We start from the raw sequence: 57,671 nt of genomic DNA on the forward strand, positions 1-57,671 counted from the left end.
ATCAACCCCTTTTTATCAGCCCCTACACGCATCGAACGAAATTTATAAACATAAAAATCCCCTCCGTACCTTCCCACACGGAGCTGTTTATAGAAACCACCTCCTTTACTCTCGAGACAAATGGCTATATAAAGAAGAAGAAAAACGGGAGAAAGCAGAAGAATTCCCAAAAGGGAAAAAACGATATCAAAAAAACGGATCAAGAAACTTATCTATTTAGTGTTTGTAAATATACTATCGGTTTTCTGCAATCACGGTCGCATAGGCCGCCTTTACAGTTTCAATAATGAAATTCAATTTTTCACTATCCAATTGGGGATATATCGGCAATGATATCTCGCTCTTAAAGTTCTGATAAGCCTGTGGATAATCCTTTATATCATATCCCATCGATTTGAAGAACGACAACATCGGCATCGGTATAAAGTGCACATTGACAGCCACTTCACTTTTAGCGATTTCATCAATCATCCGGTCTCGTTGTTCTTCGGTAAAGTCCTTAATACGCAAAGCATAAATGTGATAAGAGCTTTCCTTTTCCCCATCCACAGAAGGCGGAACGATGGCCCAGTCACAAGCCGAAAAAGCATCGCTATAAGCATTAAACACCCGCTTTCGTTCTTTCAGCAATTCCGGATATTCTCGTATCTGTGCCAGTCCTATGGCGGCATTTACATCGGCCATATTGATTTTCATCCCGAAACCGACAATATCATAACGCCATCCTCCGGCTTTAGATTTCGAAAAAGCATCCTTGGTCTGGCAGTTCAAGCTTGTCATCCGTAGCTCTTTATACAACTCCGTATTATCGAACGGCTTAGGCAGATTCAGGCAAATGGCCCCACCTTCGGCAGTAGTCACATTTTTCACGGCATGAAGTGAAAAGATAGCCACATCAGTTTCACAACCGGTACGCTGACGGCTACTGTAACGTGCTCCCAAAGAGTGGGCAGCATCATTCATCACCAAGATGCGTCCCAATTTTTCTTGCACAGGAGATTCCGAACGGAACAGTTTTACCATTTCTGGTTCCTGCACCAGTGCCATGATTCTTTCATAATCGCAGGGAAAACCAGCAATATCTACGGGTATAATCGCCTTTGTTTTAGGAGTAATAGCTTTACGAACAGCCTCCACCGAAATATTAAAATCAGTTCCGGAATCCACCATTACCGGTTTGGCTCCGGCATGGAGCACTGCCAATGCCGTTGCACTATAAGTATAGGCAGGAACAATTACTTCATCGCCCTCCTTCACTCCCAGCCAACGCAACATCATAATAGCTCCTGATGTCCAGGAATTGACACAAAGTACTTCTTTTGCTCCCGAGAAAGATTTTATTTCTTCCTCCAAAGCCTTCACTTTCGGACCGGATGTGATCCAACCGGAACGTAACGAATCAACGACTTCGTTGATGACCGCCTCGTCAATATAAGGTGGTGAAAATGGTATTTTCATAAATAAGTTATTATGAATAATATAAATAATGTCAGATGCTCTATAATAAGTAATTTCCACTAATAAAAATACAATATTGAGCAAATGAATATGCTGAAAAATAATAAAATATTAAGTATTCAATTGAGAGAGGTATTGAAATAGTGCTTTAATCTGTTTAGGTCTATTAAATAAATTTTCTGCTGCATTTTTACAATTTTCTCTTTTTTGTAACATATCAATATCATTTGAGCGAATTAATTTTATATTTTCAATTAATTTCTCATAGTCTCTTGAACGAGAAACCCAACCTAAACAATTTTCCTCAATTATGCGCTGCCCTTCTCCTTCACCAGCAAATAAGATGGGAACTCCTGCAGCCATAGATTCATAAATTTTTGAAGGAACAGCTCCGAATATATTTTTCACTAAAGGTATTAAAGTAACATCAGCCTGTTTTAATAAACTTGGTATCTCATCACGCGAAACTCTACCATGAAAGGAAATACCTCTTTCTGAATTAGTTAGCAAGAACTCTTCTATTAAATGTTGCTCACCCCCGGCACCATAAATATGAAATTCAGTTCCTAATGATTTAAAGTCTATTTTTTGACAAATCTCTAAGATGCCTTGAGCAACCCCCAAAAGTCCGGCATATACAATAATAAGATTACCATTCGTCCTTTTTTTATTTGGAATATTCTGGAAACGTTCTGGTGTAACCCCATTTCTAAAAAGATATGTTCGAGATGCACCATGTTGAGAAATATAACTAACAATTTCTTGAGATTGCCCCATACATGCTACAGATTTCTTATATAAAAAATATTCTAATTTCTCAAGCATACAGTAAATTACTCCATCAGTCAAAACCCCTAACTCCCTTGCAGACAAAGGCCATAAATCAGATATATTCATTATCATTTTGGACTTACAAACCTTCGATAAGAAATATCCACTCAATCCCAATGTCAAAGGAGGACTTTCAACTATTATAAAATCAAATCTTTTTTTTCGAACGTATTTCAAGGAAAACAAAACCGAGAAAGAAAAAGATAGCATACTTAAAACACGAGGTAAAACACGTTTTACATTAGATGCAAACAACCAAAACCTAAATATATCAATCCCATCCAAATTCTCTTTACAGAACCATTTACCACTATATTCTTTAAATATTTTTCCTGTAGGATAATTTGGCATACCAGTAATAACAGTAATATCTGCACCAAATTTTTTAAGTCCGACAGCCATTTCATAAAGCCGATTTTGAGGTGCCCCCATTTCCGGCTTATAATATTGAGTTAAAATTGCAATTTTCATCTAAGTACATCAACAATTCGACCAGAAGCTTGACCATCTCCATAAGGATTGACAGCTTTACTCATTTTATCATAATAGATCTGGTTATCTAACAAAACAGAAACCTCACTAACTATTTTATTATAATCTTTACCTACTAGTTTCACTGTTCCGGCTTCTAATGCTTCCGGTCGTTCTGTTGTATCACGCATTACCAGCACAGGTTTACCCAATCCGGGAGCCTCCTCTTGAATACCTCCACTATCAGTCAACACAATGGTTGACTTTTCCATCAAGTAAACAAATGATAGATATTCCAGAGGTTCTATAAAAAAGATATTAGGAAGCTGATTCTCACCGAAAACTTCATAAATAGGTTTACGGACATTAGGATTTAAATGCATTGGATATATAAAATCCACATCCGGATATTTTTCAGTTAAAGTTTTTATTGCCTTACAAATTGAAACAAACCCATTACCAAAGTTTTCACGACGATGTCCTGTTATCAATACCAGCCGCTTACCTTTATGTAATCGATTTACATCGTAACCTGCCAATAATAATACTTCACTTAGCTCTTCATTCAAGAGTTTATCTTTTTTTATCCTATCTACTACCACATGAAGAGTATCAATTACAGTATTACCTGTAACAATTATTTTTTCATCTGCTATCCCCTCTCGCAACAGATTCTTCCGACTAAGCTGTGTAGGAGAAAAATGAAAAGTCGCAATACGCCCTGTTATCTGACGATTCATTTCTTCAGGCCAAGGACTATAAATATTAAATGTACGCAACCCGGCTTCCACATGCCCGACAGGTATTTGTTGATAAAAAGCTGCAAGAGCGGCTGCTGTGGAAGTTGTAGTATCACCATGTACCAACACAATATCCGGAAGAGTTTCTTTCAATACCTTACGCATTCCAATAAGTACGCGTGAAGTCACATCATACAAATCTTGCCCTGATCGCATTATATTTAAATTATAATCAGGAGTTATATCAAAAAGATGTAATACTTGGTCAAGCATCTCTCGATGTTGGCCAGTAACACATACAATTGTTTGAAATGCTATCGAATCTTTTTGAAATTCTTTTACTAAAGGAGCCATTTTAATAGCTTCCGGACGAGTGCCAAAAACCAACATTACTTTTTTCATACGTATGTAAATGATATAAGTTTTAGTAAAAATAATCCTACTTTTTATAAATACCACAAAAATCCAGAATTACCTTTTTATTATCATATGGTAAAGACTTAAACGCCGAATGAGCTACTAAAAAAACCACAATATCTGCTTTCTCGTAAGCTTTCTTATAATCAGTCAACTTAAAAACTTTATGTTCGGCAACATTGGGCTCCACTATTAATAAATCAGCATTATTACAACTTTGCATAACCTTTGTAGTAATATACTTTGCCGGAGCTTCACGTAAATCATCAATATCCGGTTTAAAAGCTAGTCCCATCATAGCAATAGTAGGCCTACGATGGTGTTCCAATTCAAATCTCAGCATTGCATTTTCTACTTTCTCTGCACACCAAAATGCCTTATAATTATTTATCTCACGCGCTTTCGCTATTAACTGGGACTCTATCGGAAAATCTGCTGTTATAAAATAAGGATCCACCGCAATACAATGCCCCCCAACACCACAACCCGGCTGTAGAATATTCACACGAGGGTGTTTGTTTGCCAAAGAAATCAACTCCCAGACATTAATACCGGCTTTGTCACAGATTAGAGAAAGCTCATTTGCAAATGCGATCTGTACATCACGTGAAGAATTTTCTGTCAACTTACACATCTCTGCAGTTTTACAATGGGTCCGATGAAGTGTCCCCTGTACGAATTTGCTATAAAATCCAATAGCTTTATCAGTAGAAACCTCATCTATTCCTCCAACTACACGATCATTATGAACCAATTCATAAATAACATTTCCCGGCAATACACGCTCAGGACAGTAAGCAATATAAATTTTATCTTTTAACTCCGGGCGAAGAGCAAATATTAAATGAGCCATCATGTTTGTAGTACCAACAGGAGAAGTAGACTCAATAACATACAAATCTCCTTCCTTTAGCAATGGAATTACAGCACGTGTTGCAGCTTCGACAAAAGAAACATCCGGCTCATGATTTCCTTTAAAAGGAGTAGGGACTACTATAAAATAAGCATCACTAACCTCTGGTGCTGTGGATGCTTTTAATAATCCGTTACCAACTACTTCTTGAAGAATCTCTTGCATACCGGGCTCTATTATGTGTAATTGACCTTGATTAGTCATATCTACAACAACAGGATTAATATCAACCCCGATAACCTGAATACCATGTCTAGCCGCAATGATAGCTGTAGGAAGACCTATATAACCAAGACCCATGAAACATGCTTTCATAATCAAATTAATTTATATATTATTTTTAAACAAACTATCAAATTTTATTATATCCAATTAAAAAATTCTTTGCAAATAAAAATGGCGATATGTATTTCCAGTAATTCTTTAAATAAACTATTCCCATTAATAATAGAGAAAACCGTCCATATAGACGTTTCATTAATGCAGCATGATATTGAATAAACTCATTGTCATGTCGTACCAATTTTCCTGAAGATTCGAACGGATGTTGAGATATATAAACAGGATAGTATCTTACATTCATCCCAACATTCAAACAATCCATTATAAACACAGCTTCTTCACCTCCATAAGCAAACAAAGAACTCCCAAGCCCAAATCTTATATCAAAAATGATATTGAATCGCAAAACACTAGATCTTTTCACGACTATTTCAATACTACTGATTTTAGTAACATTCCATTTCTTAATTGCCCGACTATAAGAACCATATGATTTATAATCTACATTTGTATCTGTTTTTATTTTACCAATGCAAACATCCAAACTTGAATCTTTAAGAAAAATATCTTTTACTGTATCGATATATTGATATGTATATTTGACATCATCGTCAGCAATAAAACAAATATCACCTTTGGCACGAGTAAAACAAGCATTTCGGTTTAAAGAAAGTCCCTTGGATTCTATGTGAAAAACAGTAACATCTTCACGCTTCAACTCTAAAGGGATGTAATTATAATCACTATTTGTAATTTGGTGGGAAACAACGTAATGAATATCTTCTCGATAATCGAGTAATACCTCTTTAACGCGGTTTATGCCTTCATTAAATGTACAGATAAGAATATCAATATTCATAAAAAAGATCTATGTGCATCAGTTGAAAAAATAAGAATTATACAAATATTCTCCTTTAGCAAAAAGAGTTACTTTTAATGCATATACCATAAATATAAAAAGTAATAATGACAAAAATTTAAAAGTAGATTGACGTTTCAACGTAATAATCAAATAGACTAATGGTATACACATCAAAAATTCAAAATACATACCAAACCGATTAGTAAGAGACAAATTTAAAGCCATTAATCTAACTGAAAAAGAAATAATGCCAATGACAAATAAATATCGATGGAAACAAGGAATTTCTAAAAATTTTACTTTTCCTATTGAATACATAAATATGGGAACAAAAGCGTATTTTATAAGTTTATCATTAATTCCCACTTCCTGTATATAACCATTTTCTATATAACCATCATAAAACGAATATTCCATAATAAATCCAATAAAACTATTATAAAGGGGAGCAGCACTTATAATCACGCCTACAATAATAATCAAATATAAAATTTTAGGAGTTCGGATATTCTTCAAGAAGAAAAACAATAATAAAAATAAAGACAGTAATAAAGCAGACTTATGAATAAGTACTGAAGCAAGCATCAAGAGACTCATGACAATATAATTACGATTTAACATTTTCAACACGGATAATGTAAAAAAATACATAGCAAAATATTGTCGTATACCATTCATTTGATTATTAAATATTGTTGAAAAACAAATATATACAACAAATAAAACCCAAATATTCTTATTGGAAACAATCAATTGTGATATATAAAAATACAGTATAGCCTCAATAAAGACAATCACTAGAAGTATTCCTTGTCCGTATATTCCAATATTATGACAAGACTGAATTAAAAAAACGAATAACAATTCGCCATTATCAATATATCTGGACAAGCCTTCTCTACCTACAAATAATTTCATATAAGAGAAATAGTCTGTACCTACATTATATTGTCCACCTATAATTATTACCCAAAGCAATATAATAGGTGTCAAGAGGAGATAATACTCGTGTAATTTTGTAGAATATTTTCCTAAGAAATAAAAGTAAGCCTGAGAATAGAACAAAAAAAACAGATAAACCACTTAGGATAACTTTAAAGAATACAAGTGTCTGCCTCTATTATAAATCGAATCAAAAAAAATCTCTTCCCCATTAAATGTCCACTTAGGATGTAAATCACATCTCATCTCCCGGCTATACAATAGCGAATGATGAAAAGTGCCCAAACATAAGTTCTTATTCGTTAAAAAATTATACAACAATAAATATTGAGTACATGAACTATCAGGATACGAATCTGTTACTAACAGCCCATTCTTTACGGTAGGATGTCCATCACCGAATGACTGAAGTTCTGTGTTTTGTACAGGAGTAATTTTAACGGGATATAAGTCTATCACGTAATACAGATCCCCGATACCAAAACGTCTCATATAGACAATGATCCGTTTATTATCGATCCAACTATAATGACTTACCATATCGTTATCACTTAAAAGAGTTATTTTCTGTGATTCGAATTCATAAAGAAAAAATCGGTCTATTTTTTTACCGTTAATAAAAAAACGATGAAGAAAAATAAATCTTTCTCCATCTGGAGAAAACATTATATGATTTACCTTATGTGAAGTAACTTCTTCAATATCATAACGAATTGGAAAAGTTTGTAACAATCTCTCTATAGACAATAGCAAGGTACAGGAATTACGCTCTAAATCTATTATATAAACGCCATCATCACTTATATCTTCCAACTCCTCCTTACTCATTGCGACATTAAAATACCCATAATCCGGACGTAAAATAGCCAAACGATTAAAATTCAAAGATAAAGCCTTATTATTACAGACATCATAAACAGGATAATCTACAAGAGTGCTTATATTCGTTTGCACATCATACAATTCTGAATAATATCTTTTTTTAACAAAATCATAATTATTAAATATAAATCTATACTTTTCTATCCATTGGACCTTAGAACCTTGTTGCCAATTATATGCATATATCAAAAAACGCTTCACTATTACATTATTAATACAATCAAAAACAATTAGATTTATCGGTCGATTAGGGTCTGGTTTCTTTTTTGTGGGATGAGAGGTTGAGTAATAAAGAATATATTCACCTGTTTCATTTTTAGGAGATTTATCATAATATCCAAAAAATGTTTCATTTTTCCCATCCTCATATCTTACCAGTTCATACTTACTATCCACATACTTAAAACTAATATGAGGCAAGTATTTAATAAACGATAGTATCAGATTTATAAAGTGCATCAAACAAGGATACTTTTTGATCTCAGACTTCAACCATTTTACAATCACCATTGGAATAATATTTTTTAGAATAGACAAAAGCAAATATAGTTATTAAAGACACTAAAATAAAATTAGATATTAATGCAATAACAGCAGCAGCTTGAGCACCATAAAGAGGAAGATAAATATAATTTAAAACAATATTTATGACCAATGGAGTAAGATATATCAGAACTCTTTTTTTATACCACGCTCCACTTTCTAATATCTGAGAACCCCATACGGCAAATAAACGCATTGGCAGATACCACACCAAAAGATTCAATAACAAAACAGAATTACTATAGGCTCTTCCATATAACAATTCTATAATAGAATCAGAAAGAAATGTTACCAATAAAGCACACAAGATTACAAAGATGGTAAGATAAGTAATATACTTCAATAGCTTCATCCGGAAACTTCTCAGATGTATTTTCTGAACTGAATTAGGAAATAGTGACGTAGACAACGATTGAATAAAAACAATACCGATCTGAACCATTTGCCAAGCAACACTATAATATCCTACTTCGGTAGAGCCACAAATTACATTCAGCATCTGAATATCAATTTTCAAGGAATATATATATATGATAGACACAATTCCGAAATAAAAAGATATATAAAATATTTTTCTAATGTACGGTATATCGATTATAAATTGATACCGATATCCATAACGCCTCTTCAGCCATTTCATTTTAAATAATATAGAACATAAAAAGCCTAACAAAGTAGATACGACCAAATTAGTTAGTTGTAAGCCAAATAGAACATTTAGTAAAATAAAACTTCCTATGTAAACTACAATTTTCACTAACTCGCCAAGTGCAACAAACTTTAATTCTTGCTTAACCCAAAAAAAAGAATAGCAATGATCTTCCAATGGCTGCAATAATACCATTATTGCAAGAATCATTATCAAATGAAAATTAACCGTATCCCAATATAAAAAATAACAAATGGTAATGCAAAAGACAAAAGAAATAATACTAAAAACAAATCTGGCAGGAAGAATTTTATTAAAAAGCCCTATTTGATTATCCGAATTTCGTGAAGCCTCCCTTACAATTGCCATTTGAAGACCAAATGTAGCAAAAATCAAAAAAAGCCCTAAATATTCTGTAGAAGAAGAAATATACCCATAACCATTCGGACCTAATATCCGTGCAACATAGATATAAAATAAAAAAAGTACGATTTTAGTTATCAAACTCGAAGAGACAAGATATACGATGTTACTGAATACTTTATTTTTTATCATATCGACTAACCTTTTAAAGAAGGAATTATAACCTCTCTCACTATGTTCTTCCACGAATATTGTTCCATAGACTGAGTAATATCAGTAAATACAAACCTACTTCTTTCTTTATATAATTTCTCCAGCGCAAGAAAAAAGGCATCTGGGCTATCATTACACAATACTCCATTCTTAGAACATATAAGTTGTTTATTGGCATCTGTATTCGTAGCCAGGCAAATAAGTCCAGATAATGCATATTCAAAAACTTTTGTCGGAGGCTGGTTATTATAATATTTCACCATAGGTACATATGCGATTCCAATATTGGCTTTATCAAAATAAGGAGAAAATTCCGTATATGTTTTACGACCTACATAGTCAACATAATCATTCAAATGACACGTATTAATAGCATTCTTTATCTTGCGGATTTCATCCTCATCCCCATATCCGATTATAGTATAAGTTATCCTTAGACGTGAAGCGTACTTGTCGCAAAACATTTTTAATCCATAAATTGTGTCGTAAATACGTCTAAAATTAAAAGTACCAACATAGAGTAGATTGAAATCATTCTCGTAACTCTTTGACTGGACTGAGTACACATCTGCGCCTAATGGTAAATAGACAACTTTTTTCATATTTAAATGAAGTATCCGAGCCAACTCTAAAGACAAAATATAAATACGACTAAAAAAATAGCTTTCAAATGTCAGTAAAGCATTTAATAAAATAGATTTTACTCTCGACTTATTTACAGCACCAGTTCTGATATCTAAAAAGACTCTTTTCTTTCTTCTCAGACTCAGAAGAAGTACTGAAATAAATGGAATATATTTTAAAATAACAATAGTATTGATATCCAAAGTATTCAAATACCTATTTGACTTTCTTATATATGAAATAGTATTCGAAAACACAGATTTTTCATTTATTGCCAGATATTTAATTGTAACGTCTGGTATTTCCTCTATTCTTGGTAACCCTTTATCAACAGAAAGAACTGTTACACCAAAACCATACTCTGATAAATATTTGGCATATTGATAATATCCTGCTGCATATCCAAATTGATCAGGAATTACAAAACAAACTTTAGGTCTCACCCCCCTATTCATAATCTACTTGCTACTATTTTAGGATCCAGTACTCCTTTCACATCATATATAACACAAGAAGAATTTAAAAAAAGATTTATATCAAGATCTTTAAAATCTTCATGTGCTACAGCTAAAATAACAGCATCAAATTTACTACTCAATAATTCATTGGTAATTTTAATGCCATATTCTTTCTCTACAATCGTCGGATTCGCCCAAGGATCATATACAAATATATTCACTCCATACTCCTTTAATGTACGATAAATATCAATTACTTTCGTATTTCTTACATCCGGACAATTTTCTTTAAACGTGAAACCAAGAATCAATATATTAGAATTCAAAACTTGAATTCCTTTTTTTAACATGAGCTTCACTACTTGATTAGCAACATACTCACCCATTCCATCGTTCACTCGGCGACCAGCAAGAATTATTTCCGGATTATACCCATATCGCTGGGCACATTGGGCTAAATAGTAAGGGTCTACTCCAATACAATGTCCACCCACCAACCCCGGTTTGAATGGTAAAAAGTTCCATTTTGTAGAAGCCGCCTCCAATACATCCTGTGTATCTATTCCCATTCTTGTGAATATTTTAGACAATTCGTTTACAAATGCGATATTAATATCACGTTGTGAATTTTCAATTACTTTTGCAGCTTCTGCAACCCTTATAGTAGGTGCTGAATGTGTTCCGGCTGTGATAACCGATGCATATACATCATCAACTATACGAGCTATCTCAGGAGTAGATCCCGATGTTACTTTTTTGATTTTTTCTACAGTGTGCAATTTATCTCCCGGATTAATACGTTCCGGTGAATAACCTGCAAAGAAATCAACATTATATTTTAACCCGGAAACTTTTTCAACAACCGGAATACACTCATCCTCTGTAACTCCCGGATAGACAGTAGACTCATAAACTACAATATCACCTTCAGTAATAACCTTACCTACAGATTCACTCGCTTTATACAGAGGTATCAGATCTGGATTGTTATTTTCGTCAACAGGGGTAGGTACCGCAACTACATAAAAATTACAATCTCTTATATCTTCTATATTAAATGTACATACAAAGCCATTTTTTATTGCAGATTGAAGTAGTTCATCAGTAACTTCTAAAGTCGTATCATGTCCATCCATTAAAGCAGTAACACGTGCTTGATTCATATCGAAACCGATAGTTTTATATTTTGTTGAAAACAAACGAGCCAAAGGAAGTCCGACATAACCCAATCCGATTACGGCAATTTTTATTGTATCCATAAATATTTTATGATTTAATGATTATAAAATCAGATATTCTCCCAATACCATTTTACAGCTTCTTTTAAGCCGTCTTTCATGCAATATTGCGGATCATAATTTAAAAGAGTTTTAGCTTTATCGATAGATGCCAAAGAATGAGGAATATCCCCTTGCCGATTAGGACCATGTACTATTTTTACATGGCTTATTTCCGGATCAAATTCACTCAAATATATTTTCAGATAATTAACCAATTGATTCAATGTAGTACGTTCTCCGAATGCCGTATTATATATCTGATTAACTGCTTCCGGATTAGTAGTTGTCAATGCCAACATATTCATCTGTAATACATTATCAATATATGTAAAGTCGCGACTATATTCTCCATCTCCATTCACAACGGGACTTTCATATTTCATAAACTTTTTTACAAACAATGGAATAACAGCTGCATACGCTCCAAACGGATCTTGTCGTCTGCCAAAAACATTGAAATATCTCAATCCTATGTATTCAAAATTATAGGTACGTGCAAAAATATCTGCATAGAGTTCGTCCACATATTTAGTAATTGCATAAGGAGAAAGAGGGTTTCCAATAATACTTTCTACTTTAGGAAGTGATTGGCTGTCACCATAAGTAGACGAACTTGCAGCAAAAACAAAACGTTTTACTTTAGCATCACGTGCAGCTATAATCATATTGAGAAAGCCACCAATATTGATTTCATTAGTGGTAATGGGGTCTTTAATACTACGTGGGACAGAGCCTAAAGCTGCCTCATGTAATACGTATTCCATTCCTTCCACAGCTTTTTGACAATCTTCTAATTTACGTATATCGCCTATTATTAATTGGAAAGAGTCAGGATATTTTTTTATTAAAGACAATAAGTTTTCAATCTTCCCAGTGATAAAATTATCAAGACATCTTACCTGATGTCCTTCTTTTAGTAAATACTCACAAAGGTTAGAACCTATAAAACCAGCTCCACCTGTCACTAATACTTTCATATTTATAATGTAATTATTGTAAGCGTCCAAAACATGGAATACACCTATCAGGTGAGTGCCAGTAGGCACTCGTCACTTGTTCTGAACGGTAAATTTTAAGTTGTTTCACTAATTTATTAGACTGATCATCATGGGAAGAAAGCAGGTTATCATAATCCGTTCACCCCTTTCGGATCTCCGTCATGTACTTGTAGAAAAAAGATCAGAAACTGATTCCCATCTGCTTACACGTCTCAATAAAGGTATTATAAACCGCCGAACGCAAAGCAGCCTCTGTACTAAGAAGGACAGACTGTTTTTTCTTTGTAACGGTCAAAGACTATATCGCCCGTTCGGCTGCCAGATTATCTATTGTATAATCTCCATCCTTTCGGTAAACAAAGAATTGACTCCAAAACTTATGAAGATAATTCAAGACGGTTTGCATTAAATCACGCATCCTTTCCTCTGGGGTAAGGCAAGAAATATATCAAGACACTATTTGAGGACGCTTACTAATCAGTCTTCTATCTCACTATTCGGATATGGATTTTCCTCCAAACTCTTTAAATGCTCCACAATCTCAAACTCTTCCCTCGTCAATTCCCGATCCTTCCAACCGTCTATTATTGCATGTGCCTCCGCCGCCAGCTCTTCGTCAAAGACCTCGGCGTAACAAGCTACCAACAAACGACATTTCAGCAGAGAGACGGGAAGTGTATCCAAGAGATCCCAACTACGATTGAGGACCGACTGGATTTTATCTTCCTTATCACCGTGATTATAAATGGTAGCATTATAGCCGGTCAACAAAGCGATACAAAGAGAAGCTTCCTCTTCGAGGGTACGTCCATGTGAACCGAAAAGATGCTCACAACGATGATACACATCCGTATTCAACTGACGGAAACGGTCGGAATAGATGGGTTCGCCATCCAGACCTAAATGGAGAAGTTCGTGCGAAACGGCGCACAAAGAATCGATTTCTGATTGCAAAGACAACATGGTGATTTATTTACGTATTGGAATATGCACCACAGAGGGCACAGAGTTCACAGAGTTTTTAATTCTTTATTAATTCGATTAAAGAGGGATGAATGAAGGCCGTGGCAACTGCCATACCCCCCTGGATGGAAACCACCACACGGCGGTCACCTTTGATACGGACAAACTCACCCTCAACTCCCTCGAAGATGCCACCGGTGACACGGACACGGTCTCCCCTTTTCATGGAAACGACTGAAGGATCCAGATAAACAACCTGTTCATCGTAATTACCGGCAACGGCGATAAAACTACGCATTTGGACTTCAGGAATGGTAATAGGCTGACGGGTCTCACGGTCCATGATATAACGAATAGGAAGAGAAGCCCCGACAGTGGATTTCATTTCGTCAACCTCACTGCGAGTGGCATAAACAAAAACCAAGTTGTGAACAACAGGAACCAATTTACGGATCTTACGCTCACCACGGAATACGTATTCATAGCGCATGGGAAGAAAATTCCTCACTCCGCGGGAGTCCAGGTATTCCTTAAAGGCAAGCTCACGGCTATAGGTGATACGAAGGGCGTACCAGGATTTATTAATGCTATTGTTCACAAAAGGATATAATTGGGGGACACCGGGGTAGTGAAACACCTTCCGGTCAAGTTTGCTAATTCTGTTGTTTGCCTTGCAGCGTATATCATTTCATCAGGTACTCCCCTATCACAGGAGAGACAGTTTGAAAAAGAAGAACAGAAAACAAAGTTTTGAAAAAACAGGGCTTTACTGATCTTACAATCTGTAAACGAGTCTATTATGAAGCGAAAGTGTTTCAAAAGACGATCGTCTTTTGAAACACACTTTTTTAAAGATCCAGACAATTAAAATACATATAAAAGCAGACAGATATTAAAGCGTTTTTTGTTAGTTTATAGACATTTGATTATCAAACAATTAAGTAGATCAAGCCATGAAGGAAAACATTTTTTTTATTAAACATTTTGCAGTTATGAAAATACCCTCTATCTTTGCGTTCAATTAAACGATCGTTTATTGAAACACTCACTTTTTTAAGAATTATTTCATTTAATGTCAGACAATTAAGAAGAGAAAAGGTTTCATTTTCCCTTTTATTTCCCCTTTAATTCCACATTCATTTGCTCACTGAAAGATTACTCTCTACCTTTGCAACATATTAACAACATTTAGTTATTGATTAAATAAAAAAATCATGAACAAAGAAAATGAATTATTACAGACAGTGAACAAAAGTGTAAAAAAACGATAACACTAAAGCACAACCTCCTATCACAGAAGCCATTAAAGAAACAAGAGGCAGAAAAGCAGGAACGCAGATACCGGGAATTATCTCCAACAATGAAGGAGTTATAAAAGCGCTGATAGAATCCTACATATTGGACGCAAAAGAACAAAATATCAAGACGTGCAAAGATTCATTGGCACGCTACATAGAGGAAAAAAAACTTTTTGGAAAAATAAGAAATGGAGTATTCAAACCATTAGTTTTCAGCACAATCAGAACTTACGTCAACGAGATCTGGAATAAGATGGAAAGAAAGAAAAAGAACCAAGAAGGAAAGCGCTAAAATACGTACAATGAATTTTATCAAACCGGAATACATTCGATCTGACCTATCTTTGGGGCGATAATTTATCTATTAACCTTTTAAATCATATACGTATGAAACAGAAGAAAAGACCGGCATCACAAACTGAAGCCATGAAACTGAGATGGAAAAAACGGATTGTCTTTGAAAAAGGATATACTGAACAGTGTGCGGAATGGATGGCGGAACGCCTGGAAGCGTTAACCGACCACCTGCAATACGGGCACGCAGCCATCGCTTATCAGAAGCAGAACGGAGACTTCAGGTTGGTAAAAGCGACACTGATCTACTATGAAACGGAATTCCACAAAAAGTATGATCCCACACAAATAGAAGGCGCAGTAGTCTACTGGAATGTGGATGAACAGCGATGGACGACATTCCAGATGGAGAACTTCATGGAGTGGAGACCGATCGTATAGGGCGCCACCACAGATTACACGGATTTTCACCGATGAATTATTTTTATTTTGAGAAATCAAGTGAAGACATCTTTGGGAATCCGGGGTAATTTATGGTGAATGTATTATTGAAAGTACAAACGACTAATCTAAAAAACAATGGCAATAGCATATGACGGGATCAACTATTTCCCGGTGGGCGTAAACTTCATGGAAGAGAACGCAATGGAAGTGATAGAAGCTAAATATGGAATAAAGGGTTCGGCAATCGTACTGAAACTGCTGTGCAAAATATACAAAGAGGGATACTTCATCCGTTGGGATGAAGAGCAGTGTCTGATTTTTGCCAACAAGGCGGGAAGAGAGGTGCAGGCCGCTGAGGTACAGGGGATCATTGAGATCCTCTTCATCAAAGGAATATTGGACAGAAACAGTTATCTGGCAAACGGAATACTGACTTCGGCAAACATACAGAAGATATGGATGGAGGCAACAAAGTGAAGAAAAAGGGATCTGAAAGCATTGCCCTATCTGCTGGTGAACGACTTGACTCAGCAGGAAACAGAAGCGCCGGAAGGTGAAAATGTAACCATTAGCCCGGGAAATGTAGTACATGATGTAACCGTTAACGCAAAAAATGCATGCAATTCCGGACAAAGTAAAGTAAAAGAAAAGAAAGCAGAGGAAAATAAAGAATTACCCCCCTCAGCTCCCCCCAAGGGGAAGGAAAAAGAATGGGAGGAGGTTTCTGCTCCTCTCCCGATACCCGGATACGCCTTCAACACAATGACACACAATTATCCGGGACTGACGGATACACTCAAAAGACTGGGGATTACCGAAGTAGGAGAGGTGAATGCCATACTCAGGCTATCGGATTATGGAAGGAAAGGAACACGGGTATGGCAACTGATTGCCAATACTTGCTGGAGTGACATAGGGGTAAAAGGAAGGTATCTGATAGCAGCACTGAATAAGGCAAAAAGAAAATAATCCGGATAGGAAAGTACAGTTTGCAGTTGATAAAAAAGCAAGTATACCGGTTTCCATCCGGAAGGTTCTCTGTCGGGAATGGAAAACGGGACATACATTTAAACAAATGATCGACAGCCACTTCAGAGCACAATATTTCAATCTGCAGAAGCTTTATTTTAACGTTACGTTAAAGTTCGTTTTTCGTCTGCAAATAGCAAATTCTTTAAATGCAAAAGACTTGTTATTTGCAGACAAGAACAAAGCCATCGGAAAATGGCATTAACAATGTTAACGGGCAAAAGGCATAAAATATCCTCTTCCACTGTATACAGTTATATTGTTATTTACCTCTTCCGGCAGATGCAATCCACCAGATGATCATTCATAAATCCGGAGGCCTGCAAGTGAGCATAGCAAATCGTAGTTCCAAAGAATTTAAATCCCCGTTTTTTCATATCCTTGCTCATGGCATCAGATTCGGGAGATGATACCGGAATCTCACTCAATGATTGAAATGTATTGACAATCGGTTTTCTGTCGGGAAAGAATGATAGAGTATAGTCATAAAAACTACCGAACTCCTTTTGTACGGCGAGAAATGACCTTGCATTTGTGATGGTCGATTTGATCTTCAGACGATTTTTCACAATGCCATCAAAGTGCATCAACCGTTCAACATCTTCATCGGTCATTTGTGCCACCGACTCAGCATCGAAATTGCAAAAGGCTTTGCGATACCCCTCACGTTTCTTAAGGATGGTTATCCAACTCAAGCCGGCCTGAGCACTCTCCAACACAAGAAACTCAAACAGCGTCTTGTCATCGGTCACCAATTTTCCCCACTCTTGATCATGGTACTTCACATACAGTTCGTCACTTCCGCACCAACCGCAACGTCCGTTTATTATATCTTGCATAATTATAACACTTAATAGTACGATACAAAGATAGTAGATTCACCATGTCGCACCAAATATCGATAAACAAAACACAAGCAATTATTTTTTTCAGTATATCCCCCACACTTCCGGTTTTTTTCGTACTTTTACAGCTTGTTGGAAAGTTATGCACTTCCGGCATCAGAGAACAGATAAAAAGAAAAAACAATATATAAAATGAATCACAAATGGAATTATCGACCCATCACACAAGAACAGGCAGAGATAAGCCGGGCATTGGCTCAGGAACTAGGCATTAGCCCCGTCCTGGGACGACTTTTGGTACAGAGGGGAATTACGAAGGCACAGGATGCCAAAAAATTCTTCCGTCCGCAATTGCCCGATTTGCATGATCCATTCCTAATGAAGGATATGGACATCGCAGTGGAACGCCTGAACATGGCGATGGGAAAGAAAGAGCGCATTCTGATTTATGGAGATTACGATGTGGACGGTACCACGGCTGTGGCACTGGTCTACAAGTTCATTCAACAGTTCTATTCGAACCTTGACTATTACATCCCTGACCGTTATAACGAAGGATACGGAATTTCCAAAAAAGGAGTTGACTACGCCGCTGAAACCGGAGTAGGGCTTATCATCGTACTGGACTGCGGCATAAAAGCCGTAGAAGAGATTGCGTATGCCAAAGAGAAGGGAATTGACTTCATCATCTGCGACCATCATGTACCGGACGACGTATTGCCCCCTGCCGTTGCCATCCTGAATGCCAAACGACTGGATAATACATACCCATACACTCATCTTTCGGGATGTGGCGTAGGCTTCAAATTCATGCAGGCTTTTGCCATCAGTAACGGCATTGAGTTTCATCACCTGATTCCGTTGCTCGACCTGACTGCCGTAAGCATTGCATCGGATATTGTACCGATCATGGGCGAAAACCGTATCCTGGCCTATCATGGGTTGAAACAGCTGAACGGCAATCCGAGTGTAGGACTGAAAGCGATTATCGATGTATGCGGATTATCGGAAAAAGAAATTACGGTGAGCGACATTGTATTCAAAATAGGTCCCCGCATCAATGCTTCCGGACGTATACAGAACGGAAAAGAAGCGGTAGACCTGTTGATTGAGAAAGATTTCTCGGCAGCACTCGAGAAAGCCGGACAAATCAACCAATACAACGAAACCCGGAAGGATCTGGATAAGAGCATGACGGAAGAAGCCAATAAAATCGTAGCCGAACTGGAAGGCTTGGCAGACCGTCGTTCGATAGTGCTTTACAATGAAGACTGGCACAAAGGAGTGATCGGAATCGTTGCCTCACGATTAACGGAGATTTACTATCGTCCGGCAGTCGTACTGACCCGGACGGATGATATGGCAACCGGTTCGGCACGTTCCGTATCCGGTTTCGATGTTTACAAAGCTATCGAACATTGCCGTGACTTGCTCGAAAACTTCGGAGGGCATACCTATGCTGCCGGGCTATCGATGAAAGTGGAAAACGTACAGGCATTCACCGAGAGATTCGAAAGTTTCGTGTCGGAACATATACTGCCGGAACAGACCAGCGCAGTGATCGATATCGATGCCGAAATAGATTTTAAAGATATCACGCCGAAGTTCTTCAATGAATTGAAACGATTCAACCCGTTCGGTCCCGACAACCAGAAACCGGTGTTCTGCACACATCACGTGTACGATTATGGAACAAGCAAGGTGGTCGGTCGCGATCAGGAACACATCAAACTGGAACTGGTAGACAACAAATCGAACAATGTGATGAACGGCATCGCCTTCGGACAAAGTTCACACGTGAGATATATCAAAACCAAGCGATCATTTGACATCTGCTATACCATTGAAGAGAACACCCACAAACGGGGGGAAGTGCAGTTGCAGATTGAAGATATCAAACCGATAGAGTGACTTACCAAGAGATTTTAAAGCAATACTGGGGTTATGATTCCTTCCGCGACCTGCAGGAGGACATCATAACCAGCATTGGCAATGGAAAAGACACACTGGGACTGATGCCCACCGGAGGCGGAAAGTCAATTACGTTTCAGGTTCCGGCCCTTGCCAAAGAGGGATTGTGCATTGTCATCACCCCACTGATTGCTCTAATGAAGGATCAGGTGCAGAACCTGAAAAAGCGCGGAATCAAAGCGATAGCCATCTATTCAGGAATGACACGGCAAGAGATTGTGGTGGCATTGGAGAACTGCATCTTCGGCGACTATAAGTTTCTATACATCTCTCCCGAACGGTTGGATACCGAAATCTTCCGGGCCAAACTCCGGTCCATGAAAATCAGTATGATTACGGTAGACGAAAGCCATTGCATCTCACAATGGGGATATGACTTTCGTCCGGCTTATCTGAAAATAGCGGATATCAGGGATCTCGTACCGGATGCTCCGGTCTTGGCACTGACCGCCACGGCCACTCCCGAAGTAGTGAAGGACATACAGGAGCGCCTCCGTTTCCGGGAAGAAAACGTGTTCCGTATGAGCTTCGAACGAAAGAATCTGGCATACATCGTTCGCCCCACTGATAATAAAAACGGGGAGTTGCTGCACATACTGAACCGGATACAAGGCAGCGCGATTGTATATGTACGAAGCCGGCGAAAAACCAAAGAAACAACCGAGCTGCTGGTAAACGAAGGAATCACGGCCGACTTTTATCATGCGGGACTGGATAACGCAACCAAAGATCTTCGCCAGAAACGATGGCAAAACGGAGAAAGCCGGGTGATGGTAGCTACCAACGCATTCGGTATGGGCATTGACAAACCGGACGTACGTATCGTCATCCACCTGGACCTGCCCGACTCACCGGAAGCCTACTTTCAGGAAGCGGGACGGGCGGGACGAGACGGACAAAAGGCATACGCGGTGATACTCTATGCCAAGTCGGATAAAACAACGCTCAGCAAACGCATTGCAGATACTTTCCCGGATAAAGACTATATAAAAGATGTGTACGAGCATCTGCAATATCATTATCAGATGGCGATGGGCGACGGGCTGGGATGCATGTATGACTTCAGCCTGGAAGAATTCTGCCGCAAGTTCAAATATTTTCCCGTACCTGCAGACAGCGCACTGAAGATATTGACACAGGCAGGATACCTGGAATATACCGATGAGCAGGACAATGCCTCACGGATTATCTTCACGATCCGCCGGGATGAGTTATATAAACTCCGTGAGATGGGAGAAGCCGCAGAGAAACTGATACAAATGATTCTGCGATCTTACACGGGTGTCTTTACAGACTATGCCTACATCAGCGAGCAGACTCTGGCGGTACGTACGGGACTGACCCGGCAACAGATTTACGACTTACTGGTGATGCTGAGCAAGCGCCGTATCGTCGACTACATCCCGCACAAAAAAACACCTTACATTATATATACACGTGAGCGGATAGACCTCCATTATCTGCAAATACCCCGAGCAGTATATGAAGAACGGAAAGAACGCTATGAAACCCGTATCCATGCCATGGTGGAATACGTCACTTCGGAGAATGTCTGCCGTAGCCGGATGCTGCTCCGCTACTTCGGAGAGAAGAACGAACATAACTGCGGGCAATGTGACGTCTGCCTCAGCCACCGCGCCGAACCGGATATATCACAAAGCACCTTCGACGGACTGAGAGAGCAAATATGTGCTCTGCTGAAAGAGCATCCGATGACTCCGGCGGAGATAGCTTCACACATAAATACAGATAAAGAGCAGTTGAGCGAAGTGATACGGTTTATGCTGGACGAGGGCTTACTGAGCTCTGAGAACGGACTGCTTACTGAAAAAACTTCCTGAAAAGCAACAGGGTTATGTGATGAAATTACTACATTTGCAACCAAACTAAAAAAACTTTGATCATGCCGAACTTCTTTAAATCTTTTTTTGCGGGGAAAACAGAAAACCCTGAGGAAGAAAAACAAAAAAACGCCAAAAAGAACTTTGAGATATTTAAATATGACGGCCTACGTGCCCAACGTATGGGACGTCCGGACTATGCCATTAAGTGCTTTAACGAAGCGCTGGCCATTGAAGAAGATTTCGAAACACTGAATTATCTGAGCCAGCTTTACATCCAGACCGGTGAATTCGGGAAAGCACATGAGTTGCTGGAACGTATGATCGCGCTGGAACCAGAATTGACAAGCACGTACCTGACCCTGGCCAATCTCTGCTTCATGCAAGAAGATTATCAGGAGATGGCCGATGCCGCCCAGAAAGCCATCGCACTGGAAGAAGGAAACGCAATGGCACACTACCTGTTGGGCAAAGCCAATCATGGATTGGATAACGGAATAATGACCATCGCCCACCTGACAAAAGCCATTGTGCTGAAAGATGATTTCACGGAAGCCCGACTGCTCCGTGCCGAAGCACTGTATAAGATGCAGCAATTTGCAGAGGCTATGGAAGATATTGAAGCCATACTTGCACAGAATCCGGACGAAGAAGCTGCCCTCCTGCTACGTGGCAAAATAAAAGAAGCCACCGGAAAGGAAGAAGAAGCAGAGACGGACTATCTCCATGTGACAGAGATAAACCCCTTCAACGAACAAGCTTACCTATATCTGGGACAACTATTTATCACACAGAAGAAATTGACAGCTGCTATTGAGTTGTTTGACGAAGCTATCGAGCTGAACCCGAACTTTGGAGCCGCCTATCATGAACGGGGACGTGCCAAACTATTAAACGGGGACAAAGACGGTTCGATTGAAGATATGAAGAAATCGCTGGAGTTGAACCCGAAAGAGGGAGAGAACCTGAACGGACAGTTCAATAATCAGCAAGCAGAAACACCCCCAAACGTATTGGGACTGTAAACTAACCGTTCTGATACAGTCATTTCCCGGACCGGAACCTTACTCCCTGTCCGGGAAATGATTTGTATCATTCCATATTATCCGTGTGCGGACGAAGAAAGCACAACTGCATGCCCAAAGCCAACAATACAATACCTCCCAGAATAGCAAATCCCAATCCCAGGTTGCCACCGTCCGTCCATTTTCCAAACAAGCTTGTTACAACTGCTCCGGCAAAAACTCCGGTCATATTCATTATACCATAGGCCGTTGCCCGATATTTGGCCGAAACAAACTGGCACAAAATAGGCATATTATTGGCATCGAACATACCGAAACCGACCCCAAACAGAAATCCTGCACCTACTATACTGATGAAACCATTGCCTAAGCCCAATAAAAGAAGCGCAGGTATGGTCAACCCTAACCCGATTGCGCCTGTATAGATACGTCCGCGTATGTCTTTGCATACCCAACGGTCTGACAATAACCCTCCCAGAATAACTCCGATAAAAGAAGAGACAGCAATCGTTATAGTGGATATAGGCCCTGCCTCAGCCATAGGGATATCGAGATTCTCAGCGTACAGGGTAGGCAACCAATTCTTCGTAGCCCATCCGGGAAGACTGGGAGCTGCAAAATAGAACAGAATAATCCAAAAAGCAATATTACCGAATAAAAGAGTCACTCCTTTAAACAACGGAATCTTTTTTGATTTATCTGTATGCATGGCCCGAATGACCCTGGCATGTTCTTCATTCTCACGAAGGAATATAATCAAGACCAATGCATAGACAATGCCTACAATACCGAACCAATGGAATGTAGTATGCCACGAATAGGCCGCAGCTACCGTAGCACCAAACCCGCCAATAGCCTGACCGGCATACAATCCCGTCATATGGATACCGACTGCCAGCGAACGTGATTTCTCCTGATGCCAATCGGCTATCAAGGAGAGGCCCGCAGGAATGTATAATGCCTCACTGACTCCCATCAATGCGCGCAACCAGTAGATTTGATTAAATGTATCGGCATACCCCATGCCATAAGTGACTGCCGACCAGACAAAAAGACTCCCGACAATCAACCATTTACGACTGACGCGATCGGCAATAATTCCTGCCATCGGACTCATAAGACCGTAAATCCAAAGGAAGACTGCCATTAGCCGCCCAAAATTGGTAGCCGACTGCAATTCTATAATATCTATCTGCATCGCATCTTTCATGGTTGACAGCATCTGACGATCCATATAATTTAATAATGCCACAAACCATAAAAGTCCGACAACGATCCAAGGATATATTTTTCTATTTTTCATACCAACTATCTCTCTTTATATGATTTACCTTTACCTATGAGCTCTTTCAACTGTATTTGTTGGAAAACCATCTGTGCCTAGCTACTTTCATAAAAAACACCAATCGTAGAATCATTGACCGAAGTTATGCAGGAATAGCCAAAACTTCCCAACTCATCCAACATGATTTTCCGGCCGGAATCCCAGGTATTTCCATCATCCAGGCTGCACTTTAGCGTCATGTGGTCTCTACTGTCATAAGACTCCGGATTGCAGAATAGAAGAAGAGTCTTTTGCCTGCCGTTTTCCTGATAAGTATGTCGATGAATACTTGCCATACAAGTAGGCTCTATCAATGCTTTTCGGGAAGTGGAATGTTCCGTCCATGTGCTTCCCAGATCGGAGGTGACACAAATACGGCGTCCATTGACCTTTTTATTACCGTGATTACGGTTATCACGCATATTCAACATGACACTGCCATCCTGTAATTCGACTGCCATGCACTCCGTAGTGTTGTGATAAGCCGGCTTAGAGGCTATCCATGTTTTTCCCCCATCCTTGCTATACGTAATATTAGAGAATGGTATTCCATCTTTATCACGGCCTTGTGTGGGAAATATTAATGTACCGTCTTTCAAAGTAATGCCATGCCCCGGTGCCGGAGCATACAGCCACCATTCCGGTTTCTTGGTTTGTGCTGTTATATTTACAGGGTCACTCCAAGTCACTCCGTCATCCACGCTTTTAGTAATCAAGAACTGACAGGTCTCTTTAACCCCGAGCCCGGGCTGAGAACCTTTCGCATGCCATTGGTGTATCCAACGGGTACTGTCCTGCGTCATTCCTTCCACCCATTTACCCGATCGGGGATCTAAGACTCCATACATCCAGAGTCCCGCCACATAAATAGTACCGTTCTTTTCATCGGTCAGGATACAAGCATCACTGATTCCATTATATTTCTCTGGCAATCCACCCCACTTTTTGCGGTCGAGCACTATCTGCATCGGCTGCCAGCTCATTCCACCATCCATGCTTCGCATCATCGCAATATCGATATCACCTTGCAAGTCACGCGAACTATCGTAACGGGCATCAAATATGGCCATCAAAGTTCCTTTCAGGGAAGTAGTAATGCCGGGAATACGCGAAGTATGAACTCCGTCTTCCCCTCTTTGCCGTACAGCGACTCCGGTACGGAGTGCGACAATCGGACGAACGGAAGTTACAGAAGCCTTACCACAAGTCGTCGTCACATGATCACAACTGACCGTCACACGATGGGTTAAGTCAACTTTATCTTTCAATTTAACAGTTACCCACAGTATGGTAGTATCTGATTTCAATTCCAACGGAGTGTCTAAAACCGTTTTTAAAGCGGGAGCAACTGAGTCGACACACTTTTCCCAGTCAGAAAGCCCCCTCTTTCCGGCAACTCTATATAAACTCAAATGAGTTAAATCGGTCAACAAAGTAGTACCTTTCAGGGATAATCCGATCTCCTTTACAAAACATGGTCCCGGACAGCTCTTTATCAACTTTAATTGCAAAACCGGATTAATCTCCTTTTTTGTCAAGACCGGTACTATGGGCTGTCGAACAATAACTTTCACCCGCTCGGCACGTAACGGAGTACTGAGTAAAAAACAACTCAATAAAAACAATATCGAAATATAACGCATATTGGTAAAATTGGGGATAAAAGTTAATATAGCATTTTATCAGTTTCTTCAAGTTTGAAGCGTACGCCGACAATGGAGTGTTGTTCAGGGCCCGGCCGCATTTTAACATAAGTGATGGCGACAATACTCCCATCCGGAAGGATTTCGAGACCGGGATATCCACAATCCGAACCGGCATAACTATGTAAAAGCTTTATTTTATATTGTCCGGAAGTTCCCTCAAGCAAATCTTTATAATTACCGACCCAGGCTACAAAATGCCCTTTCGTCGGACTGTTGGGAGCCATATCCCGAAAGACGGCAATCATACGACCGTCAGGAGTAAACTTTATTACATGCCTGTCTCCGGTCAGGCCCCAGGGAGTTTCTTGCAAAGGAGACCAGGTGGTTCCCTCATCATCAGAAAACATCATCAGAGAATTGCCTACCCGGTTATTTTCACGCGCTACACAGACAAGCCGTTTGCCATCGGGAGCGCGGAAGACACAGGGTTCACAGGGTGAACGCCCCTCCATCTCGCCTACTTTCACCGACTCGCTCCAGGTCAGTCCTCCGTCATGTGAGACAGATTGCCACAAAGTCAACGGAGGACGGTCCCGATCATTCAGTCCACGGTGATACAACCCGAGATAATCGCCATTCTTCAATTTTACAATGCTTGAAAACGCCATCACACAAGGTTTATTCAAACTACGGACCGGACTCCAGCTCTTCCCTCCGTCTTCACTATAAGTCATAGGCATGTCCGGCCAGGCACTAAACACAAAGACACGTTCTTTCCCCTGCTTATCCGTCAGTTTATAAATACTGGGACAATTGCTCATCGTCTGCCAGTCAGCAGGGGTTTTACCATTTTTCCAAGTCAGCCCGGCATCCTTACTTTCGGCTATGAAAGACGCTTTACCTCCATGCCCGTAAGACCAGGTACAAAGAATAGTCTTATGATCATCCATCATTACAGTAGTAGGATGTCCGTTATATAAATCCGGCCTGCCCGGAGCTATTGTCACCTGCCGTTCACGCTGCCCCGATATGTCGATCCAAGGCAGATTGGGGTGGACATTTTGTCCGATTGAAGGAACAGCACAAAACAATAGAAACAGTTTCAAGATTGTGTTCTTCATAAACTTATGCTTTAAATTATTATACTTCCGTATCAAAAGAACTGTGTAAAAGTATATAACAGCTACTCCACACAGTTCCTTCTTTTTATATTCTATCTCTCTACATTACTTTCGTACCCATCTGTCTGCACCAGTTTGTCATTTAAGACCATATCATTATAATTGATTGGGAAATACAACGGATAACCGGGTTTGTCATTCAAATTGGGCACCTCCTTATAAATGTCAATGGTCCCGCCACAATGGAAACGCACCAAATCAAACCATCGTTTTTGCTCTATAAAAAGCTCTCTTAAACGTTCGTCACAGATTTCTTTCTCTACAGCAATCTTATCTTTCGGGCCATCATAGGGCTCCAGGCCCGCCCGGTCACGAACCTCATTCAGATCGACAAGAGACTCAGATATCTTATTGAGTGCAGCATTGGCCTCAGCACGCAACAGAAGAAGATCTCCCCAACGATAAGCTATCAAGTCATCGTCAAAATAACGATCGTCGGAATAGGCCTTCCCCCTGAATTTGTTTGTCTGGGTTAAAATCAGGTTACCATCTTTATCCACCAAATCAATCATGGCAACTTTATAGCGCCTATCGCCCGGATACTTAAGATACAACTCTCTGGCCTTGTCACTTGGGGCATAGACATGGCGGCTCTGATTGGGTGAAGTTGCCGCATCGGCCAAGTTGACAGCCATCGATAAATTATCGGTTCTCGATGTAGTGTTGGTTGCAATAGAAAGATTTCCAGTTTCATAGCGTTCAAAATAAAAAGAGAAAATGATCTCATTATTCTTTTTATTATCATTGGCAAATACCTTTGCATAATCCGGTAGCAAAGACACTCCACTCCCGCCTACCTGATCGATTGCCTTGATCGCTTCTTCCAGATCCGCATTTCCACCATTCAGGACCTTTGCTTTCCACATTAAAACATCGGCTTTCAAAGCATAGGCAGCCGGCTTTGAAGCTAAATTCTTATTGATATATCCATCCTCCGGAAATAACAGGACAGACTGTTCTATATCTTCAAGGATCAACTTCATGACGTCTTCTTTGGGAGAACGGGGTTTAAGCTCAACGTTGTCCGAAAGCACAGGATCAGTAATGATGGGAGCATCTCCCCAAATACGCACTATAAGAAAATAAGTATATGCTCTTAGAAAGTGACACTCAGCTTTTATACGATTCTTCTCAGTCTCATTAGTAAACTTCAGACTTTCAATTTTATTGAAAAGAAGATTGGCGTGATGAATGATATTATAAGCCGAACGATAAGAAGGAGCATTGCTCTCAAGCAAAGTATGGGCCCATGCCACACTCGTAGGGCCGATCTCACCGGCTTTAAAAGCATCTCCCCGGTCTTCACCGTAATAAGAAGTATTATTCAGGTCACGCACCTTATTGTAAATGCCCGTAAGATAAGCTTTGGCATCTCCCGGAGTTTTCCAGAACGACTGTGAAGTGATGGTAGAAACCGGATCAACCTCCAACAAGCTACAACTGCAAATCCATGTGCAGCAGAGAATACAGATCAATATTTTTGTTGCTTTCATAGTGAAAATCATTTTAAAAAGTTAGTCTTACACCAAAGTTAAATTGAATCGGGAGAAAGTATTCACCGGTCTCTTGTCCATCGTACTGTTCAGGATTTAATCCGTCAAAGGCTGTAATGTATCCGATATTTGTCACACCGGCATTCAAAGACACCCCTTTCACCTTCATTTTAGAACATATGGAACGCGGCAGTTCATAACCTAACGAAACCTCACGGAAGCACAAATAATCTCCCTTTGAATAATAAGCCGTATTGTCGGCATTTCCATTTGAATTCATTCCGGCATAAGCTATTGTACGCATGTGATTGCGATATCCGTTATCCCAGTCCGAAGCAACATCGTAACGCGGATACTTGGCTGTTGCAGCATCACCCGTCTGCCACCAGATGTTTCCATTCGTAACGTCAGTAGTCGTTATAATGGCATTGCGTGCATTGGCATTGGCACGGCATCTCCATATATTGGCAATGGAATGTCCTAAAGCAAAATCGACAACCAAACGAAGAGAAAAATTCTTGTAAGACAAATTATTAATCAAGGCTCCCTTCTTATCCGGATTGGCCCAGCCAATAAAAGCAATATCCTTATCATCGATAACTCCATTATTGTCAAGGTCGGCCCAGATAGCATCTCCGGCAACCTTTTTCTTATTCATCTTAGAACCGGAGACCTTGGTGTCGACCGGAGCTTTTGCAGCTTCTTCATCTTTATCGTATACCCCCAGATACTTATATCCCCAACGTCCGCCTATCCTCTCGCCTTCGGCCAGGCCGCCGGTCTCAACATAAGTACCCGATTTAGCATCCCATACAAGTCCGCCCTGTACCCGATTTTTGTCTCTCCCATTATAAGGAAGCTTTTTCATATACGTCCTGTTCATACTGAAAGTACCCGTAACATCCCAATTCACGGGGGAAGTTGTTGAAAGAGGATGTGCTGTCAGCGATAACTCAAAACCTTTGTTCTGTACAGTCCCCAAATTGGCCTTTATAGAACTAAAACCTGTCTGTGCCGGAAGAGCTTTGTCATACAAACGATCGGAAGTCAATTTATTATATCCGGTTACCGACAGTTCAAGACGATTATCAAAGAAACCGGCATCAAAACCATAATCCACATTAGAGGTTGTTTCCCATACCAAACTGTTATTGGCAAGTACACTATTCAGTACCCCCGGATTTCCGGCATAAATATATGAAGCATATTCGCCTTGGGTATTAGAATACGACAACTTATTATTTCCGGTCTGTCCCCAACTCGCCCGCAATTTCATCCGGCTGACAACGGTTTTGGGAAACCAGTCTTCATAATGCATATTCCATCCTCCGGATACGGCCGGAAACAATGCGAATTTATGATCTTCGGCAAATTGGGAGGCTCCGTCATAGCGTGCTGAAACCGTCAGCAAATAGCGGCGCTTATAGTCATAATTGACACGGGCAAAGAAACCTACCAGTACTTCTTTATCCAAAGAGGAAGTGGTACGCTGTAAATCGGGCTTGGTAGGCGCCAACGTAGGTACATAATCCGTAGGGGCTTCCGAGCCTGTTCCTTTCAATTTATAAGTATCGTCCTGGGTATAATTCATACCTATCATTGCATTAAGAGTGTGTTTATCACTGAATACTTTATCATAGGTAAACACCGCGTCTGCCATGATTTGCTTATACTGGTCGTGTTTCTCGAGTGTCTTACGACCTTTATTAAACTCGTTATACTTCTCAAAAAAACGATAGATATTTTCCTGCATATAATAGGAGGCTGACGGCTTAAAATGCAATCCCTTCAGAATCTCCCAATCCAATCCTAACTGAATCGTGTTTCGATAAGCTTTGTCCGAAATATCCTGATAATATAATTCGTGCAGTCTATTCCGGGGTGAGCCTCCGGCTTCACCAATACCGGGAGTTCCATCGTCATAATACAGACGGAAGGTCGTAGGATAGCGAGAAGAACGGTCCATTGTGCTTGTGCCCGAGTTCTCCGGATCAGTCGCTTTATTCGAAATTGTGGAATGTTTCAATCCGACGGTTAATTTTAAATTACTGCGAAGATTGTAATTTCCATTGGCAGTAAGGCTGAAACGATCGTATCCCGTACCCAGAACAATACCTTCGGAATTAATATACCCCAAACTCACATAATAATTACCTTTGTCATTTCCGCCGGAAGCACTCAGATCGTAGTTGTGTGTCAATGCAGTCTGAAACAATACATCTTTTTGATAGTGATTGTCTTTAAATATCAACTGTTTTCCCGAATAAGGATCGGTCATCGTTTCATATCCTTGTCTGTTCAGCAAATCATCGACATAAGACTGTCCCATATTGGAAATCAAATCATCTAAATATTCGGTAGTGAAACGAGAATAGCCATATCCTTCCAAGGCTCCATTTTTATAATTGATATTACCTGTTGAATAAGGGTATGCGCCGCCTTCCAGGCGTCCGCTGACATTGGCGTCATTGATTCCACGGGAACCGGCTAAACGGGAAGCATACAGATAGTCGCGTGCACCGGAAAACGGATAATGCTGCCGAATCTGCTCAACTCCCAAACGGTAGGAAGCGGAAATAGTGGCTTTACCATCTTTTGAAGAGCCTTGCTTGGTAGTAATAAGAATGATACCATTGGCGGCCTTAGCACCATAAATTGCAGCGGAAGCGGCATCTTTCAGTACTTCCATAGACTCAATATCTTCCTGATTGAGTCCATTCATGTTGCTACGGACAACCCCATCAATGACAAAAAGAGGAGAGTCGTTAGCCGGATCGGTTGACCCGCCACGGATCAGCACTACCGGCTGTGCACCGGGCTGTCCGGTAGTCTGTCGAATATCCAGTCCAGCAACCTTTCCCTGTAGATTGTTCAAAGGAGATGCAGAGACAGAAGACATTAACTCCGCTTTCTTCACAGATACAACTCCTGAAGTAACGGTTGCCTTAGATTGAGTTCCATAACCGATGGCTACGACCTCGTCAAGTAGAACCGATTCATCTTCCAAAGTAATTTCATAAAATGTATTATTGGTTACTTTCAGATCCTTGGTTTTCATTCCAATAAAGGAGATTTGTAACAAAGATTTATGTGGAACCTTCAATTTAAATTTTCCATCGACATCGGTAGTTGTACCTATTTGTGTGTTCTTTACAATAACTGTAGCACCTATGACCGGTTCTCCGGATGTGTCCTTAACAACACCACTAATCTCAAAATTGCCACTTTGTTGAGCATGAACGGGTGCTAATGTCCCAATAAATGTCAATAAAACAACAATGAGACACTTAATTCGAGTAATTTTTCTCATCTTTGTATGCTTTTAATATAAAATTTAAGGCGTAGGGCGAAGGGGGTATATTCCGTCCAAAGTCTATTTCCCCTTCCCTACTTTTATTTTTTAATTCAAGAAACCTATTTTTTCAAGATCTCTTTTGAGCGAAGAATATTCATCATCGCCAAATGGTGTGACGGGCAGACGACACCGGCCGCAATCAACACCTATTAAATTCATTATTGCTTTTCCTCCACGTACACCTCCTCCGTATTTAATTATTATTTTTACTATTTCAATCGACTTCTGCTGCATCCGGCGAGCAGTACAGATATCACCTTTCTTGAACGCATCAAAAAGATTCTGATATACAGCAGGTAAATAATTGTAGGTACTACCAACACCGGCAACGGCTCCTAAAGCCAATCCGGCAATCAGAATTTCATCGTATCCATGCAGCACCTCGAATTCTCCATTATTGAGTTCCAAGCATTCACCCATCTCCATCAGGTTATTGTGTGTGAATTTTGTTCCAACCAGATTAGGCATCGTTTTCTTTCCCTCTATAAGAAAAGAGGGAACCGAAAGAGATACTCCCGTCATAGACGGCATATTATAATAATAGAAAGGAAGATCGGGAGCACTTTGAGCAATTGGAGTAAAAAAGTCCACCAGATCCTTTACCGAAGAGGGTTTAAAAAAACAGGGAGCCATAGCGGCAAAAGCATCAGCTTCCACCTCTTGTGCATGCCGAGCCAGCTCCATAGCTTCCAATTGGCAGTTACTACCCACATGCGCAATCACCTTGAAGCGTTTCCGGGCAGACTTTATCCACTGAGCAAGAATAGCTTTACGCTCACCCGTAGTCAGTGAATGAGATTCTCCTGTGGTTCCACAAACAAATACACCTGCCATTCCTGATTCAGCCATCAGGTCGGCGTATTTGTCTATAACAGAAAGATTGATATCTCCCCGCGCATCCATAGGAGTAAAAGTGGCGGCAACCATTCCTTCCAAACGTTGATAATGTTTCATTTTATTATTTAATTAGATATTAATAAGAATAAGGAATCTCTGATTGGAAACCCATTTCTCAGTGTCGATAACAAAGGTATAAAATGGCTGCGCAGCTACAATAAATGGTTATTTACCCGGTTACCTGCAATAAAAGAACGGCCATCCTCCAGATATTCCCCAAGGGAATGCTAAAATTCTGTTTGACTTCTTGCAATCCCCCCGATTATTCGTTAACGATTCTACGTTTCATAAAAATCTTGTATACGGCAAAATGTTTCTCAAGCGCCTTTCTATAACCGGCCTCATCATGTTTTTCCAAAAAGCCGAGAAGGTCAGCGTGAGTTACCAATTCTCCCCGCTCTTTTATCTCTATATTAATAGGTTCGAGCAACTCTTTGAATTTGTCTTTCACAAAAACCATCACGGGATGGATGATCTCCTGAAATTCACGGATAGTGGCATTACCGGTTATCTCATAAAGTTTAGCATGAAAAGTAAATTCACTGATAGGGGCATATTCATTGTTCTCAAAAGCGATTCCCAACCGGACAATCTCCTTCAGTTCAACAATATCTTCCGGAGTTATATTCTGGAAAAGATCACTGCAAATTCCCAATTCCAAAGCAATCCTGAAACCTAAAAGATCAAACAGGGAATGCTCACTCAGAATGCGAGGATCGACAACCCGCTTCATGCCTCCAAGGATAGAAGGTTCGGTCAGAATCATTCCCCGCCTGGTACGTGTCTCGATCATCCCTACCATTTTCAATCGGCTGAGGGCCTCCCTCAGCACACTACGTGCCACACCCAAAGCAGCGGCCAGTTCCATCTCATTGGGAATGGCATCTCCTGCCCGCAGATCTTTGGTTCTAAAATAAGTAAGTAGGTTATCTTCGACCTGATCGACCAAAGTTATCGCCTGACCATGTAGTTTTAATGTATCCATAGTATAACAATTCAGTTTAGTTAAAATAAGATTAATCTTATTTGTCTGACAAATAAAAGAAGTTTTTAGGAGAAAAACTAGCATCTTAAGAACTGAAACGTCCCATTTAGCAAACATTAACAAAGACAAGCCTATATACTATATTATAAAGGCCATTTATAGTCATAAAAGCACAAATTGGGAATATAAACACATAAATCACAAAAAAAAGTTTGTTTTTTATTTGCGTTTAAGATAAAAGCATTAATTTTGCCTCAGATTTAAAACAAAAAGAAAATAGATCTGATGAACGTATTCACTTTTACATATTACTTCTTTTTTTACTTTTACTTTAGCCAGAAAGTAGAGCGGGAGTTTGTATGTATCAAGTGACAGGGTGCTTAAGAACTGAAATTAAGAGAAACTAATAATATGAATCCCGCTCCGACATGGACGCGGGATTTTTTTATACCATATACTCAATAGGAATGAAAAGAATAGCAATTCAAGGAACACTGGGCTCGTATCACGATATAGCCGCACACAAGTACTTCGAAGGAGAAGAGATAGAATTAATCTGTTGCGCCAACTTTGAAGATGTGTTTGCTGCCATCCGGAAAGATAGTCAGACCATCGGGATGCTGGCCATTGAAAACACGATTGCAGGAAGCCTGCTGCACAACAACGAATTGTTGCGCCAAAGCGGCACACAAATTATCGGCGAATACAAATTACGCATTTCGCACAGCTTCGTTTGCCTGCCCGAAGAGGACTGGAATGACATTACCGAGGTGAACTCTCACCCGATTGCCCTGATGCAATGCCGGGAGTTCCTGAACCAACACCCACGTATCAAAGTGGTAGAAGCCGAAGATACGGCTTTGAGTGCCGAAATCATCAAACGGGAAAACCTGAAAGGGCACGCCGCCATCTGTTCCCGTGCCGCTGCCGAACGCTACGGAATGAAGGTACTGCAGGAAGGCATCGAAACCAACAAACACAATTTCACCCGTTTTCTGGTAGTGGCAGATCCGTGGCAGGTGGACGAGATACGAAAGCAAAACACCGTTCTCAACAAAGCAAACATCGTTTTCACTCTCCCCCACTCCGAAGGAAGTCTCTCACAGGTTCTGTCTATTCTATCTTTTTATAATATCAACTTAACAAAAATACAATCGCTCCCTATCATCGGACGGGAATGGGAATACCAGTTTTACGTAGATGTAGCTTTCAACGATTACCTGAGATATAAACAATCGATTACAGCAATCACTCCATTGACGAAAGAACTTAAAATATTAGGCGAATATGCAGAAGGAAAATCAAACGTATAAGGTAGCGCCGGCCGACAGACTGGCCGATGTAAGCGAATACTACTTTTCGAAGAAACTGAAAGAAGTGGCACGGATGAACGCAGAAGGTAAAGATGTAATCAGCCTGGGAATCGGAAGCCCGGACATGCCTCCTTCGGAACAGACCATCGAAACGCTATGTAATAATGCCCACGATCCGAACGGACACGGTTATCAACCGTATGTGGGTATACCGGAACTTCGCAAGGGTTTTGCCGACTGGTATAAACGCTGGTATGGAGTGGAACTGAATCCGGCAACAGAAATTCAGCCGCTGATCGGATCAAAAGAAGGCATCTTGCACGTGACACTCGCTTTTGTCAATCCGGGAGAACAGGTACTGGTGCCCAATCCGGGATATCCCACCTACACTTCGTTAAGCAAAATACTGGGTGCCGAGGTGGTGAACTATAACCTGAAAGAGGAAGACGGATGGATGCCGGACTTCGATGAACTGGAAAAGATGGATCTGAGCCGCGTGAAACTGATGTGGACCAACTATCCGAACATGCCTACCGGTGCCAACGCTACTCCGGAACTGTACAAACGCCTGGTGGAGTTTGCCCGCCGCAAGAACATCGTGATTGTGAACGACAATCCGTACAGCTTTATCCTGAACGATAAGCCGATCAGTATCCTGAGTGTGCCGGGTGCCAAAGAATGCTGTATAGAATTCAACTCCATGAGTAAAAGTCACAATATGCCGGGATGGCGTATCGGCATGCTGGCTTCGAACGCAGAGTTTGTACAATGGATTCTGAAAGTAAAAAGCAACATCGACAGCGGAATGTTCCGTGCCATGCAACTGGCAGCTGCCAAAGCACTTGAAGCGGATTCGACCTGGTACGAAGGCAACAATGTAAACTATCGGAACCGTCGTCACCTGGCCGGCGAGATTATGAAAACGCTGGGATGCACGTACGACGAAAAGCAGGTGGGCATGTTTCTCTGGGGAAAAATCCCCGCAAGTTGCGCCGATGTAGAAGAACTGACAGAGAAAGTGCTGCAGGAAGCACGCGTCTTCATCACTCCGGGATTTATTTTCGGAAGCAACGGAGCGAGATACATCCGCATCTCTCTCTGCTGCAAAGACGCCAAGCTGGCAGAAGCGCTGGAACGAATCAAATCAATAATGAAATAACAACTAAACGAATTAGATCGATATGGAACTCGAATCAATCTTATTGCCGGGTGTGGAAGATAAACGCCCGATGGTAATAGCCGGCCCTTGCAGCGCCGAAACAGAAGAGCAAGTAATGTCAACAGCTACCCAACTGGCAGCCAAAGGAGTAAAAATCTTCCGTGCGGGAATCTGGAAACCGCGCACCAAACCGGGAGGTTTCGAAGGTATCGGTGTGGACGGACTGGCCTGGCTGAAAGAGGTGAAAAAAGAAACCGGCATGTACGTATCTACCGAGGTAGCCACCGCCAAACATGTGTACGAATGCCTGAAAGCGGGTATCGACATACTCTGGGTAGGAGCACGTACCACTGCCAATCCTTTTGCTGTACAGGAAATAGCCGATGCACTGAAGGGAGTAGACATTCCCGTATTGGTTAAAAACCCGGTAAACCCGGACCTGGAATTATGGATCGGTGCTTTGGAACGCATCAACAACGCCGGACTGAAACGTCTGGGAGCCATCCACCGCGGATTCAGCAGCTACGACAAGAAGTTATACCGTAACTTGCCTCAATGGCACATTCCTATCGAATTGCGCCGCCGCATACCCGAACTGCCTATCTTCTGCGACCCGAGCCACATCGGCGGAAAGCGCGAACTGGTAGCTCCTCTCTGCCAGCAGGCTATGGACCTGAACTTTGACGGATTGATTGTAGAAAGCCATTGCAACCCGGACTGTGCATGGAGCGACGCTTCACAGCAAGTGACTCCGGACGTACTGGACTATATCCTCAACCTGCTTGTCATCCGTAAAGAAACGCAGACAACGGAGAATCTGAACGTATTGCGCAAGCAGATTGACGAATGTGATGACAACATCATACAGGAATTGGCAAAACGTATGCGCGTAGCACGCGAAATCGGTACTTACAAAAAGGAACACGATATCACAGTGCTTCAGACCGGACGTTATAACGAGATTCTTGAAAAACGCGGTGCTCAGGGCGAACAGTGCGGCATGAGTGCAGAGTTTGTGAAAGTGATCTTCGAAGCCATCCACGAAGAATCGGTTCGTCAACAGATGGAGATTATCAATAAATAGCAAATCATTCATATTATGCGAATTCTAATTTTGGGAGCCGGCAAGATGGGCTCCTTCTTTACTGACATACTAAGTTTCCAGCACGAGACGGCCGTGTTCGACGTCAACCCGCATCAGCTTCGGTTTGTATACAACACCTACCGCTTCACCACTCTGGAGGAGATCAAGGAGTTCGAACCGGAACTGGTGATCAATGCTGCCACAGTGAAATACACGCTGGACGCTTTCCGCAAAATTCTGCCGGTTTTGCCCAAAGACTGTATCCTGAGTGATATTGCTTCGGTAAAAACCGGATTGAAGAAGTTCTACGAAGAAAGCGGATTCCGTTATGTCTCCACTCACCCGATGTTTGGCCCTACTTTTGCCAGCCTGAGCAATCTGAGCAGCGAAAGTGCCATCATCATCAGTGAGAGTGATCATTTGGGGAAAGTATTCTTTAAAGACTTATACAATAGCCTGAACCTGAACATCTTCGAATATACTTTCGACGAGCATGATGAAACAGTGGCTTACTCCCTGTCCATCCCGTTTGTTTCGACATTTGTTTTTGCAGCTGTCATGAAGCACCAGGAAGCTCCGGGAACCACATTCAAAAAGCACATGGCCATTGCCAAAGGGCTGCTGAGCGAAGATGACTACTTATTGCAGGAAATCCTGTTCAATCCGCGCACACCGTCACAAGTGGAGAATATCCGCACAGAGCTGAAACAACTGCTTGAGATCATCACCAACAAAGATGCGGAGGGAATGAAAAAGTACCTGACGAAGATACGAGAGAAAATTAAATGATAATCTTTATCATAAGTATGAGGGGATGTCATCATTCATCACAGACATCCCCTCTCCTTTCTTTTCTAATTCGCGGGATAAGCAAAATGTCAAAATGATAATAAGAAGCGCCCAGTTTTCATTCTTTAGCCCCAAGGGAAAGGCAAGAAGGAAAAAACGGCTCTAATTCATTTTTCCTCCGATCCGATTGATCGCATTTATCGATATAAGAAGCATATTGAGCAGTAAAGGGTTCTTTCTGTATCATATCATCCACCCGGAAGCAACGGGAGTATCTTTCTGGCAGAAAAGAAAGCTCCGTATCAGCCAAGCAACCGGAAAGAAATACGGAGAAAAATCCGTCCTTAAACAGAACAATATATGTAATCATGGAAAACATATAGAGATATTTGAAAAAGAAGTAATCATTTTCGGGAAATGCTTACGTCTTTCGAGGAGAATGCTTACGTCTTTTCCCAAAAACACAAGCTCTTTTTACCCTGAACACAAGCTCTTTCTACCCCAAAGCCCGGCTCTCCGACCCAAAAAGGCTGCCATTTTGCACTTTCTTCCTCCGGTTGGCAAGAAAAAGATCGGGCACCCGTCAGACTAACCCCCTATTTAGTAACTTTTTAATGCGAAACAGCGCGTACAGAGATCATTAAGTAAGCGGCAGATATATCGGCAGGTCCTGTCGAATCCACTGAAAAGTCATTTGATTATCCAAGAAATATCACGTACATTTGCATCCGCAAGGAGATAAAACAATGATAGATCAGGCAACCATAGACCGTATACTCGATGTCGCACAAATCGTAGAAGTGGTTTCGGACTTCGTCACGCTGCGCAAACGCGGTGTGAACTACGTGGGACTTTGCCCTTTCCATAACGAGAAAACTCCCTCGTTCAGCGTGTCTCCCTCCAAGGGACTTTGCAAGTGTTTCAGTTGCGGCAAGGGCGGCAACGCGGTGCACTTCATCATGGAACACGAACAGATGTCCTATCCCGAGGCACTCCGCTACCTGGCCAAGAAGTATAACATAGAAATCAAGGAACGGGAGCTGACCAATGAAGAGAAAGAGGTGCAAAGCAACCGCGAAAGTATGTTCATTGTCAACAACTTCGCCCGCGACTACTTTCAGAATATCCTGAAAAACCATGTAGACGGACGCAGCATCGGACTGGCTTATTTCCGCCAACGGGGTTTCCGTGACGATATTATTGATAAGTTCCAGTTGGGTTTCAGCACCGAGGGGCGCGATGCACTGGCACAGGAGGCATTGCGCAAAGGGTTCAAACAAGAGTTCCTGGTAAAGACCGGACTCTGTTATGAAACGGACGACCATAAGTTGCGCGACCGCTTTTGGGGACGTGTCATGTTTCCCGTTCACACGCTTTCGGGCAAAGTGGTTGCCTTCGGCGGACGTGTGCTCAGCACGGAGAACAAGAAACTTGCCAAGTACGTCAACTCTCCCGAATCGGAAATCTATCATAAAAGCAACGAACTATACGGCATCTACTTTGCCAAGCAGGCCATCGTAAAGCAGGACCGCTGCTTCCTTGTGGAAGGATATACGGACGTTATATCGATGCACCAGTCGGGAGTAGAGAATGTGGTGGCCTCGTCCGGTACTTCTCTTACACCGGGGCAGATCCGGTTGATCCACCGTTTCACCAACAACATCACGGTGCTTTATGACGGTGACATGGCGGGCATCAAAGCTTCTATCCGGGGGATCGACATGCTGCTCGAAGAGGGAATGAATATCAAAGTATGCCTCTTACCCGACGGAGACGACCCGGACTCTTTTGCACGGAAGCACAACGCTACGGAGTTTCAGAACTTCATACAGGAACACGAGACGGACTTTATACGCTTCAAGGCACAACTGCTGATGGAGGATGCCGGCAAGGACCCGATGAAACGTGCCGAGCTGATCAATGACATCGTGCGCAGCATTGCGGTGATTCCCGAAGCCATCGTCCGGGATGTGTACATCAAGGAGTGCGGGCAGTTGTTGCGGATAGAAGATAAGTTACTGGTATCCGAAGTGGCCAAGCGCAGGGAACTTCAGGCCGAGAAGGGGAATAAACCCATAGCCTCCAATAATGCCCCGACGCCGCAACCGGGCGAAATGCCTCCTCCTTTCCCTCCCGAAGAAATGGAGGCAGACACCTACCAATCGTTCATCCCGCAGGAAGGTAAAGAGGGACAAGAGTTTTATAAATACGAGCGCCTGATTATTCAGATGATTGTGCGCTATGGAGAGAAGGTGATGTGTAACTTAACGGATGAAGAAGGCAACGAAGTCCCGGTCACCGTTGTCGAGTATGTCATCAATGACCTGAAGGAGGACGAACTGGCTTTCCATAATCCCCTCCACCGCCGTATCCTCTCGGAGGCCTCCGAACATATCCACGATCAGGAGTTCGCTTCCGAACGCTTCTTCGTGGCGCACCCCGATCCGAAAATCAGTACGATAGCCACCGAACTGGCGAGTGACCGGTATCAACTGAGCAAGTATCACTCCAAAACACAGAAGTTGGTGACGGATGAGGAACGGCTGTACGAGATGGTCCCGATGCTGATGATTAACTTCAAGAACGCCATTGTCGCAGAAGAGCTGAAGCACATCATGTATGCCCTGCAAGATCCTTCGATTGCGAATGACAACGCCCAGTGCGACGCTGTCATGCAACGGTACAAGGAGATGAAGGAGATACAGAATCTGATGGCCAAACGACTGGGCGACCGGGTGGTGCTGCGCTGACCATCCGATTCCGCTCTTTCATAATTTCCCGTCCTTAATCTTTCGTTTCGCTCCCCCACCAGTCTGCATTAGGCTTGAAATCTTTGCCTAACTGCTTCTTGCGGGTAGCTTCCAAGGTTTTCATCATTCTTTCGCGAGTCTTTTTCTTATAGAGAGCCTCCGCTGCCGGATTGTATTGAGGATCGGGTTCAGGATATCTGGCCCCTACCTCAGTCAGCCATACAGACAGCTTCTTACTCAAGAACTCCACCTTTTCGGGATATTGCACATTCAGCGGTTCCGACTCGGTTTCGTCTATCCGCAGATTATAAAGTTCATCCCTGCCATCTTCGTAATAATGAATCAGCTTCCAGTCGCCTTGCCGTATGATGGAAGAAGGTTCGCCACCCTGATTGCCATAATGAGGATAATGCCAGTATAAAGCACGCTCGGGGATGCTCTTGCCCTGTAACAGAGGAAGCAGGCTTACACCGTCCTGATGTTGGCCGGGCATTAATGGGATGCCTGCCATATCGAGAAAAGTAGGATACAAATCGGCACCGGTGACAGGCACCACGCACGAATCTCCCTTTAAAGTATTACCCGGAAAATCGATAAATAACGGTACGCGTATTCCACCTTCCCACTGCCGCCCTTTTCCGCCGCGAAGAGGGTAGTTAGAGGTAGCGTATGCATCGCCCGAAGACACTCCGCCATTATCACTGGTGAACACGATAATCGTATTTTCATCCAAACCCAACTCATGCAATTTGGCAAGCACCACTCCCACGGCATCGTCCATCTGCTGTATCAGTCCGGCATATATGGGATTATCCTGCTGCAAACGTACAGGCAATGTACGATCTACTTCGAACCCCACCGGAGCGATCCCCATCGAATCCGCTTTATTCCGGAAATGCCTCCACTTGGCTTCAGTGGTCTCAATCGGCGCATGCACGGCATAGAAAGAGAGAAAAGCAAAGAAAGGCTGCTTTTTATTCCGGCGGGTATGGGTTTCGATAAACGACGCTGTCTCGTGTGCCAGACGCATGGATAAATTCTCACCATCCGGTCCTTCTTTCATTTTCGGATTGCCATAGGGAGCAAAATAGCCGCCGGGATAAGGACCTCCCGCTTCATGCCCGCCTATATTGATATCGAAACCATGATCTTCGGGATAAGAACCCTCACCTCCCAAATGCCATTTGCCGGCCATAAACGTTTTATAACCGTGGGCTTTCAATGCTTCGGGCAGAGTAATATCTTCTTTGGGCAATTGCCATACGTATTGGGCCGGAAGAAGCTTGGAATGTCTTCCCATCTTGCGCCACTCTTCTCCACTTCCTTCACCGATCCAATTGGTTATTCCGTGGCGGGCGGTAAACTTGCCTGTCATAATGCTGGCACGGGAAGGACTGGACACCTGACAGGCTGCATATCCTTGGGTAAACCTCACGCCATTACGGGCGATTCCATCGATATTGGGCGATTCATAATAACGGCTGCCCGTACATGCCAGATCTCTCCAGCCAAAGTCATCAGCCAGAATAAATAAGATATTGGGCTGCTTGGAGGAACGTGCCTGCTCGGCGGCATTTCCGCCAACAGTCAACGCAGTGGCTAACAATGATAAGGTAACGAATTTCATATCTGTTATATTTTAAGTACAAACGATTATTTATTTTCAAAAGAGTCGGAATCCTTCACAGGAGAAACATAGTGGGGATTATCAACAGGCATTCGGGCACCGACCTCCTTATACCACAAATATAGTTTCTTCCTTAGTCCATCTGCTATCTCAGGGTATATTTGTGACAGGTCTTTCTCTTCGGATTCGTCCTGAATCACATTGTACAACTCGACGTGATGGTCTTCAAAAAACTCAATAAGCTTATAATCCCCCTCACGTATAGCCGCAGAAGGCCGACCACCCAGTCCACCGCTATAATGAGGATAATGCCAGAATAAGGAAGGTCTGGACAGCCGTCCGCCCTGTAAGACGGGTTTCATGGAAACTCCGTCCACGTGTTGTCCGGGCAGTAGAGGCAATCCGCAAAGATCGAGCAAAGTCGGATAATAATCCGTACCGATGATCGGAGTATCCGAAACCTGTCTTCCTTTCAGGTGTCTACTCCATCGGATGATGGCAGGCACTTTGATGCCTCCTTCGTACAAATATCCTTTTCCGGCACGCAAAGGCAGATTGGAGGTCGGGATATTACGAGTAGTATTGCTAGTGGCCATTCCCCCATTATCGGACGTAAACACAACAATGGTGCGTTCATCGAGTCCCGACCGATGCAGGGTGTCTAACAGGCGTCCTATGTTTTCGTCCAGGCTCTCGACCATCGCGGCATAAGCCGGAATGTCCTGCACAAGTTTATGATACGTCTCTCCTTTTTTCACAAAAGATGAATCCGCAGGAACCGCCCGGCTCAGCTTTCTCCGGTATTTGGCTATCTTTTCCGCTTTTGCCTGTAAGGGCAGATGAACCGTATAATAGGACAGATAGACAAAGAACGGCTTTTCCTTAGGCTCCGAGATATAACGGATCACTTCATCAGTCAGGCGATCCGTCAGATACTCTCCTTCGGGACCGTCTTTCAGTTGTGGATTACCATAAGGCGAAAAATATCCTTTGGAGGGATGCCCCGTATTATTTCCTCCGATATTAATATCAAACCCATTCTGCTCAGGATAGTATTCGGCAGACTCGGCCAGATGCCACTTGCCTGCCATAAAGGTAGAATATCCGTTCTGCCTGAAGGCCTCGGCCATCGTTATTTCGTCTTTCGACAGATGGAGATTGAACGGCAAAGAAGCCAACCGCTGATTCTTATGAGGCCCGTACGCCCGGTCTCCGGGAATATAGTCGGTCAGGTTGATCCGGGCAGGGTATTTACCGGTCAACAGAGCAGCCCGGGACGGCGACGAAACCGGACATGCGGCATAGGATTGAGTAAAACAAACTCCTTCTCTTGCCAGCTTGTCGATATGAGGAGTTTCATAGAAACGGCTTCCGGTACAACTCAAATCCGTATATCCCAAATCGTCTGCATAAATGAAGATCACATTGGGATGCGGTTGTTTGTCGGTCTGTGCATCAGAGGTAACAGTGCAAATGCCACATGCGATTGGTAAAATCAGTCTTTTCATGTTTCCATTTTTTTATAAGACCATTCAAAAGAGGAGCGCTTGACGAACGCTCCTCTCCAAACAATCACTTTACCAGAAACTAATTACCAATTAGGATTCTGCTTCAAATTCGGATTCAGCGAAACCTCGCGCAGCGGCAAAGGGAAAAGATAATCTTTCGAACTATCAAACGTACGGCTTTCGGCATTCTGTACCAATATGAAACCGTTCTTATCCAGAATGACATCTTTACCGGGAACTGTGGACGGATAGAGTTCCGGATCGAACTTGGCACCCAAGATAGCGGCAGGCAACTCCGTTTCTGCCGTTTTCCAACGAATGATATCGTCATAACGGAACGATTCGGCGGCAAGCTCCACTCTGCGCTCACGGCGAATCTCATCACGCATGCTTAACCCGTGTTCTGCTACAAAAGCATTGGTCAGATCCGGCAGCCGGTTAGGATCTCCCTCGAAACGATTACGGAGTGCATTGACAGAGAGGTTCAAGTCTTCATCGGAAATCCGGTCGTCCAGTTCGAAACTGGCTTCGGCAAAGGTCAGCAATACTTCTGCATAACGAATCAGAATCTCATCAATCCGCGACTTCATGTTAGAGTAAGACTCCTCGTCGCCATACTTCTTAAACATATATCCGGTACGTGTCTGGCTCGTGAGATTAGGCACAAACGGTTTGCCTAAAAAAGGATCGCCGGGTTTCCAGATAGTCAATGCCATGCGAGGATCACGATTCTCGAACTCTTTTCCCGCAGGAAGATATTCCACCCGGTAGGCCGACTTCTCAAGAGGAAGTCCGTCTTTGCAAAGAAAAGCATCAGCCAATACCTTCGTCGGACTATGAGACAAGTCGGCTATTGTAGCACGGATACGGGGATTGTACGTATCGGCTTCGGCAGAATAACGAAATGACAGAATATGTTCATTCGAATCTTCGCCCGGAAGCAAAAACAGATTACGGTAATCGGCGTACAGCGAATATTCTTTAGAGTCAATCAGTCGCTTGCTGGCTTCTTTAGCTATTTGAAGATAGCTCTTATACTCTCCGCTACCATGAAACTTATTCCAGGTACCGATATAAAGCGCCACACGGGCAAGCATGGCTTGAGCGGCTCCTTTAGTCAAACGTCCTACATCTGTAGGCAACTTACTTTTCAGTGGAATATGTGTTTCGGCAAACTCCAGGTCTTCTATGATGCCTGCAATCACTTGCTCTTTGGGTACACGCGGTCCCATCAGCTCTTCCGAGTCCATATCGAGTGTACGCAATACGTATGGAACATCTCCAAATCGCTTCACCAGATTGAAATAGAAATATGCCCTGAAAAAACGGACTTCACCTGCATAACGGTTCTTTGTGGCCTCACTCACCTCAGCTTTCTCATAATTCTCCAGAAAATTATTAGCATGTCGTATCTGTTTATAGGCTGTGGTCCATATCCCATCAGTATTGCCTGGAGCGTGTGTTCCGGAACTTACCAGGTTTCCTACATTGGCAAAACCGTCGGCACTCTGATTATCCAGCGTATAAGAACGGTTCATATTCTGGTAAAACACGTTCGCTGCCAATCTTAAATCTTCTTCCGACTTCCAGAAGCTGCCGGGAGACAAATTTGTTTTAGGTTCACGATCCAAGAAATCGTTACAGCTGCAAAGAATTACTACGCTTAACAAAAAAAGATATATATTTTTCATCTTACTCCAAGAATTAAAGTGTCACATTGATTCCAAAAGAAAAGTTTCTCATAATAGGATATACATATCCGTTAATATTAGACAGTTCCGGATCGAAATTATCGTTCAGTTTACTATACTCACAAAGATTATCACCGCTAAAGTAGACTCTCAAACGCTGAATCCCCCATGACTTAGTAAGCTTCGGACTTATCGTATAGCCCAATTGCAGATTCTTCAAACGAACATAAGCGGCATTCTGCAACCAATGATCCGATATCTGGTAATTATGATTGGCACCGGCGTAATAGCGGGGGAATGCGGCATTGGGATTCTCCGGAGTCCAATAGTCATTATGCATTTTATACGAGAAGTTATTCCAGGTAGCGTAGTACGGGTTCATCACTTCGCTCGACAGATAAAAATTTCTTTTGCCTACCCCCTGCAATAACACTCCCAGATCGAATCCTTTCCATGCGGCAGTCAGATTCAACCCGAATGTATAACGGGGAGTCGTAGTTCCCAGATATTCCAGATCATTGGGAGCCGAAATCTTTCCGTCGCCGTCTTTATCGATGTATTTAATATCTCCCACACCTGTAATGGCCTTATTGAAGGCAGCCGAATTCTTCACCTCTTCTTCAGAAGTAAAATACCCGTCCGTACGGTATCCAAAGATAGACCCCAGGGAATACCCCTGCACTTTCTGATTGACACCGGCCACAAAACCATTGTATTCTACACCATAATCCACCAGCTTATCTTTCTGATCCGACAAATTAAAACGGGCCCCGTAAGAGAAATCCTTAATCTTATCCTGCCATCCGACCGTAACTTCCCAACCTTTTACTTTAAGTTCTCCGTAGTTTCCTGTGGGCACATCGATACCTATTATACTGGGTATCTCGATGCTGACCAACATATCTTTGTTCTTCTTAATAAAATATTCACCCGTTACAGTCAAACGGTTTCTGAGGAATGCCATGTCGACAGCAATATTTTTCACCTCTACAGTTTCCCAGGTTCTGGACTCTGAAGGCAATTTCGAGATAACCGCCCATTGTCCCAATTCCGACTTAAAAGGATAATATCCATTGATGTTATAGCTGGCAATGTGGTCGTATAGCCCCAATCCATTCTGGTTACCCAATTGTCCCCACGAAGCACGCAATTTCAGATTATCAAAGATGTGCTGATTTTGCATAAACTTCTCTTCTGTGATTCTCCATCCGACAGATGCCGAAGGGAACACTCCCCACCTGTTTTTCTTTGAGAAACGGGAAGAAGCATCCGCACGGAAATTCACTTCTACCAGATATTTGGCAGCAAAAGCATAGCTTGCACGCATAAATCCGGAGAGCAACGCCCATTCATTTTCATCAGCGGCGTTCGACCATCCGTCGGTATCTCCCAGATTCAGTGCAGGCAGTTCATTGCCGACAATATTGGTACGCTTTCCCTGAAGATCTTCATACAGGTTTTCTTCGGCCGACCATCCGCCGAGGACATTGATATCATGTTTTCCAAATACCCCTTTGTATTCGGCAATCAACTGTCCGGTCAGATATTGTCGATGGGAGTTGTTCTGCGTAACCGAGTTCGGGCTTTTCTGGCCAAAAGCTGTTGAAATCAAACCATCCACTCCATATTTTCCGTAAGCTCTGCGCCATTCTTTCTTCTGTCCATCCAAAATATTGGCGCCTCCTACGGCCCGGAGAGAAAGACCTTTCACCGGTTTATACTCTAAAGTAAATACTCCCTCGATACGTTGATTGCGAGTACGCCCTTCGCCACCTTCCTTCAGAGCCTGTATCGGATTCAATTGCATACGATGCCGCGAATAATTTCCGTTGGGATCATAAACAGGCATATTGGGACCCGCTTGTATAAAGGTGATATAAGGAATCGACCAGGAACCCTCGGCAGCATGATAAAGATTCACTCCACGTGAATAGCTGATGCGACTGTCCAGTGACAGTTTGTCCTTGATCAACTCGACACTGATATTGGAACGGAGATTAATCCGGTCATAATTGTCCGGCCCATACTCAGAGAACATTCCGTTCTGATCGAGCCAACCGATAGAGAAAAGGTATTTCAAACGATCAGAAGCTTTCGAAATGGTTAAATTATGAGTTTGCTGGAAACTATGGTCCATCATCAGGTCAATCCAGTCCATATCCGAAGTGTATGTCCACTCCTTACCGTTGGGGATGGCAATCGTATTCGGATCTTTAATGGCATCGATTGCCTTTTGAGAAAAAGGAACGGCCAGTCCGGCATTGGTAAACGCGACATTGGATAATAATGCATGATCCAGTCCTGTATTGCTTTCGGGCAGACGTGTAGGAGTATTGAAAGAGAAGTTTCCGGTATACTCTACTTTCACTTTCTCCGAAGTTCCTTTCTTAGTAGTGACAAGCACGACTCCTTCCGCAGCCCTTGCACCATAGATAGCGGCAGAAGCGGCATCCTTCAAAACCGAGATTGTTTCAATATCCTGTGGGTTTACCGTATTGATATCTCCCGGCATTCCATCAATGATCACCAATGCGCCGGCACTGTTCACAGAAGTGTTGCCTCGTATCTTAAAAGAGGCAAACTCTCCGGGCTTGCCTGTACCCGAAGTTACCGTCAATCCGGATACGGTGCCTTGCAGGGCATCGGTCGCGCTGCGTATCGGACGGTTCTCGATGACATCCGCATCGACAGTCTCCACAGCACCTGTCAGATTCACTTTCTTCTGAGTTCCATAACCCACTACAACAACTTCATCCAACAACTCCGCATCTTCTTTTATCTTTATTTTCAACACCTTCCCGGGGATGACTTTTACTTCTTGTGCAGAGTAACCGATATACGAAACCACCAGCACGGCACCGGGATTTACATTCAGGGAGAAATCACCGTTGAAATCGGTTACGATACCATTGGTAGTTCCCTTCTCCAATATACTGGCGCCAATGACAGGTTCACCGGCCATATCTGTAACATTACCTTTCACCTGGATCTTATTCGCCTGTTGGGCAATTGCAGTTTGATTCTCTCTCTTATCTGATAGAATGATGTGCATGCCTTCCATCTCATAAGCAATCTTGTTTCCAAGCAACTTCTTTAAAACTTCCGAGACCGGTTTCCCCGAAACGCGGATAGAAGTACGTTCTTTCACATCAATGTTATTCGAATACATAAATAAATAATCTGTCTGATGTTCGATCTCATTAAGTATTTCTTCCAAAGGGACATTGGTTTTATGTATCGATACCCTGGCATTTTGAGAATTGACAGTACCTGCGATTGTGCTGAACACACAAAAGAAAAGTAAGAATATAGTGACTCTCATAGTTTTTAATAATTGTTTGATAGACGAATTTTTAGGTACACAAAAATCCGTGCAACGAGTATTTTTCATATCTTTGCTTTATAAATTCGATTAATATTTTTCTTTTTAGGGAAAAGAAGAATGTTTCTCCTTTTAGCTGGCAGGTATTGCAGTACCTGCCGGCTTTTTTATTTCAGGTTAGATTTAATAAGTGTTTTCCATAGGCTGCATGTATGTTTTTAAGGGTTAAACAAATTATTTTATAACGAATGTGTTTTCTTCATCATTCCGCACATATTTAAATTTCACATCTTTCTGCAAAACCCGCAACGCATATTCAATGCCGTCAGACAAGCGGAACTTAACAGTCAGCACCGGGTTATTTATTTTAGCTGCGTCAAACCGGATATGGACTCCATAATACTTTTTGAGCTCTTCCAGTATTTCAGAAAAATGTCTGTTTTTAAAGCAGATCAGTCCCTCACGCCAACGATAAATATCAAAATCAGTGATCTTCTCTACACTCATCTTGCCTCCTTTCAGCACTGCCTTATAAGAGGGTTGCAATATGAACTGGGAGTTAGCTGCCCTGACACGAACACTGCCTTCTATCAGTGCAGTCTCAAACTTCTTTGTACCTGAGTATGCTTCTACATAAAATTTAGTACCCAGTACCTCTACCTGTTCGTCATCCGGAGTATAAACAATAAAAGGTCTTCCGGTATTCCGTACGACTTCGAAATAAGCCTCTCCGTCAATCTGCACTTCCCTTTTATCATCAAAATGCTGCGAATACTCAATTCTCGTATTCGAGTTAAGCCACACCCGGCTTCCGTCGGGCAAGGTTATATTGGCCATTTGTCCCTTCAAAGTATTTACCACACTTTTAGTTGCGGGCTTCTCGGACTGATTGTTCCAGAAAAATGCCGTTCCAAAAGCAATCAACAAAACGGCGGCCACCTTCAGGCATTCAAGACTTATCTTCCGAATCAGCTGCCTGCGCTTCATCTGTTTCTCCTCAGACACAACCTGTTCTTTCAATATAATGGTATCGAAAAACTTTCGCTCACGCAAATACTCTTTCCAGTTTTCATCCGAAGCTTCAAGATATTGCCGGATTTTATGCTCTTCTTCCGGAGTAGCGTCTCCATTAAAATATCGATATAATATTTCTTTTTCTATTTTCATAAGTCGGTCTTAATTGCATTCATTATAATAACACGCCAACAATTAATCCCCCTAGTAAAAAAGTTCTTTTTATTTTTAATTTCGGGACAGAAAGTCACATAAGAAAGGAAAAAGGACAAGATAATCTTTTAAAGCAACACGCAACTCTTTGGTAGCCTTAGAGATATGAAACTCGACTCCCTTCACGGTCATTCCCATAATTTCAGCAATTTCTTTATGGGACTTGTTGTCGTAACGGCTTAAAAGAAAAATTCGGGCGGTAGTAGCAGATAAACGGGAAATAACACGATCGATAATATCCTGCACTTCACTGGCAAACAATGCATTGGGTTCACAGGCATCCAGTGTGGCAATACGATTGGACAACTCCCACTCAGAATGTGAGGCGACACGGTCAGAAACGTCATTAACCAACTGTAAATGGCGCAGATAATTGAGACATTTATTTTTTACGACAGTAAGTACATAGGCAGCCGGATTGATTTCCGGAGTCATATGATCTCGATTCTCCCAATAAGCCATCAGAGACTCCATAACAATATCTTCCGCCACAACTTCGTCACGGGTATAAGTCCATGCAAATCGGATAAACCGATGTTGATTCTCGGTAAAGAACTTATTAAATGAAGCTAAATCATTGATAGTAGCTGACATAGATTTTTGCTACGAAGTATTACTTACTGCGGCAAAAATAGATAACTATAACTATATAACCAAACTAAAATATAAGTAATTGAAATAAATAGTTATTATTCTGTATAATATCAAAACTCCGAGTTTATCATCTCTGGCGGATCAGGTTCATAAACTCTTCACGGGTCTTAGCCTGATTAAAAGCTCCTGTAAAGTCGGAAGTAGTAGTTACGGAATTCTGTTTTTCCACTCCGCGCATCTGCATACACATATGCTTGGCTTCCACCACGACCATTACGCCCAGCGGATTCAACGTTTCCTGAATACACTCTTTAATTTGCAGCGTCATCCGTTCCTGCACTTGCAGCCGATGAGAGAAAATATCGACCACACGGGCTATTTTACTTAATCCGGTGATATATCCGTTAGGTATATAAGCTACATGAGCTTTGCCATAGAAAGGCAACATGTGGTGTTCGCAAAGTGAGAAGAAATCTATATCCTTCACAATCACCATCTGACTGTACTCTTCCTGAAACTTGGCAGAACGAAGAACTTCATGCGGGTCCATGTGGTAGCCTTTGGTCAAGGTCAACATGGCTTTAGCTACACGTTCGGGAGTTTTTAATAATCCTTCCCGTTCAGCATCTTCGCCCAACAAAGTAATTATACTGCGATAGTGATTCTTTAAATCTTCCAAAGCCGGAGAAATGATTTCTTCTTTTTCTAACATGATTACAGAGGAATATTAATTTGATCTTTAACAATAGAGACTTCTTTAAACACACCGGTTGCTTTCAGCTTACGCATCATGGCATCAGCTTCTTCGATGCTGCGAAAATCACCGACTCTACACAACCACCGGGGAGGATTGAAAGAAGTATAAACCGAAAGTTCGGGAAAGTACTCCTTGACACGGGTACCTACCTGATGGGCTTCATTCTTGGCCTGGCGGGTATTATTACCGGCATAAGCCTGCACCCGATAACCGGACGACTTTATAACAGTCTGCTCTCCTGTGCCGGTGCGGGCAGTTCCCAGCAAAGCTTCGATGCGGGAATCCTGATGAATAGTTACTTTCCCTTGCCCCGGTACATTACGTTCCAGACTTTTCACGATATTGCTTTGAGCCCGGACAACCGCAGCACAAACAAACAAGAACAAAAGTAAACCCAGTTTCTTCATAAATTTATAAGATTGAGAATTGGGGTATTAAAAACCGGCAAATTACTATTCTCCGGCTTTTAACCCCCAATTTTAATTAATTGAATGCGTCAATGATACCTTTGAAGTCAGCAACTTTCAGGGCAGCACCACCGATCAGACCACCGTCAACATCAGGATTAGCAAACAGTTCTTTAGCATTAGAAGGTTTGCAGCTACCACCATAAAGGATTGAAGTGTTGTCAGCGATTTCTTTTCCGTATTTCTCAGCAACAGCCGAACGGATGAACGCATGGATTTCCTGAGCCTGAGCAGGAGAAGCTGTTTTACCGGTACCGATAGCCCAAACCGGTTCGTAAGCCAGAACGATCTTAGAGAAATCTTCTGCCGAAAGATCGAATACAGATGCCAACTGAGCAGCAACAACCTCGTTCTGTTTGTTAGCCTCGCGTTCTTCCAGAACCTCACCGATACAGAAAATCGGAGTCAGACCATTTGCCAAAGCCAGTTTCACTTTGTCCTTCAGGATCTCAACCGTTTCACCGTAGTAAGCACGACGTTCCGAGTGACCCAGAATAACGTATTTAGCACCGGTAGAAGCTACCATAGCAGCCGATACTTCACCTGTATAAGCTCCGGATTCTTTGTCAGCACAGTTCTCAGCACCTACACCGATCTTAGCTGCATCTACCAAAGGAGTAACAGAAGCAAGGTGAATAAACGGAGTACAGATAATGACATCACAGTTAGGCTTTTCGTTAGCCAAAGCTTCATTCAGTTCTTTTGCAAGAGCAATACCCTCCTGAAGGGTTTTGTTCATTTTCCAGTTTCCTGCAACAATGTTCTTTCTCATTTTGTTTTTTATTAAAAGGGTTAATAAATTTTCAATTCTATTATTCATCTACGCCTCAGAAGAGGATTTTGAATTTTCGACAGCTTTTTCAGCAGCTCTTTTCCGCCTCTTTTCCAAACGCTTCACCACCAATATATCGACACCGAGAACCATCAATAAAGGAATAGCAAACCAAAGGAGCACATACCCAATCGTATGCACATCACTTTCTTCTTTCTGTTTTCCCAATTCCAGATTCTCCAGTTTGTCAGTCAAAGCATATTCGTCGGGCAGCTCACTATCACTCCATTTATTAAGGATAGTACCTTCTTTAATCAACATCAATCCGGGGTTGGAACGTATCATTGTTTTCAACGTAATATCATCCATCAGGCAGAAAGGGTATTCCGCACCTGTTTTATCTTTCCATTGTTCTATCTGATCATCCAACGAAGAAGTCAGGCAGTAAAAGCGATATCCGTGTTCCACCGCATAGTCGTAAATCTCATTGATCAGGTCGATATTACTGTCATCGGCCTCTTCAATGCGATGAGCCACCAATAAGAACGTATAGTTTTTATCAGACAATACCTCCTCTGTAATATCTTCACCCGTTTCAAGATTGGTCATCGAGAAATCGTGAATAGAAGGTTCATAGCCCTTTTCTTTTACAATGGTCCGTGCTTCAATGAATTTCCAGGTACTATCCGGATAATTCTCCAAAGAAAATTCTTTCTTCTCGCCATTTTTTTCCAGTACAAACACACTCTCGTACACCGTAGGCTTTGCTCCTTCCGGAACATCCATACCTTCCGGAATGTTTTTTCCTATTTTATAAGGACGGAAATCTAATATCGGCAAGTTTCCCAAACAATAAAACGAAAGTGCAAACACATATAGAAAAGTATATAGAGATACGAGCCATTCCATTTTGGCACTGATAAAGCGAATCATCTGATGCTTCCACCTAAAAACGGAAATTGCAGCTATCAACAAAATAATGTTCTTCCAGAACGTTTGCCAGTTGGTCAAGACCCATGCATCACCAAAACAGCCGCAGTCAGACACCGGATTAGCTAAAGCCAGATACAGGGTCAGCGGTGTCATAAAAATCATCAGCAACAAAGCCAACCATGTAGCAGTCGTTTTCCGGATGCCAAAAAACAAAAAGATACCTACCGAAAATTCAATGGCTGATAAAACAATACCCGCCAGCAATGGAAAAAAAGCCGGGAGCCATGTCCCCATACCGAAAGCATCAAGGTAGTCTTGTATTTTATACTCCGAACCCAATGGATCGACCGCCTTCGCAAATCCTGAAAAGATAAACACCCCTGCCAGCGCAAAGCGGCACAGGTTAGTCCATACTTTCTGAATAATATGTAGTTCTCTATCCTTCAAATTCTATCTTAATCAATCCGAAAACAGAATAGTTAATCATATCCATATAATTGGCATCAATGCCTTCCGAAACCAATGTCTGACCGGCAAGACTCTCAATCTGCTTGGTACGGTAAATCTTCATCAATATCAAATCGGTATATGAGCTGATGCGCATACTCCGCCATGCTTCATCGTAATCGTGATTCTTGGCAAGCATCAATTCCAATGCTTCCTTCGCATGCTTGTCATAAAGAGCCAATGCCTCTTCCACTGTAATATCAGCAGACTCTGCATATCCCAGTTCCAACTGTATCAACCCAACAATACCATAGTTGACAATAGCGATAAACTCGGAACGGATTCCCTCATCGACAAGAGTCACCCCCTTTACTTCAATGCTGCGAATACGATTGGCCTTGATAAATATTTGGTCGGTCACGGAAGCAGGACGCAAAATACGCCATGCAGGACCGTAATCATGCAGTTTTTTAGAGAATAGGTCACGGCATAAAGCAATGACATGTTCAAATTGTTGCTTGGTATCTTTCATTTCCTTACAAATAGTGTGCAAAGGTAACAATAATTAAAGTAAAAAGAAAAGAGGGCACTCTAAATTATATTAAAGTGCCCTCTTCCGACTATGTAGTATAACTATTATGAACAGCGCAATACTTGACCCGGACGAAGTGTGGTCTTTGTAGTAATACGATTCAACTTACAAAGTGTGCTGACGGAAACGCCACGCAATTTAGCAATTCGGGACAAACTGTCGCCTTTCTTCACCTTGTAATATCTGATTTCACCGTCCGATGCTATATTAGTATCGTGAGAACCGGCTCTGTTACGTTCGTAACCTCTTGTTTTTCTGAACGTATATGTATCTGCAACAATATCCTGTTTCGGGAAGTCAAACATCAATGCCGGATTGATGGCAATACCCAGGAAACGTGTTTCAAAATGGAGGTGAGATCCTGTCGAACGACCGGTGTTTCCACCCAAAGCGATCGGCTCCCCGGCTTTCACTAACTGATTTTCCTCTACCAACTGTTTAGATAAGTGGCCATATACAGTTTCCAGACCATTGTCATGACGAATAACGACATATTTACCATATCCTCTACGCTCGTATTTCACAATACGTACCTTTCCGTCAAAAGCTGCGACAATGGTATCGCCAATATTCACTTTGATATCAAGTCCGTTGTGCATTCTTCTCCAACGGGGACCGAAAGGAGATGTAATACGGGTACTCGGAGTAGGCATATGGAAGCCAGTCAGATCGATCGTATAAGAATCGGGAATAATAGCATCCTTTCCGTAAGCATGTACGTACTGGTTGTTCCAATTAGGATATAGACTCAACGCAGGATATTCAGATTGTTCTGCACGGATCTGTTTCTGCAATGCTAATGAATCTACACTTTTTAATTTTCTGTCAATCGGTGCCTGACGGGCAATCAAATCCTGAGAAAAAGAATTCAGGCTGACCATAGCCGCAGCGGCAATCATTACTGTTTTAATGCAATTGAAATTCATTCGTCTTGTTAATTCAATTCAATCAATATTCGTCATTCGCATACAGGTAATCAAAAGTAGCCTGCTTGTAATCGAATATTTCTTCCGGTTTAAAGAATCTGTTTAATTCGACAGCTGCGGTTTCAGGCGAATCAGAGGTATGAACAATGTTTTCTTGAAAACTCATACTGTAATCTCCGCGAATGGTCCCCGGCGCTGCCAGACGTCCGTTGGTTGGTCCCGCCAATGCACGAACGGCTTGAATAGCATCCACACCTTCAAAACAACAAACGATAACGGGAGCCGTCATCATGGAATCTTTCACTCGCTGAAAGAATGGTTTCGAACTAAGGTGTGAATAATGCTCACTTAACACTTCATCAGTCAACTGCACCATCTTCATTCCTGCCAAACGCAATCCTTTACGCTCAAAACGACGAGTGATCTCGCCAACCAGCCCCCGCTGAAGGGTACAAGGTTTCAGAATGACTAATGTTTTTTCCATCATAACGTACAGTTTCAAAAGGTTAAAGTGCTCATTTATTTAAAAATTCCCCCAAAGATAGCATTTCCAGACGAAACAGAAGGCATGTTCTTAACTATTTTTTATAAGAGCAAGGCATGGAATTAAAGAAATATTTCTCCAAACAACCGTAAATAAAGGGAATAAGAGAAAATATGTTATGCAACATATTTATGTAAAAAAGCTACATGTTTAACCGTTTTTCAACTAATAGCAGCCCAGTTAACATTCGTCTTGCGCAATGCTCTCAACTGTTGCCACAAAATCGCATTCTCCGGTAATACTCCGCCAGGATCGGCATCTGTTATTTCTTCAGCAATAGTGCGCACATATTGCAAAAGCTGTCCGTCACGGGCTATGTCCGCGATCTTCAGGTCGAAAGCAATGCCACTTTGTTGCGTACCCTCCAAGTCCCCGGGACCGCGTAGTTTAAGATCTGCCTCGGCTATTTCAAATCCGTCATTGGTGCGCACCATAATTTCAAGCCGCTTCCGGGTCTCTTCGGTAAGTTTATACGTAGTAACTAAAATACAATAAGACTGATCAGCTCCACGCCCCACTCGCCCACGTAGCTGATGTAACTGGGATAGTCCGAAACGTTCGGCATTCTCGATAATCATCACCGAAGCATTGGGCACATTCACACCGACTTCAATTACTGTGGTGGCTACCATGATCTGCGCATCACCCGAAATAAAAAGTTGCATCTGTGCATCCTTCTCAGCAGGCTTCATCTTGCCATGCACTTTGCAGACCTTACAGTCGGGGAACTCTTCACAGATATGCAGATATCCTTCTTCAAGATTCTTTAGATCAATCTTTTCACTCTCTTTAATCAGTGGATAAACAATATAAACCTGACGGCCTTCCTCTATCTGTTTCCGTACCGAACGATACAAACTTTCTCTACGGTTATCAAACTGGTGAATCGTAGCAATCGGTTTACGGCCGGGAGGTAATTCGTCTATAACCGAAACATCCAGATCACCATAAAGTGTCATAGCCAATGTACGTGGGATCGGAGTAGCAGTCATAACCAACACATGAGGTGGCTGAACACTTTTACTCCACAGGCGGGCACGTTGTGCCACTCCAAAGCGGTGTTGTTCGTCGATGACAGCCAATCCCAGCGAAGCAAAATTTACAGTATCTTCAATCACGGCATGGGTACCTATCAAGATGTGCACATCTCCGGTCAGGAGTCCCGCAAGAATAGCTTCCCGTTTCTTGCCTTTTACCGAGCCTGTCAGCAACTCCACCCTTACATCCATTCCAAACAACAGTTCTCTGATGGTATCGTAATGTTGGTTAGCCAAAATTTCGGTAGGCGCCATCATGCAAGCCTGAAATCCATTATCCAGTGCCATCAACATGCTCATCAATGCCACCAATGTTTTTCCACTTCCAACGTCTCCCTGCAATAGCCGGTTCATTTGCTTTCCACACCCTACGTCTTGTCTGATCTCCCTTAAAACTCTCTTTTGAGCGCCTGTCAATTCGAAAGGGAGATTCTTTGAATAGAACGTATTAAAAGTCTCTCCTACCGTTTCAAAAACATAGCCGCGATATTTGCGTTGCCGGTCTTTGGCATACCGCAAAATATTGAGTTGTACGTAGAAGAGTTCTTCAAACTTAAGACGATATTGTGCTTTTCGCAACAATTCCGGATTAGAAGGAAAATGAATATTCCGCAA

Annotated in this window: 46 protein-coding genes and 1 pseudogene (2 of these 47 cut by a window edge); 10 read left to right on the forward strand and 37 right to left on the reverse strand. The window is 41.9% G+C overall.

From position 1 onward, the window contains the following. The 15 genes from BSHG_RS17690 to updY all read right to left on the reverse strand — a co-directional run. Positions 1 to 203: the beginning of a sugar transferase gene (locus BSHG_RS17690; protein ID WP_005795339.1), read on the reverse strand. Its footprint begins 385 nt before the window's first position; the window shows 203 of its 588 coding nt (coding positions 1-203); the start codon lies at positions 201 to 203; its stop codon lies off the left edge, out of view. A gap of 31 nt (positions 204 to 234) precedes the next feature. After that, positions 235 to 1,458, reverse strand: a complete 1,224-nt coding sequence (locus BSHG_RS17685) for a DegT/DnrJ/EryC1/StrS family aminotransferase (RefSeq protein WP_005786175.1) — start codon at positions 1,456 to 1,458, stop codon at positions 235 to 237. Positions 1,459 to 1,569: 111 nt separating this feature from the next. Continuing rightward, positions 1,570 to 2,760 carry a glycosyltransferase family 4 protein gene (locus tag BSHG_RS17680; RefSeq protein ID WP_005817588.1) on the reverse strand — a complete coding sequence of 397 codons (1,191 nt, stop codon included), beginning with the start codon at positions 2,758 to 2,760 and terminating at the stop codon, positions 1,570 to 1,572. After that, positions 2,757 to 3,902, reverse strand: coding sequence for a non-hydrolyzing UDP-N-acetylglucosamine 2-epimerase (gene wecB, locus BSHG_RS17675; protein WP_032497326.1), 1,146 nt, complete (start codon positions 3,900 to 3,902; stop codon positions 2,757 to 2,759). Before wecB ends, BSHG_RS17680 begins: the two co-directional genes overlap by 4 nt. Positions 3,903 to 3,939: 37 nt before the next feature. Then, the gene (gene wecC / locus BSHG_RS17670; protein ID WP_005817590.1) at positions 3,940 to 5,145 is read right to left on the reverse strand and encodes a UDP-N-acetyl-D-mannosamine dehydrogenase; all 1,206 of its coding nucleotides are present in this window, start codon (positions 5,143 to 5,145) and stop codon (positions 3,940 to 3,942) included. A gap of 37 nt (positions 5,146 to 5,182) precedes the next feature. After that, entirely contained in the window at positions 5,183 to 5,971 is a 789-nt protein-coding gene (locus BSHG_RS17665; RefSeq protein WP_008657663.1) for a glycosyltransferase family A protein, read from the reverse strand. 18 nt (positions 5,972 to 5,989) lie between these two features. Further along, positions 5,990 to 7,057 (reverse strand): EpsG family protein, encoded by a 1,068-nt coding sequence (locus BSHG_RS17660; RefSeq protein WP_008657664.1) that lies wholly within the window; start codon positions 7,055 to 7,057, stop codon positions 5,990 to 5,992. Further along, complete coding sequence (locus BSHG_RS17655) at positions 7,058 to 8,308, reverse strand: hypothetical protein (protein WP_008657665.1); 1,251 nt, start codon at positions 8,306 to 8,308, stop codon at positions 7,058 to 7,060. After that, positions 8,280 to 9,545, reverse strand: a complete 1,266-nt coding sequence (locus tag BSHG_RS17650; RefSeq protein ID WP_005817594.1) for an oligosaccharide flippase family protein — start codon at positions 9,543 to 9,545, stop codon at positions 8,280 to 8,282. The genes BSHG_RS17655 and BSHG_RS17650 overlap by 29 nt, the downstream gene beginning before the upstream one ends. A gap of 5 nt (positions 9,546 to 9,550) precedes the next feature. After that, complete coding sequence (locus BSHG_RS17645) at positions 9,551 to 10,645, reverse strand: glycosyltransferase (RefSeq protein ID WP_008657666.1); 1,095 nt, start codon at positions 10,643 to 10,645, stop codon at positions 9,551 to 9,553. Then, positions 10,642 to 11,907 (reverse strand): nucleotide sugar dehydrogenase, encoded by a 1,266-nt coding sequence (locus BSHG_RS17640; RefSeq protein ID WP_005817598.1) that lies wholly within the window; start codon positions 11,905 to 11,907, stop codon positions 10,642 to 10,644. Before BSHG_RS17640 ends, BSHG_RS17645 begins: the two co-directional genes overlap by 4 nt. 29 nt (positions 11,908 to 11,936) lie before the next feature. Beyond that, on the reverse strand, positions 11,937 to 12,905 hold the full coding sequence (locus tag BSHG_RS17635) for an SDR family oxidoreductase (protein ID WP_005817600.1): 969 nt from the start codon (positions 12,903 to 12,905) through the stop codon (positions 11,937 to 11,939). A gap of 319 nt (positions 12,906 to 13,224) precedes the next feature. Beyond that, positions 13,225 to 13,344, reverse strand: a complete 120-nt coding sequence (locus BSHG_RS23745; protein WP_115474673.1) for an IS66 family transposase — start codon at positions 13,342 to 13,344, stop codon at positions 13,225 to 13,227. Positions 13,345 to 13,403: 59 nt separating this feature from the next. Next, positions 13,404 to 13,889 (reverse strand): UpxZ family transcription anti-terminator antagonist, encoded by a 486-nt coding sequence (locus BSHG_RS17630; RefSeq protein WP_008657667.1) that lies wholly within the window; start codon positions 13,887 to 13,889, stop codon positions 13,404 to 13,406. Between the two features lie 58 nt (positions 13,890 to 13,947). Beyond that, positions 13,948 to 14,487, reverse strand: coding sequence for a capsular polysaccharide transcription antiterminator UpdY (gene updY, locus BSHG_RS17625; protein WP_032497327.1), 540 nt, complete (start codon positions 14,485 to 14,487; stop codon positions 13,948 to 13,950). Between the two features lie 1,087 nt (positions 14,488 to 15,574). Between updY and BSHG_RS17620 the strand changes: the two genes are divergently transcribed. Together BSHG_RS17620 and BSHG_RS0220050 are read left to right on the forward strand one after the other, a co-directional pair. Continuing rightward, positions 15,575 to 15,922, forward strand: a complete 348-nt coding sequence (locus BSHG_RS17620; RefSeq protein ID WP_008657669.1) for an SH3 beta-barrel fold-containing protein — start codon at positions 15,575 to 15,577, stop codon at positions 15,920 to 15,922. 138 nt (positions 15,923 to 16,060) lie between these two features. Then, positions 16,061 to 16,894, forward strand: a pseudogene (locus BSHG_RS0220050) (DUF4373 domain-containing protein). A gap of 326 nt (positions 16,895 to 17,220) precedes the next feature. Here BSHG_RS0220050 and BSHG_RS17615 read toward each other — a convergent pair. Next, positions 17,221 to 17,793, reverse strand: coding sequence for a DNA-3-methyladenine glycosylase I (locus BSHG_RS17615; protein WP_005791084.1), 573 nt, complete (start codon positions 17,791 to 17,793; stop codon positions 17,221 to 17,223). 198 nt (positions 17,794 to 17,991) lie between these two features. Here BSHG_RS17615 and recJ point away from each other — a divergent pair, with 198 nt between their 5' ends. The 3 genes from recJ (at position 17,992) to BSHG_RS17600 (ending at position 22,636) form a co-directional block, all read left to right on the forward strand. Further along, complete coding sequence (gene recJ / locus BSHG_RS17610; RefSeq protein ID WP_005791087.1) at positions 17,992 to 19,710, forward strand: single-stranded-DNA-specific exonuclease RecJ; 1,719 nt, start codon at positions 17,992 to 17,994, stop codon at positions 19,708 to 19,710. After that, positions 19,707 to 21,611, forward strand: a complete 1,905-nt coding sequence (locus BSHG_RS17605) for a RecQ family ATP-dependent DNA helicase (protein WP_005798437.1) — start codon at positions 19,707 to 19,709, stop codon at positions 21,609 to 21,611. The genes recJ and BSHG_RS17605 overlap by 4 nt, the downstream gene beginning before the upstream one ends. 62 nt (positions 21,612 to 21,673) lie before the next feature. Continuing rightward, positions 21,674 to 22,636, forward strand: a complete 963-nt coding sequence (locus BSHG_RS17600; RefSeq protein ID WP_008657671.1) for a tetratricopeptide repeat protein — start codon at positions 21,674 to 21,676, stop codon at positions 22,634 to 22,636. Between the two features lie 67 nt (positions 22,637 to 22,703). Here the strand turns inward: BSHG_RS17600 and BSHG_RS17595 are convergent, their stop codons facing one another. The 7 genes from BSHG_RS17595 to BSHG_RS17565 form a co-directional block, all read right to left on the reverse strand. Continuing rightward, entirely contained in the window at positions 22,704 to 23,939 is a 1,236-nt protein-coding gene (locus BSHG_RS17595) for an MFS transporter (protein WP_005791093.1), read from the reverse strand. A gap of 77 nt (positions 23,940 to 24,016) precedes the next feature. Continuing rightward, the gene (locus BSHG_RS17590; RefSeq protein ID WP_008657672.1) at positions 24,017 to 25,603 is read right to left on the reverse strand and encodes a sialidase family protein; all 1,587 of its coding nucleotides are present in this window, start codon (positions 25,601 to 25,603) and stop codon (positions 24,017 to 24,019) included. Between the two features lie 23 nt (positions 25,604 to 25,626). Beyond that, entirely contained in the window at positions 25,627 to 26,727 is a 1,101-nt protein-coding gene (locus BSHG_RS17585) for a sialidase family protein (RefSeq protein ID WP_008657674.1), read from the reverse strand. Between the two features lie 92 nt (positions 26,728 to 26,819). Next, positions 26,820 to 28,280, reverse strand: coding sequence for a RagB/SusD family nutrient uptake outer membrane protein (locus BSHG_RS17580; protein WP_005791097.1), 1,461 nt, complete (start codon positions 28,278 to 28,280; stop codon positions 26,820 to 26,822). Between the two features lie 13 nt (positions 28,281 to 28,293). After that, positions 28,294 to 31,590 carry a SusC/RagA family TonB-linked outer membrane protein gene (locus BSHG_RS17575; RefSeq protein ID WP_008657676.1) on the reverse strand — a complete coding sequence of 1,099 codons (3,297 nt, stop codon included), beginning with the start codon at positions 31,588 to 31,590 and terminating at the stop codon, positions 28,294 to 28,296. Positions 31,591 to 31,680: 90 nt separating this feature from the next. Next, positions 31,681 to 32,589 carry a dihydrodipicolinate synthase family protein gene (locus tag BSHG_RS17570; RefSeq protein ID WP_005791099.1) on the reverse strand — a complete coding sequence of 303 codons (909 nt, stop codon included), beginning with the start codon at positions 32,587 to 32,589 and terminating at the stop codon, positions 31,681 to 31,683. A 205-nt stretch (positions 32,590 to 32,794) separates the two neighbouring features. Further along, positions 32,795 to 33,517: a FadR/GntR family transcriptional regulator gene (locus BSHG_RS17565; protein WP_005791100.1), complete on the reverse strand. Its 723-nt coding sequence runs from the start codon at positions 33,515 to 33,517 to the stop codon at positions 32,795 to 32,797. A 467-nt stretch (positions 33,518 to 33,984) separates the two neighbouring features. Here BSHG_RS17565 and BSHG_RS17560 point away from each other — a divergent pair, with 467 nt between their 5' ends. From BSHG_RS17560 to dnaG, 5 genes are all read left to right on the forward strand, one after another. Continuing rightward, positions 33,985 to 34,830 (forward strand): prephenate dehydratase, encoded by an 846-nt coding sequence (locus tag BSHG_RS17560; RefSeq protein ID WP_010993542.1) that lies wholly within the window; start codon positions 33,985 to 33,987, stop codon positions 34,828 to 34,830. Then, positions 34,805 to 35,989 (forward strand): pyridoxal phosphate-dependent aminotransferase, encoded by a 1,185-nt coding sequence (locus tag BSHG_RS17555; protein ID WP_008657678.1) that lies wholly within the window; start codon positions 34,805 to 34,807, stop codon positions 35,987 to 35,989. Before BSHG_RS17560 ends, BSHG_RS17555 begins: the two co-directional genes overlap by 26 nt. Positions 35,990 to 36,011: 22 nt before the next feature. Continuing rightward, positions 36,012 to 37,073, forward strand: a complete 1,062-nt coding sequence (locus BSHG_RS17550) for a bifunctional 3-deoxy-7-phosphoheptulonate synthase/chorismate mutase type II (protein ID WP_008657679.1) — start codon at positions 36,012 to 36,014, stop codon at positions 37,071 to 37,073. A gap of 15 nt (positions 37,074 to 37,088) precedes the next feature. After that, positions 37,089 to 37,862 (forward strand): prephenate dehydrogenase, encoded by a 774-nt coding sequence (locus tag BSHG_RS17545; RefSeq protein WP_005791104.1) that lies wholly within the window; start codon positions 37,089 to 37,091, stop codon positions 37,860 to 37,862. A 746-nt stretch (positions 37,863 to 38,608) separates the two neighbouring features. Beyond that, positions 38,609 to 40,612: a DNA primase gene (dnaG, locus tag BSHG_RS17540; RefSeq protein WP_032497318.1), complete on the forward strand. Its 2,004-nt coding sequence runs from the start codon at positions 38,609 to 38,611 to the stop codon at positions 40,610 to 40,612. 34 nt (positions 40,613 to 40,646) lie between these two features. On the opposite strand, the gene BSHG_RS17535 is transcribed toward dnaG, so the two are convergent. The 14 genes from BSHG_RS17535 to recG form a co-directional block, all read right to left on the reverse strand. Then, positions 40,647 to 42,239: a sulfatase gene (locus tag BSHG_RS17535; protein WP_005791107.1), complete on the reverse strand. Its 1,593-nt coding sequence runs from the start codon at positions 42,237 to 42,239 to the stop codon at positions 40,647 to 40,649. Between the two features lie 26 nt (positions 42,240 to 42,265). Then, positions 42,266 to 43,747, reverse strand: a complete 1,482-nt coding sequence (locus BSHG_RS17530; protein ID WP_008657681.1) for a sulfatase — start codon at positions 43,745 to 43,747, stop codon at positions 42,266 to 42,268. Between the two features lie 83 nt (positions 43,748 to 43,830). Next, complete coding sequence (locus tag BSHG_RS17525) at positions 43,831 to 45,438, reverse strand: RagB/SusD family nutrient uptake outer membrane protein (RefSeq protein ID WP_008657683.1); 1,608 nt, start codon at positions 45,436 to 45,438, stop codon at positions 43,831 to 43,833. A gap of 13 nt (positions 45,439 to 45,451) precedes the next feature. Next, the gene (locus tag BSHG_RS17520; protein WP_008657684.1) at positions 45,452 to 48,829 is read right to left on the reverse strand and encodes a SusC/RagA family TonB-linked outer membrane protein; all 3,378 of its coding nucleotides are present in this window, start codon (positions 48,827 to 48,829) and stop codon (positions 45,452 to 45,454) included. A 165-nt stretch (positions 48,830 to 48,994) separates the two neighbouring features. Beyond that, complete coding sequence (locus BSHG_RS17515; protein ID WP_005798453.1) at positions 48,995 to 49,927, reverse strand: FecR family protein; 933 nt, start codon at positions 49,925 to 49,927, stop codon at positions 48,995 to 48,997. A gap of 75 nt (positions 49,928 to 50,002) precedes the next feature. Continuing rightward, positions 50,003 to 50,581: an RNA polymerase sigma-70 factor gene (locus BSHG_RS17510; RefSeq protein ID WP_005791112.1), complete on the reverse strand. Its 579-nt coding sequence runs from the start codon at positions 50,579 to 50,581 to the stop codon at positions 50,003 to 50,005. Between the two features lie 127 nt (positions 50,582 to 50,708). Further along, positions 50,709 to 51,293, reverse strand: coding sequence for a GTP cyclohydrolase I FolE (gene folE, locus BSHG_RS17505; protein WP_005791113.1), 585 nt, complete (start codon positions 51,291 to 51,293; stop codon positions 50,709 to 50,711). Positions 51,294 to 51,295: 2 nt separating this feature from the next. Beyond that, complete coding sequence (locus BSHG_RS17500; protein WP_005791114.1) at positions 51,296 to 51,745, reverse strand: SPOR domain-containing protein; 450 nt, start codon at positions 51,743 to 51,745, stop codon at positions 51,296 to 51,298. Between the two features lie 76 nt (positions 51,746 to 51,821). Beyond that, complete coding sequence (gene tpiA, locus BSHG_RS23385; protein ID WP_005791115.1) at positions 51,822 to 52,577, reverse strand: triose-phosphate isomerase; 756 nt, start codon at positions 52,575 to 52,577, stop codon at positions 51,822 to 51,824. Positions 52,578 to 52,625: 48 nt separating this feature from the next. Next, complete coding sequence (locus BSHG_RS23390; RefSeq protein ID WP_008657685.1) at positions 52,626 to 53,957, reverse strand: BT_3928 family protein; 1,332 nt, start codon at positions 53,955 to 53,957, stop codon at positions 52,626 to 52,628. Then, positions 53,947 to 54,489 (reverse strand): DUF1599 domain-containing protein, encoded by a 543-nt coding sequence (locus tag BSHG_RS17485; protein ID WP_005791117.1) that lies wholly within the window; start codon positions 54,487 to 54,489, stop codon positions 53,947 to 53,949. The genes BSHG_RS23390 and BSHG_RS17485 overlap by 11 nt, the downstream gene beginning before the upstream one ends. A 104-nt stretch (positions 54,490 to 54,593) precedes the next feature. Continuing rightward, complete coding sequence (locus tag BSHG_RS17480) at positions 54,594 to 55,475, reverse strand: M23 family metallopeptidase (protein WP_008770039.1); 882 nt, start codon at positions 55,473 to 55,475, stop codon at positions 54,594 to 54,596. Positions 55,476 to 55,497: 22 nt separating this feature from the next. Then, a complete protein-coding gene (gene ndk, locus BSHG_RS17475; protein ID WP_008770040.1) occupies positions 55,498 to 55,962 on the reverse strand; it encodes a nucleoside-diphosphate kinase in 465 nt (154 codons plus the stop codon). 218 nt (positions 55,963 to 56,180) lie between these two features. Further along, positions 56,181 to 57,671: the 3' portion of an ATP-dependent DNA helicase RecG gene (gene recG, locus BSHG_RS17470; RefSeq protein ID WP_008657686.1), read on the reverse strand. Its footprint extends 606 nt past the window's final position; only the last 1,491 of its 2,097 coding nucleotides appear in the window; its start codon lies off the right edge, out of view — the gene reads right to left on this strand; its stop codon occupies positions 56,181 to 56,183.

Origin of the sequence: Bacteroides sp. 3_2_5 (genome assembly GCF_000159855.2) — a bacterium.
In the GTDB taxonomy this organism is placed as follows: domain Bacteria; phylum Bacteroidota; class Bacteroidia; order Bacteroidales; family Bacteroidaceae; genus Bacteroides; species Bacteroides fragilis.

Coding starts and splice junctions, on each gene's coding strand:
- BSHG_RS17685 (WP_005786175.1), bottom strand. CDS start 1,458: ATGAAAATACCATTTTCACCACCTTATATTGACGAGGCGGTCATCAAC.
- BSHG_RS17680 (WP_005817588.1), bottom strand. CDS start 2,760: ATGAAAATTGCAATTTTAACTCAATATTATAAGCCGGAAATGGGGGCA.
- wecB (WP_032497326.1), bottom strand. CDS start 3,902: ATGAAAAAAGTAATGTTGGTTTTTGGCACTCGTCCGGAAGCTATTAAA.
- wecC (WP_005817590.1), bottom strand. CDS start 5,145: ATGAAAGCATGTTTCATGGGTCTTGGTTATATAGGTCTTCCTACAGCT.
- BSHG_RS17665 (WP_008657663.1), bottom strand. CDS start 5,971: ATGAATATTGATATTCTTATCTGTACATTTAATGAAGGCATAAACCGC.
- BSHG_RS17655 (WP_008657665.1), bottom strand. CDS start 8,308: ATGGTGATTGTAAAATGGTTGAAGTCTGAGATCAAAAAGTATCCTTGT.
- BSHG_RS17650 (WP_005817594.1), bottom strand. CDS start 9,545: ATGATAAAAAATAAAGTATTCAGTAACATCGTATATCTTGTCTCTTCG.
- BSHG_RS17645 (WP_008657666.1), bottom strand. CDS start 10,645: ATGAATAGGGGGGTGAGACCTAAAGTTTGTTTTGTAATTCCTGATCAA.
- BSHG_RS17640 (WP_005817598.1), bottom strand. CDS start 11,907: ATGGATACAATAAAAATTGCCGTAATCGGATTGGGTTATGTCGGACTT.
- BSHG_RS17635 (WP_005817600.1), bottom strand. CDS start 12,905: ATGAAAGTATTAGTGACAGGTGGAGCTGGTTTTATAGGTTCTAACCTT.
- BSHG_RS23745 (WP_115474673.1), bottom strand. CDS start 13,344: ATGCGTGATTTAATGCAAACCGTCTTGAATTATCTTCATAAGTTTTGG.
- BSHG_RS17630 (WP_008657667.1), bottom strand. CDS start 13,889: ATGTTGTCTTTGCAATCAGAAATCGATTCTTTGTGCGCCGTTTCGCAC.
- BSHG_RS17620 (WP_008657669.1), top strand. CDS start 15,575: ATGAAACAGAAGAAAAGACCGGCATCACAAACTGAAGCCATGAAACTG.
- BSHG_RS17615 (WP_005791084.1), bottom strand. CDS start 17,793: ATGCAAGATATAATAAACGGACGTTGCGGTTGGTGCGGAAGTGACGAA.
- recJ (WP_005791087.1), top strand. CDS start 17,992: ATGAATCACAAATGGAATTATCGACCCATCACACAAGAACAGGCAGAG.
- BSHG_RS17600 (WP_008657671.1), top strand. CDS start 21,674: ATGCCGAACTTCTTTAAATCTTTTTTTGCGGGGAAAACAGAAAACCCT.
- BSHG_RS17595 (WP_005791093.1), bottom strand. CDS start 23,939: ATGAAAAATAGAAAAATATATCCTTGGATCGTTGTCGGACTTTTATGG.
- BSHG_RS17590 (WP_008657672.1), bottom strand. CDS start 25,603: ATGCGTTATATTTCGATATTGTTTTTATTGAGTTGTTTTTTACTCAGT.
- BSHG_RS17585 (WP_008657674.1), bottom strand. CDS start 26,727: ATGAAGAACACAATCTTGAAACTGTTTCTATTGTTTTGTGCTGTTCCT.
- BSHG_RS17580 (WP_005791097.1), bottom strand. CDS start 28,280: ATGAAAGCAACAAAAATATTGATCTGTATTCTCTGCTGCACATGGATT.
- BSHG_RS17575 (WP_008657676.1), bottom strand. CDS start 31,590: ATGAGAAAAATTACTCGAATTAAGTGTCTCATTGTTGTTTTATTGACA.
- BSHG_RS17570 (WP_005791099.1), bottom strand. CDS start 32,589: ATGAAACATTATCAACGTTTGGAAGGAATGGTTGCCGCCACTTTTACT.
- BSHG_RS17565 (WP_005791100.1), bottom strand. CDS start 33,517: ATGGATACATTAAAACTACATGGTCAGGCGATAACTTTGGTCGATCAG.
- BSHG_RS17560 (WP_010993542.1), top strand. CDS start 33,985: ATGAAAAGAATAGCAATTCAAGGAACACTGGGCTCGTATCACGATATA.
- BSHG_RS17555 (WP_008657678.1), top strand. CDS start 34,805: ATGCAGAAGGAAAATCAAACGTATAAGGTAGCGCCGGCCGACAGACTG.
- BSHG_RS17550 (WP_008657679.1), top strand. CDS start 36,012: ATGGAACTCGAATCAATCTTATTGCCGGGTGTGGAAGATAAACGCCCG.
- BSHG_RS17545 (WP_005791104.1), top strand. CDS start 37,089: ATGCGAATTCTAATTTTGGGAGCCGGCAAGATGGGCTCCTTCTTTACT.
- dnaG (WP_032497318.1), top strand. CDS start 38,609: ATGATAGATCAGGCAACCATAGACCGTATACTCGATGTCGCACAAATC.
- BSHG_RS17535 (WP_005791107.1), bottom strand. CDS start 42,239: ATGAAATTCGTTACCTTATCATTGTTAGCCACTGCGTTGACTGTTGGC.
- BSHG_RS17530 (WP_008657681.1), bottom strand. CDS start 43,747: ATGAAAAGACTGATTTTACCAATCGCATGTGGCATTTGCACTGTTACC.
- BSHG_RS17525 (WP_008657683.1), bottom strand. CDS start 45,438: ATGAAAAATATATATCTTTTTTTGTTAAGCGTAGTAATTCTTTGCAGC.
- BSHG_RS17520 (WP_008657684.1), bottom strand. CDS start 48,829: ATGAAAAATACTCGTTGCACGGATTTTTGTGTACCTAAAAATTCGTCT.
- BSHG_RS17515 (WP_005798453.1), bottom strand. CDS start 49,927: ATGAAAATAGAAAAAGAAATATTATATCGATATTTTAATGGAGACGCT.
- BSHG_RS17510 (WP_005791112.1), bottom strand. CDS start 50,581: ATGTCAGCTACTATCAATGATTTAGCTTCATTTAATAAGTTCTTTACC.
- folE (WP_005791113.1), bottom strand. CDS start 51,293: ATGTTAGAAAAAGAAGAAATCATTTCTCCGGCTTTGGAAGATTTAAAG.
- BSHG_RS17500 (WP_005791114.1), bottom strand. CDS start 51,745: ATGAAGAAACTGGGTTTACTTTTGTTCTTGTTTGTTTGTGCTGCGGTT.
- tpiA (WP_005791115.1), bottom strand. CDS start 52,577: ATGAGAAAGAACATTGTTGCAGGAAACTGGAAAATGAACAAAACCCTT.
- BSHG_RS17485 (WP_005791117.1), bottom strand. CDS start 54,489: ATGAAAGATACCAAGCAACAATTTGAACATGTCATTGCTTTATGCCGT.
- BSHG_RS17480 (WP_008770039.1), bottom strand. CDS start 55,475: ATGAATTTCAATTGCATTAAAACAGTAATGATTGCCGCTGCGGCTATG.
- ndk (WP_008770040.1), bottom strand. CDS start 55,962: ATGATGGAAAAAACATTAGTCATTCTGAAACCTTGTACCCTTCAGCGG.